Here is a 57,671-nt window from a genome sequence, read left to right on the forward strand (position 1 = left end):
CCCGGCAAGATCGGGCGCAACATCGACCTCTGCTACCAGGGCGCCCGGGGTGCGGCCTGTGACACCGTCCGGGCGCTGACCGCCAAGTCCGGCGAGCAGGTCGCCTGGGACAGCCCGCAGTCCCCGCTCAACGGCGCCCGCCGCCACCTCGACCCGAACCGTTTCGTCGTGCAGAACACCGGCCCCACCACGCTCTACACCGACGTGTTCGGCCGGCGGTTCAGCACCACCACGTTCCCCGGCGCGATCGAACAGTTCATCTCGGGCAACCAGACCGCCAACGCCGAAAGCCAGGGCGACATCTTCATCCCGTTCAAGAACTTCGCCGCCAACCCGGCCGACGCCATCCGCTCCCCGAACTGACCAGGTGGAAAGACGAACCGTTCGGCCGGATGATCCCGGCCGGACGGATTGTCCACACCCGAGCGTGGCGCCTTACAGTGACGATGTTCGATCTGCCGCCGCCACGGCTCTCGGGGGACTTCAGTGATCCGATTCGCATCCGGTTACCGCTCGCTGCTGGCTCTGATGGTGGCGGCCTCGGCCGGGCTCATCCTGGCCGGCACCGCCGAGGCCCGCACCCCCGTGGTGCAGACCTTCGCCCAGCTCCCACCCGGGCCCTGGCGGATCAACCAGCCGGCGACCGTCAGCGGCAACATTCTCACCCTCGGCTCGTACGGGTTCGTCGGGCTGTTCGACGAGGCGCCCAGCGACTGGATCGGCAACGCCGACAACAACCTGGGCTGGAGCGTCGAGGCGCGGGTGCGCCTGGACGAGTCGGTGACCGAGGACTGCGGCAGCAGCGAACCGGCCCACCTCTGGGCCGGCGATCACCTCACGGTCGTCATGGTCGGCTTCGCCCGCGGGCAGGTCTGCCTCACCTATCCGGACCGGGTGGTCCACCCGATGGACACGCAGAGCGCGTTCCACACCTACAAGCTCGAAGTGCGCCGGGAACGCGTCAAACTCTCCGTCGACGGCCGCCTGGTCATCGACCACACCCTGTCCTGGGCCGGCGGCGGCACCCCGGCGCTGATGGCCGAGAGCCTCACCGGCATCTCGCACTGGCAGTACCTGCGCTACGACACCACCCCGTCGCTGCCCCGGTGCACGATCCACGGCACGCCCGGCCCGGACCGGCTGGCCGGCGGGCCCGGCGCCGACGTGATCTGCGGCGGCGACGGCGCCGACGAGTTGATCGGCGGCGGCGGTGACGACGTGCTGATCGGCGGCCTCGGCCCCGACGTGCTCAGCGGCGGCCGGGGCCGGGACACGCTGGTCGGCGGCGACGACGCCGACGTGCTCGACGGCGGCACCCAGGACGACACCCTCTACGGCGGCTCGGGCCAGGACCGGTTCCCGGCGCCGGCCGAGCGCGACGGCGCCGACGTCCTCTCCGGCGGCCCCGGAAGCGACACCGCCGACTACCGCGCCCGGACCGCCCCGGTCACGGTCAGCCTCGACGGGCTGGCCAACGACGGCGCCGACGGCGAGCGGGACACCGTCGGCCGGTACCGCTGGGACGCCGGACTCTCCGGCCAGGCGTCCGACGTCGAGGCGGTGGTCGGCGGCAGCGGGGCCGACACGCTGATCGGCGACCACCTCCGCAACCTGCTGACCGGGGGCGCCGGCGCCGACGTCCTGCGCGGCCTCGACGGCGAGGATGTCCTCGACGTGCTGGACGGCGCGCCCGGCGACCTTGCTGACGGCGGCGGCGGGTTCGACTCCTGCGCCGGCGACCCGGGCGACGGACTGGCCTCCTGCAACGAGCCGCGCTGTCCGCCCACCTCGATGACCATGCCGCCGCCGCCCGCGACCGGCTCGGCCCGGCCGGTGGCGCCGGCACCGCAGGCCGCCCCGACGGCGTCCGGCGCGCTCCTCACCACGACGCCGCCCGGCACGCCCACCCCGCCGCCCGGCTCGCCGACGCCGCCGCCCCCGCCGCCGCCGTCCTGCCCGACGTACCCGCCGACCTTCCCGCCGACGCCGACGTCGTCGTCCGTGGCGGCGGCACCCGGTGAATCCGGCGCCCGGACGCTGACCCGGGGCTGACAACGTGCTTGTCTAGGTGGTCATGAGGAAGCTGACACCGACAAAGACCAAAAACCTTGACCGGTACGGGAACCCAGCGCTCGACTGGGCACGCGCACAGGAGGCGCTGTCCGTCCCGCCCGGGCCCGAGATCACGTTCTTTCTCGGCACCTGCCGGCCGGACGGCACGCCGCACGCCGCCGGCATCGGGGCGCTGTGGCTGGCCGGGCACCTGTACTTCACCAGCAACCTGGCCGCCCGCAAGGCCCGCGACCTGGCGGCCAACCCGCGCTGCACGATCTCGGTGCGGCTGCCGGGTATCGACCTGGTGCTTGAGGGCACCGCGGCGGTGGAGTCCGGCCCGGAGGTCCTGGAACAGGTCGCGGCCGGCTACCGCGAGGGTGGCTGGCCGTGCCGGGCCGAGGGCGGCGCGCTCACCGCGCCGTTCAGCGCGCCGAGCGCCGGGCCGCCGCCGTGGCACGTCTACCGGTTCACCTACATCACCGTGGTCGGGGTCGCCACCGAGGAGCCCTACGGCGCGGCGCAGTGGCGCTTCGCGTGACCGTGGTGCGGGCGGCGCTCGTCGTACTCCTGATTGTTGCTCTGCTCCTGGCTCTGCTCTGGGTGGCGCAGCGCAAGCTCGTCTACTTCCCGGACCGGTCGGCGCCGCCGCCCGCGGGCCAGGTGCTGCCGGGTGCCCGGGACGTCACGCTGACCACGGCCGACGGGTTGCGGCTGACCGCCTGGCTGGTGCCGGGCACGCCGGACCGGAAGGTCGCCGTGCTGGTCGCGCCCGGCAACGCGGGCCACCGGGAGGGCCGGGCGCCGCTGGCCGCCGCCCTGGCCGCGAAGGGCTTCACCGTGCTGCTGCTCGACTACCGCGGCTACGGCGGCAACCCGGGCGACCCCACCGAGCAGGGCCTGGCCCGTGACGTCCGGGCGGCCCGTGACTTCCTGGTGGGCCCGGCCGGTTTCCCGCCGGAGCGGCTGCTGTATTTCGGCGAGAGCCTGGGCGGCGGCGTGGTTACCGGGCTGGCCGTGGAGCACCCGCCGGCCGGCCTGATCCTCCGCTCCCCCTTCACCGACCTGCCATCCGCCGGCCAGAAGCACTACCCCTTTTTGCCGGTACGCCTGCTGGCCCGCGACCGGTACCCCGTGGCCGACCGGATCGCCGGCATCACGGTGCCGACCGTGGTCATCTACGGCACCGGGGACCGGGTCGTGCCGCCGGAACTCAGCGCGGCGGTCGCCGGCCGCGCGGCCGGCCCGGTGCGGGTGGTGGTGATCGAGGGCGCCGACCACAACGACGCCGTCCTGGTGCACGGCCCGCAGGTGACAGACGCGGTGGCCGGCCTGCTCTGATCGCAGGCCGGCCACCCCAGGCGTGCTCAGACGGCCGGAGCCGTGCTCTTCTCGTCCGGGTGCTCACCGGCGGCCGCGGCGGCCTCCGCCTCGGCGATGATGAGCTTCTCCTCCTCCTGGTTCTTGCGGTACTGGATGACCGAGTAGGCGATCGCGGCCGCCCAGGCGGCGTAGATCACCGCGTAGAAGCCGTACCGGACGCCGTCGGCGGCGTCGATCCAGTCGCTGCGCAGCAGCGTGCGGGTGTTGGTCAGGATGATGACCCCGCCGACCAGGGAACCCAGCACCCGCGGCGGGATGTGCCGGACCAGCCAGGCCGCGATCGGCGCGGCGATCAGGCCGCCGATGAGCAGCGCGGCCACCCAGACGAAGTTCACGCCCTCGGAGCCGATGCCGATGATGAAGCCGATGCTGGCCGCCACCGCCACCAGGAACTCGCTGGTGTCGATCGAGCCGATCGTCTTGCGCGGCTCGAGCCGGCCGCTGGCCAGGATCGCGGGCGTGCCGACCGGGCCCCAGCCGCCGCCACCGGTGGAGTCGACGAAGCCGGCGACCACGCCGAGCGGGGCGAGGAACCGCTTGCGCAGCGGCTTGCCGAGGCGGCCCTTGGGCAGGCCGAACGCGGTGAACCGGATCAGCACGTAGAGACCCAGCACCAGCAGGATGATCGACATCAGCGGGGCGGCGGTCTCGGTGGAGAGGCTGGAGAGGAACGTCGCGCCGGCGAAGGCACCGACCGCACCGGGTATACCGATCTTGGCGACGACCTTCCAGTCGACGTTGCCGAACTTCCAGTGCGAGAAGCCGGACGCCAGCGTGGTGCCGATCTCGGCCAGGTGCACGGTCGCGGACGCGGCGGCCGGGTTGGTGCCGATCGCCAGCAGCAGGGTGGTGGAGGTAACGCCGTACGCCATGCCGAGGCTGCCGTCGACCAACTGGGCGCCGAGACCGACCAGGGCGAGGAGGAGGAGTTTCCGCATATCTACCGCCAGGGTGCGTAGTGATTGGCAGTTGATCGACCTGCCGGGCAACGCCGCCCGGCTGGCGGATCGGTCTGGAACCGGCGGCCGAGGACCGGCCACCCATTCCCCGATATGACCTACTGAATTAATGGAGAATAGAGGACTGGTGGGCACGCAGGCAACATCAGTCCCACCGGAGATTCGCGAGCCGCGGGCCGCTGCGGCGCAGGCCAGACCGTTACGGCCGGGCGACGTACCGGATGGGTGGTTTGGCCGGAGTGTGACGCGGACGGGTGATCAGTCGCGTTCGATCGGTATGCAGTTGCCGGTGTGGTAGCTGCCGTCGGACGCCTTCGCCAAGCCGTGACCGACCTGCGCGATCCGGGCGCAGACCTTCCCGGCGTCGCCGACGGCCGTGAAGTCGGAGTCCGTGGTCCGGCGCACCGACGGCTCCTCGTCCTCGAAGTAGTACTTGCTGTGCCGCACGGCCTGGCTGCCCATCGTCGCCTCGTCCGGGCGGGTGCCGTCGCCGCCGTACATGTGCAGGTGGAAGCCCTTCCTGATGTCGGGCTCCGAGCCGTTCCACTCCGCCTCGTAGTAGACGGTGAAGGTGGTGCCGCGCAGCGTCGCCCGGGTGAGACAGACCCAGCGGGTGCTCTTCTTCATCTCATCCGTGCACTGCTCGTCGGGCGGCACCACGGGAGCGGGCGCGGCGGCCGAAGCGCTGGTCGGAGGCGCGCTCTGCGGCAGGTTCCGGGCCGCGTCGGCGGGGTCCTTCCGCTCGTCCGGCCGGGCCAGCAGCCAGATGGTGCCACTGACCGCCAGCAGCAGGACGGTCGCGGCGGCGAGGAGGAGCGGAACCCACCGCCGGGACGGCGCCGCGGGCGGCACCGGCGGCAGCACGGGCGGCACCGGGACCACGCCCGACGGGCCGATCGTGACGCGACCGGCGACGCCGGCCTTCGGCAGGGGCGGCTTGTCCTCCGCCGGCTGGGGCGCCAGCGGAATCTCGCCGGTCGGCTCCTCGTCGGCATCCGGTTCCGGCGCGGGTGCCGGCGCCGGGGGCAGGGCCACTGCGGGGGTCGGTGCCGGCCCGGCGATCGCGGTGCCCGCCTGGCAGGCCGCGCCGAGTGCCACCGCGAGCTTGGGGTTGGCATCCACCGCGACCGGCAGGCCCAGCTTCTCGCCGACCATCCGCGCCACGATCGGCATCCGGGACGAACCGCCGATCAGCAGCACCGAGCCCAGCCCGTCGGGCGCGTAACCGGCCGAGCGGACGACGCGCAGTAACGCCTCGGCCGACTCCGCCAGCGCCGGCCGGACCATCGCCTCCAGTTCGGACCTGGTCAGCCGGACCTCCGTGCTGAGGTTCGGCAGCAGTACCGGGATCGTCGCGTCGGTGTCGGCGGAGAGGGCCTCCTTGGCCTGCACGCACTCCTCGCGGAGACGCTCAAGCGCCGCGTCGTCGCCGTTCGGTGCCGGCGCGCCGCCGGCCGCCGCCGTGACGTGCGCCAGGACCCGGTCGTCGAACTCGAGGCCGCCGAGGCCCTCGACCGTCTCCGCCTGGCCGACGAAGTCGAAGCCGTCGGCCGTCTTGCGCAGCACGGCCGCGTCGAAGGTGTGGCCGCCGAGGTCGTACACGGCGACCACCGCGCCCGGCCGCAGTCCCTTTTGCTGCGCATGGAAGGTCGCCGCCGCCAGCGGTTCGGCGATCAACTGGACGGGTTGCTCCACATCGGCGAGACGGATCACCTGGCGCAGCAGGTCAGTCTGGTAAGGACCCCAGTTGGCCGGGTGGGAGAGGCAGATCGACTCCGGCGGGCCGCCCTCCCGTTGCGCCACGGTGTCGAGCACCGACCGCAGCATCCGGGCCGTCAGGGCCGCACCCGAGTACGGCGCGCCGCCCAGCAGGGTCGGCGTGGTGTCACCCAGTCGCAGCCGGAACCGCCGGGCGACCCGGCCCGGCTCGCTGAGCCCGCGCCGGCTGGCGCTCTCGCCGGTCAGCACCGACCCGTCGGCCCGCAGGAACACCACCGACGGGATGGCCGCCGAGTGGCTGCCCAGCGTGACGATCTCCGCCCGCCCGTCCCGCCAGACCGCGGCGGCGGTATACGTGGTGCCGATGTCGATACCGACTGCGTACATCGCAAGGAGGGTACGGCATCCCTCAGCGGCCGGCGGCCGGACTCGCGTACCAGTCGCCGTCGTGCAGGATCGTGGTGACCGCGCGGGTGGTGGCGGACGTCGGGTTCACGTACCGGTGCGGCTGCATGGACGAGAAGTGCATGCTGTCGCCCTCGCTCAGGTGGAACTTCTCGAACCCCAGGTAGATGTCGAGTTCGCCGCTGAGCACCAGGATCATCTCCTCACCCATGTGCCGGTACAACGTGGAGTTCGACTCGGCGCCGGGGCCGTACACCAGCTCCAGGAACTCGATGTTCTTGAGTGGACTCGGGGTGAGCCGCTCCCAGCGCACGCCGCTCTCGATGTCGATGGCCGGGCGTTCGGCGCGGCGCACCACGTAGCGCGCCTCGGCGGCGGACGCGGCGGCGCTCGGCTCGTCCTCGCCGGCCGTCGGCGGTGTCGTGGCGGTCTCCCGGAAGAAGGCGTCCACCGGCACCTCGAGCGCCTCGGCGATCGCGAACAGGGTGGAGACCGAGGGGCGCGACTGCCCGCGTTCGATCTGGCTCACCAGCGAGGCGGAGACGCCGACGTGCCGGGCGAGGTCGGACACCCGGATGCCGCGCTCGGCGCGGAACGCCGCGACCCGGCGGCCGATGCCGTCGGCCGGGTCCTCCCGGCGCGGGCCGCCCTCTGCTCCGTCGGCGGCCGCGGGACCGCCGGTCAGTGTTGTCTCGGACATGTCACCTTCAGCTGAAGTATCACTTAACCGATCCTAGCCGGTGGGGTCGATGGTGCTCCTGTCCCCGCCATGGAAACAAGGGCTTAACAAACGAATTTAGTGGTGCTACCGTCCCGATACCGATCGGGTGATCCACAACACTGACACTAAACTCCCACTCCCAAGAGGAGTTCCTGGCATGAAGGAAGCCTTCGGTGGACTGAGCAGCGATTGGAAAGAGGGCATCAACTGGGCCGCGGTGCGCTCCTGGCGCCTCGACCGGGCCCGCGAGGCGATGAAGCGGCACGGCCTCGGCGCTCTCCTCCTGATGTACGACGAGAACATGCGGTACGTCTCCTCGACGTACACCCCCGGCTGGAACCGGCTCAAGCCCGGCCTGCGCTACGTGGTCCTCTGCGAGGGCCGCGAGCCGATCGTCTACGAGCAGGGCGACATCGGCATCCACCTGAAGGAACACAACCCCTGGATCCCGCCGCAGAACGTCCGGCACTCGTACTCGTGGATCAAGGGCGCGGTCGGACCGGCCGCCACCCAGCAGGTGAACAAGTTCGTCGAGGCGCTGGTCGGCGACTTGGAGGACGCCGGCGTGCGGGACAAGCCGCTGGGCGTGGACTTCATCGACATCAACATGCTCAAGGCGTTCGAACGGGCCGGCGTGAACTGGACCGACGGCATGTCGCCGATGATGGAGGCCCGGGCGATCAAGAGTCCGGACGAGCAGAAGGCCTCCCGGATCGTCGGCGCCATCTGCGACACCCTGCACTACAAGTACACCCAGTGGCTGCGTCCCGGCCTCACCGAGAACGAGGTCGCGGCGTTCGGCTTCGAGGCTCTCTACAGCATTCCCGGCATGGAGGACGTCGAGGACGTCATCGTCTCGTCCGGCCCGAACGCCTGGCCGAACTGGCGCAACTTCTCCGACCGGATCATCCGCCCCGGCGAACTGGTGATCATCGACCTGGCGGCGCTCACCTGGAACGGCTTCAAGTCCTGCGTGTACCGCACCTACTGCGTCGGCGGTAAGCCCACTGACGAAATGAAGCGCTACTACGAAACCGCGCACAAGTGGCTCTGGGACGCCATCGACGCGGTGAAGCCCGGTGCCACCACCGCCGACATCGCCTCGAAGTGGCCCTCGGCGCAGGAGGCGTGGGGCTACCAGGAGGAGGACCAGGCGGCGGCGAACCTCTGGGGGCACGGTCTCGGCCTGGCCCAGTACGACCGTCCGGTCATCTCCCGGATCTGGTCGCTGGACCACCCCGAGGAGATCAAGCCCGGCATGGTCTTCGCGCTGGAGACCCAGCACGGCAAGGTGCACGAGTTCGGCGTCCGGCTGGAGGAGATGCTGCTGGTCACCGAGGACGGGCACGAGGCACTGTCCACATACGCGTCCAATGAGATCATCTGCGTCGGCTGAGGCCGCCGACCCGGCGGTCGTCGGCGCAAAGGCAGCCACGCTGGCGCTGGCGCGCCGGGTGGGCCTGCCGGTGCTCCCGGGCTGGGTGCTGCCGGTGGCTTCCGGGCGGGCGGCCGCCACGGCGGCGGCCACGGCGCTGGCCGAGCGCGGCACCGGCGCGGCCCGCCCGGCCGCGCTGCGCACCCCGCTCACCGGCCGCGAGGAAGAGGCGCTGCGGACGGCGGTCGTCGAGCTGGGCGGGCGGGTCATCGTCCGCTCGTCCAGCCCGCTCGAAGCCGATCTCCGCTGGTCCGGCGCCTTCGCCTCGGTCGGCGAGGTCGGCCCGGACGACATCGGCGTCGCGGTCCGGTCGTGCCGGGCTTCGGCCTTCGCGCCCGATCCGCTGGAGCGGGCCGAAGCGTGCGGCGTGGCGCCGGAAGACCTGGCACTGGCGGTGCTGCTGCAACCCGAACTGATCCCCGAGCGCGGCGGTGTCGCCCGGATCGTCGACGGCACGGTGCACATCACGGCGGTCGACGGCCACCCGGGCGCGCTGCTCAGCGGCTGGACCACCGGCAAGACGATCACCGACGGCGCGGTGACCGCTCTCGCCGAGCAGACGGCCGGCCTGCTCGGCCACGACACGATCGAGTGGGCCGTCGCGGACGGCACGCTCTATTTGCTCCAGTCCGCGAAATCAGCTGAAAAACCGATAAATCGGGAAAACGCGGCTGGAGGGCGGTGGGTCAGCGGCGTCGGCGCGGACGGGCAGTGGGCCGACGCCGCCGCGGACGGGCAGTGGGCCGACGCCGCCGCGGACGGGCAGTGGGTGGGCGGCACCGTCGCGGTGGCGGGTGACGCCGTCGGCATCCTCCGCTACGTCCATCCCCATCAGCCGGTCAGCACGGCCGAGCCGACGATTCTCGTGGTCGATCGGCCGGTGCCCGCGCTGGCTCCCCTTCTCTTCGGCGCCCGCGGGCTGGTCAGCGTTTCCGGGCCGGCCGCGTGCCACCTGGTCGAGGTCGCCCGCGCGATCGGGGTGCCGGTGCTCACCGGTGCCGACGTCGCGTCGGTCACCGGGCCCCTTGCACAGCTCAACGCCGGCCGCCGGCTGGCCGCCATCGACGGTGCTCGCGCCGCCCTGGTGGTTCAGCCCGGCCCGGCCGCGGCGGCGACCGACCTGGCCGCAGCCGTCACCACGGTCACGTCCGCATTGGAGTAGATGTCGCAATAGTCCTGGAGAACATCATGACCCGCATCAGTCGACGCAATGTCCTTCGAATAGCACTTCTCGGCACGGGCGCGGCGGCGGTTCCGTCGGCCCTGGGCGGTTGTTTCCTGGCCGACGACGACGGGGGGTCGTCCGGTGCGAACGGCTCGTCCGCACCCATCCGGTTCGCCTTCGCGCCCGAGGCGATCTGGGACTTCATGAAGGAAAAGGGCACCATCACCAAGTGGGAGCAGGACACCGGCCTCAAGATCGAGACCTCGACCACCTGGGACGAGTTCACGTTCTTCGCCGGCGGGCACGGTGACATCGTCTCCACCGCCACCTACGAACTGCCGCTGCTGGAGAAGCAGACCAAGATCAAGACGGTCACGTTCGGCAAGTACAACCTGCTGCGCATCACGCCGGTGACCCGGGCCGACAAGCCGTACCAGACCCTCGCCGACATCCCGAAGGGCTCCAAGATCGCGGTGCCCAGCGCGGTGGCCTCGACGCTGCTCTGGGGGATGTTCGCCAAGGAACTGCACAACCTCGACTTCAAGGTCGGCCAGGGCGACTACAACCTGGTGGTCGAGGACCATTTCGTGATGGCCGAACACGTCGACCGCGGCGAGGTCGAGGCGGCGCTGGTCATCCCGGAGGCGGCGATCGGGCTGCTGCGCCAGGGCAAACTCAAGGTGATGTACGACGGCAAGCTGCCGCACGAGATCTACGGCCCGATCTGCTCCTGCACCCACCTGGGCGTGATGGGCAACCTCTTCACCGCCACCGAGTCCTGGTACGACGCGAACAAGGACAGCGCCAAGGCGTTCCTCGGCCTGTGGGAGGAGGGCATCAAGCTCTGGCGGGCCAACCAGGCCGAGATCATCAAGAAATTCCCGCAGCACTTCTCGGTCGAGGCCGACGAGGACGTCAAGGCCATGCAGGACTACCTGGCCGCGCACGACTGGTTCGTGGACAGCGTCTACATGGACCAGACCTGGATCGACCAGGAGATCCGGCTCTACGAGCTGATGAAGCGGTCCGGATTCATGGACCAGGACGCACCGACCCCGCGCTTCGAGCCGATCACGCCGTGATGACGCAAACCCTGGCCGCCCGGACGGAGCGTCGCAGCCGCTGGCTGTGGCGCATCGCCGGCTACGTGTTCTTCGTGGGCCTCTGGCAGTTCACCTCGACCTTCCTGGTGGCCGACTTCATCGTGCCGCCGCCCGCGGTGATCCTCGCCGAGATGTGGGAGATCGTCGCCAGCGGCCAGGTGTGGGTGCACTTCGGCGCCACCCTGCGCACCATCGCCGTCGGCTTCGTCATCGCGTACGTGCTCGGCAGTGTCATGGGTTTGCTGATGGGCCGCAGCAAGTGGTGGGAAGCCTTCCTGTCGGACTGGGTGATGGCCACCCTCACCACGCCCGGCCTGATCTTCGCCCTGGTCACTGCCATGATCTTCGGACTCGGCGCGACCGGCCCGATCGTCGCGGTGATCGTCACCTCGTTCTCCTACATCGCGGTGAACGTGGTCGAGGGTGTCAAGGCGGTGCCCCGGGACCTGACCGACATGGCCCGATCGTTCGGCCGGCCCCAGGCGTACATCCTCAGGCATGTGTATCTGCCCTTCCTGGCGCCGTATCTCTTCACCGCGACCAGGTACGGGTTCTCGATCGCCTGGAAGATCGCCACGCTGGCCGAGGTCATCGTCGGCACCGCCGGCATCGGCTTCATGATGCGGCAGAAGTTCCAGCAGTTCGAGATGCAGGGCTTCCTCGCCTGGGTGCTGCTGTTCTTCGCGTTCGCCCTGTTCCTGGAGCGGGTCGTGCTGCAACGGCAGATGAAGCACGTGCTGCGCTGGCGGCCGGAGGTGGCCCGATGAGCATCGACCGGATCCCCAAGTGGCTGAAGCACCCGCGCGCCGCCCGCATCCTGTCCTGGGTCGCGTTCGTGGCGGCCTGGCAGCTCATCGTGCCGGTCCTGCCGACCGACCTGGTGCCGACGCCCTCCCGGGTGGCCGTGTTCATGTGGGACGAGCTGCGGATGGACACGCTCGCCCCGCACACCGTCTACGAGTCGTTCGGGCTCAGCTTCCAGCGCCTCGGCGTCGGCCTGTTCCTGGCGTTCGCGATCGGCATCCCGCTCGGGCTGCTGATGGGCCTCAACCGGCGGGCCGAGTGGTTCGGGCACGACTTCGTGGTGGTCGGCCTGGCCATGCCGTCGCTGGTGTGGGCGCTGATCGCGGGCATGTGGTTCGGCTTCGGCGACCTCGCCCCGGTGATGACCGTGACGCTGGCCGCGGTCACGTTCGTGGTGATCAACGTGGCCGAGGGCGTCCGGAACGTGCCCAAGGACCTGCTCGACATGGGTGGCGCGTACGGGGTCGGCCGCTTCGGGATGATCCGGCACGTCATCTTCCCGTCGCTGATGCCGTTCTTCTTCGCGGCGCTGCGCTACGGCCTCGCCAACGCCTGGAAGGGCCTGGTGCTGGCCGAGGTATGGGCGTCCACCGAGGGCGCCGGCTGGGTGATCAAGTTCTGGTACGACGCGCACCGCAGTCAGGGCATCGTCGGCTACGCGCTGTTCTTCATCATCGTCGCGATCTTCATCGAGCGGGTCGTCTTCGGCCGGCTCTCCGGCTGGGTGTTCCGCTGGCGCCCGGCCGACAACCGGGAGGCCCCGGAGCCGGAGCCGGTCGAGAAAAAGACACCCGCACTGGAAAGGAGCTGACCATGGCCAGAATCAAGGTCACCGACCTGCGCAAGGAGTTCGTGACCGGGACCAAGACCGTGGTCGCGATCGAGAACGTCTCGTTCGAGGTCAGCGGGCACGAGTTCGTCAGCGTGGTGGGCCCGTCCGGCTGCGGCAAGTCGACGCTGCTCAACGTCCTGTCCGGCATCGAGCAGGCCACCCGCGGCACGGTCGAGATCACCGAGGGCAACCGCAAGGCCAAACTCGGGTACGTCTTCCAGTCCGCGCGCCTGCTGCCGTGGCGCTCGGTCCTCGACAACCTGCTGTTCGTCCAGACCGGCCGCGGTGCCGAGGTGCGGCAGCGGTGCGAGAAGTACCTGGACATGGTGCAGCTCGCGCACACCGCCGGGCAGTACCCGGGCGAACTCTCCGGCGGCATGCAGCAGCGGGTCGGCATCGCCCGGGCGTTCTCCATCGAGCCGGACCTGCTGCTGATGGACGAGCCGTTCAGCCACCTGGACGCGATCACCGCCCGGTCGCTGCGCCGCGAACTGCACACGCTGTGGCAGGAGACCCGCAAGACGGTGCTGTTCGTGACCCACGACGTGAGCGAGGCGGTGGAGCTGTCCACCCGGATCGTGATGCTCGCGAAGGGCGGCCGGCTGGTCGCCGACCTGCCGGTGGAGCTGCCGTTCCCGCGCGACCCGGCCTCCGACGACGTGGCGCTGGCCCGGGCCGACCTGCTGCGCCGCTTCGAGTCCCTCGACCTGCTGGCCACCTGAGGAGGCTGTCCCTTGCTCACCGTTGACGTACACAACCACTTCGCCCCACTGGAGATCATCGCGGGTGCGCGCGCCGGGGACGGCCTGGACGGGCTGCGGGTCGAGGTGGTGGACGGCCAGGAATACATGGTGCACCGGCAGGGCTTCCGCTGGCCGGTCGAGCCGGCGTTCTACGACCTGGAGGCCCGGCTCGCGGCCATGGACGAGCGCGACACCGACGTGGCGGTGCTGTCGCTGGCGCCCACGCTGCTCATGTACTGGCTCGACGACCCGTCGGCGGCGGCCGACTTCGCCCGGCTGGTCAACGAGGCGCTGGCCGCGTTCGCCGCCGGATCGGGCGGGCGGATCGTGCCGGTCGCCACGCTGCCCATGCAGGACACCGGCGCGGCCGTGGCCGAGCTGCGCCGGGCGGTGACCGAACTGGGCATGAAGGGCGCGCAGATCGGGCCGCGGATGGAGGAGCTCGGGCTGGACCACGAGCGGGTGCGCCCGGTGCTGGCCGAGGCGGCCCGGCTCGGCGTGCCGCTGATCCTGCACCCGTACAACGTCGGCAAACGGGCCGGGCTGGAGCGGTTCTACCTCTCCAACCTGATCGGCAACCCGCTCGAGTCGACCGTCGGCGCCGCCCACCTGATCTTCGGCGGCGTGCTGGACGAGCTGCCCGGCCTGCGACTCGTCCTGATGCACGGCGGCGGCTATCTGCCGTACCAGATCGGCCGTCTGAACCACGGTCACCGGGTGCGCGCCGAGTCGAAGGGGTGCGCGCACGAGCCGTCCGCCTACCTGCGCCGGTTCTGGTACGACACCATCACGCACGCGCCCGACCCGTTGCGCTTCCTGGTCGGCCAGGTGGGCGCCGACCGGGTGGTCTACGGCACCGACTTCCCGTTCGACATGGGCGGCGGTCCGGTCGCCGAGCAACTGGACGGCACCGAGCTGGACGACCACGATCGGGCGCTGATCGCCGGCGGAAACGCGGTCGATCTCTTCGGTCTGGAGGCGCGGTGATGGCCGGCTTCAAGGTCGTGGTGACCGATCAGGTGTTCCCGGACATCGACATCGAGCGCGAGCTGATCGAGGCGGCCGGCGGCACCATCGAGGTGGCCACCGGCTCCCGCGAGCAGGTGCTGGCCACCGCCGCCGACGCCGACGCGCTGCTGTGCACGTACTTCCCTCTCGGTGCCGTTGATCTCGGTCTTTTGAAAAACTGCAAGATCATTGCGCGGTACGGGATCGGCGTGGACAACGTGGATCTCGAGACGGCCCGGGTCGGCGGCATCGTGGTCACCAACGTGCCGGACTACTGCGTCGAGGAGGTGGCGCTGCACACCGTCGCGCTGGTGCTGGCGATGGTGCGCAAGATCGCCGAGGGCGACGCGCTGGTCCGGTCCGGCGGGTGGGGGTCGGCCAGGCTGGGAGAGGTACGCCGGCTCAGCACGCTGACGGTCGGCCTGCTCGGCTACGGCCGCATCGCCCGCGACGTGGCTGCCATCCTGCGCCCGCTCACCGCCGGACTGCTGGTGCACGACCCGTTCGTCACCTGGGCCGAGGACCGCCTGGTCGACCTGCCGACGCTGCTCGCCGAGTCGGACGTGCTCAGCGTGCACTGCCCGCTCACCTCGGAGACCCGCGGCCTGGTCGACGCGGCGGCGCTGGCCCGGATGAAACCCGGCGCGCTGCTGGTCAACACGTCCCGCGGCCCGATCGTGGTGCTCGACGACGTGGTCCGGGCGCTGACCGGCGGCACCCTGGGCGGCGCCGCGCTGGACGTCTTCGAGTCGGAACCACCGCCCGGCCGCCGGCTGGCCGAGGTGCCGCGGCTGCTGATGACGCCGCACTCCGCCTTCTACTCCCGCGAGGCGATCAAGGAATCGCAGCGCAAGGCCGCCACCCAGGTGCTCAAGGCGCTGCGCGGCGAGCCGCTCGACTACCGGGTCGCGTGACTGCGGATGGAGGAACACATGAACCACCGTCGTGACATCGGCCTGGCCGTCATCGGCTGCGGCACGGTCGGCCGGATCCGGGCCAGGATCGCCCGGGACCATCCCGGGGTGGGCTGGCTCGGCCTGTGCGACCGGGACGAGGCGGTCGGCAGCAAACTGGCCGCCGACACCGCGGCCGACCTGTTCACCACCGACTTCGCCGAACTGATCGCGCGGCCCGAGGTGGACGCGGTGATCGTGGCCACCGACGAGAACGAGCACGAGGCACCCACCACCGCGGCGGCCCGGGCCGGCAAGGCGCTGTTCATCGAGAAACCGCTGGCCACCTCCGCGGTGGGATCGGCCCGGGTGCTGGCCGGGATCGAGGCGGCCGGCGTGCCCGCGGTGATCGGCTACACCCAGCGGTTCCGGCGCCGCTTCCTGGCCACCAAGGCCAAGCTGGAGGCCGGCGCGATCGGCGAGGTGACCACGGTGGTCACCCGGGCCTTCATGAACCGGATGGTGCCGCTGGCCACGCTCCGCCGCACCCGGCAGCGGGCCACGCTCACCCCGATCGTGGTGTCCGGCACGCACAGCGTCGACCTGTGCATGTGGCTCATGCAGGGCCGCACCCCGGCCACCGTGTACGCGCGGTCCACCGACCGCAGCCTCGGCGAGCACGGCACCAAGGACGCGACGCTGGCCATCGTCACGATGACCGACGGCACGATCTGGAGCATGAACATCAGCTGGGCGCTGCCGACGGTCTGGCCCGGTTCGGTGTACGGGCTGGAGATCGGCATCGTCGGCACCGACGGCATCCTGGACATCGAGGACACCCATCGCGACACGGTGCTGGCCTCGGAGCACGCCCAGCCGGCCGGGTACGCGCCCGAGGGTTTCGCGGCCGGCGCGCCCCGGCACGTCGACTTCCTGACCTCGTATCCACCCGGCGACCTGTGGGCCGGCCAGCTCTGGGGCCCGATGCGCGAGGAGACCACGTCCTGGCTCACCAGCCTGGTCACCGGCCTGCACACGCCGCACGCGCCGGCCGCCGACGGCCACCGCAACCTGCTGCTCACGATGGCGATGGACCTCTCCGCGAAGCGCGGCGCCGAGGTCAGCTGGCCGGTCGACCCGGCCGAACTGGACGGAGAACTCCAGTGATCAATGTAGGCGTCATCGGCACCGGGTGGTGCGGCGGCATCCGCGCCGAGACGGCCGCGGCCAGCCCGTACGTCAAAAATCTGCACATTGCCGAAACCCGCCCGGAGAGGTTGGCCGAGGTCGCGGCGGCAGTGTCGCCGGCCACGGCGACCGCCGACTACAAGGAGTGGCTCGACCGGGTGGACGCCGTCATGATCTCGGCGACGCCGGAGACCACGCACTACCCGATGGCCCGCGACTGCCTGGCGGCCGGAAAGCACGTGCTGCTGGAGAAGCCGATCGCCCTGACCCTGGACGAGGCCGACGAGTTGATCGCGCTGGCCGCCCGGCAGGGCCTGAAGTTCGCGATCGGCTACTCGCAAAGATTCAACCCCAAGCAGGCGTACGTGCGGCAGTGCGTCGCCGACGGCACCCTGGGCGCCCCGGTCAGCGCCCTGGTGAGCAGGCACATCACCCGCAACCTGGGCCGGAAGATCGGCGGCCGGATCCGGCTGTCCCCCGCGGCGATGGAGGCCACCCACGACATCGACTTCCTGATGTGGTGCCTGCGTCCCGCCCGCCCGGTGCGGGTGTACGCCCAGGAGGTGCGCCGGGTGATGGCCGGCACCCATCAGGTCCCCGACTGCACCTGGATCACGCTGACCTTCGACAACGGCGTGGTGGCGGTGATCGGCGCGGGTTGGATCCTGCCACCCGGCTACCCGAACTTCGCCACCACCCAGATCGAGTTCGTGGGCGCCGACGCGGCCCTGCTGATCGACGACAGCCACCGCGACATAGTCCTGAACCGGATGGACGGCGGCGCGGTCTTCCCCCTGTCCACCATGCCCGGCGAGCGGGTGGGCCACGTGTACGCGGGCCCGATGCACGCCGAGACGGAGCATTTCCTGGCGGCGGTGGCCCGGGACACGCCGGTGCTGGTGCCGGCGTCCGAGGCCCGCGAGGTCATGCAGGTCTACCTGGCCGCCGACGAATCCGCCGAAACCGGCCTGCCGATCAGCCTGGATCCAACGTGGCGGCCGCCCACCACCGCCGCCGCTCCTGACGGGCCCGCCGCACCCTCCACCGCCGGGCCGGCCGCACCCTCCACCGCCGGGCCGGCCGCACCCTCCACCGCCGGGCCGGCCGGGCTCGATGGCGCCGGACGGCCGGCATGAAGATCGCCAACCTGGCCGGGCGCCTCGCTCTTCTCACCGCGGCCGGCGACGCCGCGCTCGACGCGGCCACCGCCTCAGCGGGGCGTTTCGGGCCGTCGCCCACCACCGCTTTCGACTCCTGGCCCACCTTCACCGCCTGGGCACACATCTCCGACATGTCCGGTGCTAAGGCGTTCAACACGGATGATCTGGGCCCGGTGTCGCCGCTGCCGCGGCAGGTGTTCGCGGTCGGCCTGAACTATGTCGACCACACCGCCGAGGCCGGCTTCACCCAGCCCACCCAACCCATGATCTTCACAAAGTTCCCGTCGTGCCTGCACGGCCCCCGCGGCGACATCCCCCTGCCGGCACCGGCATCCGACATCTCGGTCGACTGGGAGGTCGAGCTCGTCGTGGTGATCGGAGTCTTGGCCGACCGAGTGGCCCCGGACGACGCGTGGGCGCACGTCGCCGGGCTGACCGTCGGGCAGGATCTGTCCGAGCGCGACCTGCAGATGCGGGGAGCGCCGCCGCAGTTCAGCCTGGCCAAGTCCTATCCGCGGTTCGGGCCGATCGGGCCGCATCTGACCACCCTGGACGAGGCCGGTGACCCCGGCGACCTGACGCTGACGTGCACGCTCAACGGTGAAATGGTGCAGAACGGCAATACCCGGGACATGGTTTTCGACGTTCCGGCGCTGGTCGCGTACCTCTCCTCGGTTTGCCCTTTGTTTCCGGGCGACCTCATCTTCACCGGGACGCCGCCCGGCGTGGGAATGGGCCGGAAACCGCCGCGTTATCTGGAACCGGGCGACATTTTGGAGAGCAGGATCGACACATTGGGCACGATGCGCCACCGTTGCGTATAGCCTGTGACGTGCTACTTCTGGCGGGAAGCACATAGACGCACATCAATTAAATGGTTAGCGTGATCGGCATCCTTTGCACCGGCTTCCGGAGGTTGCCCATGATCCGCTCCGCCAAGGCGTTGGTCGCGACGATTGCCGTCGCACTGATCGGTGCCGTCGCACCCGCCACGTCCGCCCAAGCGGCGCCCTTTTACGACGTCAACGTCGTGACGGCCAACGGCTCCGGCTGCCCCGCTTCGACCGCCACCGCCAAGGTCAACCCGGACGGCTCGTTCACCATTGACTTCAGCGGCTACTACGCCTGGTCCGGCGGCGAGGCCCCACCCACCGACTTCCGGCGCAACTGCCAGTTCGCGCTCGAGATCACCCACCCCAGCGGGATCACGTACGCCGTGGAAAGCGCCCGGTACAGCGGCTTCGTCCTGCTGAACGACGGCGCCTCCGGCATCCAGGCGGCCCGCTACTACCACCAGGGCCAGACCGCCACGCTGTCCGGCAGCCACACCTTCACCGGCCCGCTGGCCGAAACCTACGACACCGCGGACGTCTTCGCACCGGCCCACCAGGTCTTCGCCACCTGTGGTGTGCAGCGCCTGCTCAACATCAACACCGAACTGCGCCTGACCCCGCAACCGGGCGCCGAGCAGTTCAACGCCCTGGTCCTGGACCGCAGCATCACCGTCGACCTGGCCTGGAAGCGCTGCGCCTGACCCCTGTGGTTCGATCGTCCGATGAGCACGATCATCAAGTTCTTCGTAGCCCCGGACGACGAGGTCGCCGCCGGTGTCGCCAAGGGCGGCCCCGGCGACGACCTCAACCCGGCCGTCTACGGCAACTTCGATGTCTGGACGGCGCTCGGCGAGTGGGACACCATCCTGACCGGCGCCGGCGCCGACAACACCGACGTGGTGAGCGACGATGGCGACCCGCTGGTGCTGGCCGCCTCCCCCACCCTGACCGCCGCCCTGGCCGGTGCGGACGCCGCCACCGTCGCCCGGACCGGCGAGCGGTGGCGCACCCTGCGTGCCGACGAGGGCGAGGACTTCGACGAGGAACTGGTCCACGACCTGCTCACCGAGATCGCCGGCCTGGCTGCGGCGGCCAGGCGGACGGATGGTGACCTCTACTGCTGGGTTTGCTGAGCCGCTCGGCCGCCCCCGGCGCCGGGCCCCCGGCGCGTCAGGCCGGCTTGCGGGCGACCCCGATCAGGTTGTGCAGCGGACGCGCGTCGCCCGGGTCGGTGTGCCAGGTCGTCACGTCGACCAGGCCGGGCTCGACGAACTCGAGGCCGGTGAAGTAGCTCGCGATCTCCTCGGGGCTGCGCATCGCGTACGGCGGATTTGCCGTTGCGTTCCAGATCTTCATGACCTCGTTGAGCTCGGGGTTGGTGTTCGTGCCGTCCACCACCACCAGGTAGCTGCCCGGCGCCAGCCTGTCCATGATGCGGCCGATCACGGTGCAGGCCTCGTCGACCGTCGGCAGGTGGGCCAGGATGCCGGACAGCATCAGCACCACCGGCTTGCTGAAGTCGAGGGTGCGGCCGGCCTCCCGCAGGATCGTCTCGTGGTCGCGCAGGTCGGCGTCGATGTAGTCGGTGGCTCCGCCGGGGCCGCTGGTCAGCAGCGCGCGGGCGTGCACGAGCACCAGCGGGTCGTAGTCGACGTAGACGATGCGCGCCTCGGGGTTGGCCTGCTGCGCCACCTCGTGCGTGTTGTTCGTGGTGGGCAGGCCGGTGCCGATGTCGAGGAACTGGTTGACGCCCGCCTCGCCGGCCAGGTAGTGCACGGCCCGGTTGAGCGCCGCGCGGTCGCCGCGGGCGATGTCCACGATGATCGGGTATTCCTGGGCGATCTGGTCGCCGAGGGCGCGGTCGACGGCGTAGTTGTCCTTGCCGCCGAGCCAGTAGTTCCAGACCCGGGCCGTCTGCGGGACGGTGGTGTCGATCTTTACCGGCTGTCCCTGGTAGGACAGGTGCGTTTCCTCAGTCATCGTTGCCGCCCCTCATCGCACGACCGCCCATTGTGGATGGCCCAGATTACCTGTCCTCGTTACATGTCCTCGATGATGCCGGTGAGGATCGGAATGGTCCGCTGCAGCGGCGCCGCCTCGACGAACAGGCGGTTGACCACGTCGAAATAGAAGTCGACGTCGTCCCGGCCGTCCAGGTAGAGCGCGCTGTTGAGCTGCTCCAGATACACCACATCGGGCAGTTCCTCCTGCGGGAACCGCAGGATGGTGAAGGACCCGCCGGGTGCGGCGTGGCCGCCGGCGTCGAGTGGCAGAACCTGCAGCCGTACGTTGGGCATCTTGGTCACGACGCCGATCAGCGACTCGATCTGATCCCGCATCGCCTGCCGGCCGCCCACCGGACGTCGCAGGGCCGCCTCGTCCACGACCGCCCACAGCTTCGGCGGGTCCGGCCGGGTCAGGATCTGCTGCCGCGCCATCCGCAGCCGCACCTTGCGGGCGACCTCGTCCGGCTTGGTGATGCCGGGGCCGAGCGGCACGACCGCGCGGGCGTACTGCTCGGTCTGCAGCAAGCCGGGCACGAATTGGACCTCGTACGACCTGATCAGTGACGCGGTGGCCTCGAGACCCAGGTAGCGCTGGAACCAGTTCGGGGTGACGTCGCTGTACGAGTTCCACCAGTTCGGCGCGTTCGCCTCCCGGACGCGCGCCAGCACCGCCCCGCGCTCCTCGTCGTCGTGCACGCCGTACAGGGTCAGCAGGTCGAGGACGTCGCGCTCCTTGAAGCTGACCCGGCCCAGCTCCATCCGGCTGATCTTGGATTCCGAGGACCGGATCGGCTCGCCGGCGTCGGCCCTGGTCAGCCCGCTGTCCTCGCGCAACCGCCGCAGGTGGGCACCGAGCAGAATGCGCATGGCGGTAGGCCCGTCACCCACGCCGTCCTGCCGCCGTGTCCCGCCCACCACGCACCTCCGGGTTCCGCCCCCGGCGCCCAGCATGCCACCGACGTCCGATTAGATCCACAAGGTCACGATCTGGTCACTGCAGATAGAGAACGGCCAGCGCGGTCGCCAGCACACCCAGTAACAGCCGCAGCGCACGTTCGGGCACCCGGGGTTGCAGGCGCGCCCCCAGGTAGCCGCCGATCAGCCCGCCCGCGCCGCACAGCAGCCCCAGCGTCCACTCCGGAGCGATGTCACCCGGCGTGGTCAGCGCCAGCACGCCGTAGGTGGCAGCACCCACGATCGAGGTCACGAACGTGCAGGCCAGTGCCGCCGGGGCGAGGCCGGTCATCGCGATGCCCCGCCCGGCCAGGATCGGTCCGAGGAGCGAGCCGCCCCCGATGCCGTAAATGCCACCCACAGTGCCAACTGCCAAACCAAGACCGAGGATGGTACGCCGAGGCAGCGGTGGCCGGTCCCGCGTGCCGGGCCGGGCCGCGCGCACGATCAGCCACAGCCCGAGTGGCAGCAGCACCACCGCGACCACCAGCCGGAACACCTGCGGGCCCGGGATGGCGAACACCCGTACGCAGGCACCGGCAATCACCCCCGGAACCGTGCCCGCCAGCAGCAGCCGCGTCAGCGGCCCGGCCAGTTGCCCGGCGCGACGGTAGCGGAGCAGCGCACCCGGACCCGCCACCACGTTGTAGAGCAGGTTGGTGGGCGTCACCGCCGGGCTGGGCACCTGCAGCAGGCTGAGCTGGACGGGCAGCAGGAAGACCGCCCCGGACACCCCGACGGGCGCGGTGACCACCGAGATCAGCAGGCCCGCGGCGAACCCGGCCAGCCCGGTCTGCCAATCCACGGCGGTAACCCTAGGCGGAGGCGTGCGTATCCGGCTGCGACTCGCGTCACCGGCGATCGGCGGGCACCACCGATTTCCGGAAGCCGCTACGATGTCGGGCGCGCTGTCGGCAAGCATCACGGGGGAGGACGCGCAGATGAGTTTGTACGGATATGCCAACACTGACCGGGAAGGTCCCGAGGAACGGCTCGCGCGGATCGCTTCCTCGGCCCGATCGATCAGCCGGGTGCTGCGGTCGGCCACGCGGTCGGGCGTACGGCATCAGGGTAGTGACGGCACCGGACTGGTGACCATGTCGGCCGACGGGTCGGGGCGGGTCGAGTCCATCCACATCGACCCGTCGTGGTTCCAGCGGCACACCGCGACCGCGCTGGGACCGGCGATGTTCGAGGCCTACCAGGCCGTGATGACCGAGGTCATGACGGCCAGTGTGGAACAGATGGAGGAGGCCGAGCGCGAGGAGGCCCAGCGTCCGCCCGACGAGCCGGCGCCGGACGCCTACACCGGCCGGCCACAGGACTTCCACGCGCCCACCTTCGACGACGTCCGCGCCGCGCTGCGTGACCTCGAGGAACGCCAGTACATCCGGGAGTACCAGCGCCAACGCCGGGCGTCGGGGCAGGGCGAGGAGCAGACCGTGTACGGGCCGTACCGGCTGGCCGCGGTGACCGTGCGCGGCGGTGACGTCGCCGAGATCACGATTCCCACGCCGGTCGGCCGCGACCGCGTCAACGTATTGGCCCAGGACACCGTCCGCGCGCTCCAGATGGTCCGCGCCGGCGAGACGGAGGCATGAGATGCCCGGCGACAACGAAGAGATCAGGGTTGTTCTCAGCGCGTTCGAGGCCGAGGCCAAGAAGTGGGAGGAACTCGCCGACCTGATGCTGGCGGCGAAAAACAAGATCACCCCGCTGACGCTCGAACCCAGCGCCTTCTTCTGCGGCAACCCGGCCAGCGCCGTGCTGCTGTCCCAGACCTACGACGAGATCCACGGCCTGCTGGTCACGCTGACCACGGCGGCCGAGGCCGAGTTCGACCAGATCGCCGGCGCCCTGCGGATCGCGCGCGACGAGTACGACGGCACCGACAACACCAGCGCCGCGGCGTTCGTCCGCATCTACGGGGAATAGGGGACCGCGAGATGGCACCGGAAACCGACCAGGCCTCCGCGGAGAGCACCCTCCAGGCGGCGACCGACAAGCTCCGGACCGAGATCGACCGCATCGACCCGGAGTACCGCAAGTTCGTCGAAAAGATCAACTCGGTGATGATGCAGGCGTCGTTCATCTCGCCGGTCGGCGCCTGGCTGTTCAGCAAGAAGGTCAAGGGCGCGCTGGACGACCTGCACGGCAAGCTCGAGGACGCCGCCGACGAGATGATCAAGTATCTGGAGCAGGCGGCGCCGGTGTTCGCGCTGATCGGCCGCGGCTTCACCTATCTGAACGCCGTGCTGCCCGACCTCAGCGGCATGACCGGCACCGCCCGCGACATCCGGCCGAACGCCCTGCACACGTGGGGCGGCGACGCCGGCCGCGCGTACTCGGAGAAGCGCCAGGGGCAGTCGAAGGCGATCGAGGGCACCGGCGGCATCGTCAAGGACACCGGCCAGTGGCTGGTCGACGTGGCGGCGCTGAACGCCAAGTTCCTGGTCGACATCACCCAGCCGCTGATCGACCTGGTCGAGGCGATCATCGAGGGCGCCATCGAGCTGAGCACGGTCATCGGCGTGCTGGAGGCGATCGACACAATCGCGGCCGCAATCGCCGACTGCCTCGGCGCGGTCCTCGAGATCCTCAAGGAGGCCACCAAGCACATGGTCGACAGCATCACGTCGCTCGCCGCGGCCCGCGCCATCCTGAACGACAACAGCGTCTACCCCGCCGGCAACTGGCCGCAGGCCGTCAACCGATGAATCCGCTGCTCGCCGCGGTGGCGGCCGTAGTGCTGGCCGCCCCGCCGAGCACCGCTCCGGCCGGTCAGTGGCATCTGGACCGGATTGGGGTCCCTCAGGCGCAGGCGGTCTCCCAGGGCGACGGCGTGCTGGTCGGGATGTTCCTGGCCTCGGTCGACACCACGCTCCCGGCGCTCGGCGGCCGGGTCCGCCCCGGCAAGTACGTCGGTTCCGGCGGCGAGATCAAGGACCGTCCGGCGAGCGCCGACACCGAGGCCGGCAAGGAGGCGAGCACCGCGCTGGCCGGCCTGGTGGTCGCCCAGGGCACCGGCGGCGTGCTGGGCGTCGCCCCCAGGGCCGAAATCCAGCCGATCAACGGCCCGGTCGGCGAGGAAAAGGTGTCGCAGGCGCTGCGCTGGCTCACCGACCAGGGCGCCAAGGTCATCGACATGTCCGGCGGCTTCACGGTCGACAAAGACACCAAGAGCATCGACGGCGTCAACTACGCACTGTCCAAGAACGTCGTGGTCATCCTCGACGCCCGGCAGGCCGACCGCCTCGACCGCGACGCGACGACCGGCGTGCTGGTCGTCGGCGGCGTCACCGAGAAGGGCGAACGCGACAGCGGCGACTCGTTCGACAGCCGGATCGACCTGTCCGCGCCCGGCGCCACGCTCGGCCTTCAGGGCGTGACCGGCCCGGTCGCCGCGCAGGGCGACCAGCAGGCGTCCGCGATCACGGCCGGCGTGGCGGCGCTGATCCTGGCGAAGGACCCGCAGCTGTCCGCGCCGTCGGTGCTCGACCGGCTGATCGGCACGGCCAAGGACGCGGGGCCGGCCGGCAAGGACAGCACGTTCGGCGCGGGAGTGGTCGACGCCGCGGCGGCTGTGACGGCCGATCGCGTGCCGGTGGCGGAAAATCCGCTGGGCGATCCCGGTCCGCCCGAGGGTGACGGCCTGCCCGTCATCCTGGTCGGCGCGGCCGTGGCGGTCGCCGCGGTCCTGCTGGTGGTGGTGTTGTGGCTGGTACTGCGGCGGCGTCGCCGCAGCTGAGCGAGGTCCTGCCCCGGTCGGCACCGGCCCGCGGCACGGCCGGACGTCGCCTGGCTAAAAGTTGATGCGCCTGCCCGGCCGGCTGACTACCGTCCGGGCGTGGCCCACACCTATCCCCCGCTGAACGTCGAGATCCGCACGCCGCGCCTGACCCTCGCCGGCGCGTCCGACGACCTGCTGGAACGTCTCGTGCCGCTGGTCCGGGCCGGGATCGCCGACGCCGAGCCGTGGCCGTTCGACGACCCGATGTCGTTCTACGCCGACAACCCGGAACGCGAATGGCGTTGGCTGCGCGGCATCTGGGCCGGCCGTGCCCGGGTGACCCCGGATGCCTGGCGGCTGTACTTCGCCGTGGTCGTCGACGGCGAACCGGTCGGGATGCAGGACCTGGTCGGCACGAACTTCACCCGGTTCGGCACGGTGTCGAGCTTCTCGTGGCTGGCTCCCGGCCGCCGCGGGCAGGGGCTCGGCCGGGAGATGCGGGCGGCGATCCTGCACCTGGCCTTCGCCGGACTGGGCGCCCGCGAGGCCGGCAGCGACGCCTTCGTCGACAACGAGGCGTCCAACCGCATTTCCCGAGCGCTGGGCTACGAACCGAACGGCACCGACTGGGACACCCGCCGCGGCGAGCCCGCCCGCATCCAGCAGTGGCTCCTCACCCGCGAGGCGTGGGAGAGGACCCGCCGGGACGACATCGAACTGACCGGCGTCGAGGAGTGCCGGCCCGTCCTGGGCATACCCTAAGCGGGCCGGGCGATCCGTCGCATGCAGGTGACGTGGGCGCTGATGTCCACGGTCACCACCTCCCAGCCGCGGCCCTCGAGGAACTCCACGGCGGACAGCATCTGGTCGGGCGGCCCGTTGTTGCCGGTCTTGAGCCGGAACCCGGAACGCCCCGACATCACCGACGACAGCGACGGCGTGATGTAGATGTACCGGAACGGATAGCCGTCGAGCGACACCCGGCCGGCCAGGATGTCGTCGGCGGAGAAGATCCGGGGCGGGCGCTGCTGCATGGTCACCACTATGCCCCATCCGGCAAAATGGCCCGCACCCCTGCCGCCGGCAGCACGAAGTAGTAGCCACCGCCGAACGGCAACAGGTATTTCTCCAGTGCCTCCCCCGCCAGCCGCCGCTGGATGGTGGCGAACCCGCGCTCCACATCCCGCTGGTAGCAGACGAAGATCTGCCCCGCGTCGTCCACTCCCGCCACCTCGGGCGTGCGCCGGTACGAGTAGCCACGCCGCAGAATCCGGTGCGCCTCGCTCTCCGGCGTCCGCGGGTTGGCCAGCCGGATGTGCGCGTCCACCGCGATCTGGTCCCCGCCGAGATCCGGTGCGTCCGTGACCCGTTCCCCACCCAGCGGCGCCCCGGTGTCCTTCTTGCGGCCGATCACCCGTTCCTGCTCGGCCACCGGGTCGGAGTCCCACGACGGCATGGCCATCCGGATCAGCCGCACCACCTGGTAGGTCCCGCCCACACACCAGTCCGGCTCGCCGTCCCCCGGCTGCACCCACACCAGCCGGCTCATCAGGTCCCGATCGGCGGCGTCCGGGTTGCCGTCCCCCTCCCGAAAACCAAACAGATTCCGTACGCCCGCCCCATGCCCCACCGGATGAAACCCGTCGATGCTCCACCGCCGACGGAGCCCCGGCACGGCAATCCGCGGCAGCCCCTCGGCGTTGTCCCCCACGACCTGCACCAGCAGATCACCGTGACACCACTGCGGATCCAGCACGTCCGCCCGGAAGGCCGGCATCTCGGTGAGCAGCCGCGGCTTGGCCAGCGCAAACCGCCCGTCGAACAGCGACGCTCCCACCCCGACGGTAGCCGCCACGCCGGCCAGGCGTTCCTCCAGCGCCTGCAGCGTCCCACGCAGATCGTTTCCGATGACGTCGTACGCCGTAAGCACCGCGGCCCGGCGCACCGGCGCAACCACAACCGCGTTCCCGGTGCGGACCGGGAGGTCCACGGGTGGCGGGGCGGGCACCGGCGGCCGGGCCTCGGCACAGCCGGCGACCACCCCGAGTCCCGTGGCCGCCAGCAGCGTGCGACGCTTCATCGCGCCGTCGTCCCGAGCAGGTCAGCCGACATGTGACGGCTCATCGCGCCGGTCATCTGCCGGCGGCGAGCCGGCGTTCCACTGCCACGCGGGCCGATGGTGCCGGTGGGTGTTCGACGTAGAGCAGGCGGTTCGGTGAGCCGGACAGCGTCGCCGGGGCGATCGCGTTCAGCGTGGCCGAGCCGACCAGGGCCGCGTGCACCTGCGCCGGGGTGAGCGCCGGCTGGTCGGCGAGCAGCAGCGCGGCCGCGCCGGCGACATGCGGCGACGCCATCGACGTGCCCCGCAGCACCCGGACCGCCGAGTCGGTGGCGTTGTGCGCCGAGCGGATCTCCTGCCCGGGCGCGAACAGGTCGACGCACGTCCCGTAGTTGGACCCGGGCTGGGTGCCGCCCCAGCCGGTGGCCCGCTCGTTGATCGAGTTGCTGGCCGCCACCGTGATCACCGCGGGCACCGCGGCCGGGCTGTAGTTGCAGGCGTCCGCGTTCCAGTTGCCGGCCGAGGCCACGTACGTGTACCCGGCGTTGATCGAGTTGGTGACCGCGGTGTCCATCGCCGGCGACCGCCCGCCACCCAGGCTCATGTTGACCACCGCCGGTTTCACGCCGTTCTGCGTGATCCAGTCGATGCCCGCGATGATCTCGCTGTTCAGGCCCTGGTTGTTGCATCCCAGCACCCGCACCGACACCAGGCTGGCCCGGTTCGCGATGCCGAACGTCACGCCGCCCACCGTCCCGGCCACGTGCGTGCCGTGCCCCTCGGTGTGGCAGTCCTGCCCGTTCCACCCGTCCTCGACGGTGTCGACGCCCACCGACGCCCGCCCGCCGAACTGGCTGTGCGTGGTGCGCACCCCGGTGTCCATCACGTAAGCCGTCACGCCGGCGCCGGCCGAATCCGGGTAGACGTAGAGGTCGTCCAGCACCGAGGACCGCTGGTCGACCAGGTCGAGGTTCCACAGCGGGTAGTAGCGCGCCTCGGCACCGTAGGAGATCGCGTCCGCCTCGACCCGGGCCACCTGCGGATCGGCCGAGAGACGCCGGGCCTGCGCCTCGGTGGCCCGCAGCGCGAAGCCGTTGAGGGCCTTGCGATAGGTCCGCACCGCTTCCCCGCCGTACCGGGTGGCGACCGGCGCGGCGGCCAGCGCGGCCGGCCCGGCGGTCGCCTTCAGCGTGACGATGTAGCGGTCCTTGACCACCGTGGCGCCGGCGGGCACGTACACCGGTCCGCCGGCCGGCGCGGCCGCCACCGGCGTCCCGACGGCCAGCAGCCCGGCCACCAGGGCGGCGGCGCCCAGCACGCGTCTATTGCCCCTGTCCATTGCGTCCTCCCCCGTGGATTGGCATGTACTCCGCGTTCAGCCCCGGACGACGCCCTCGTAGATCTCGTCGCACCGGTCCGGGTCCATGGTCAGATAGCCCTCGTCGTCGACCGAGAACGCGCCGGCCCGGTAGCAGCGGATGTGGTAGTCCACCATCTGCTCGACGCTCTCGTACTCGATCTCGGTCGGCTCCCCGATGAGCACCCCGGCGATCCGGAGCGGGCCGCCGTCCTCCCAGACCGCCGCCTTGAGATCGCCGCTGGGGCCGCCCAGCAGCGGGATCCACTGTGGCCCCAGCACCGGATCGCCCTCGTAGTAGGTGCGCGCCTCGGCGGCCTCCGCGAGGGACAGCGGGTTGTATCCGGGGATCAGGTTGACGTCGTCCTGCAGCTGCCCCGGCTCGGACCGGACACCGTTGCACCAGCCGAACCACGTGCCGACCTCGTCCGGGACCGACGGGCCGAGAAACGCCTCCACCTCGGGCCGGGACAGTCCGGGCAGGAGCAACCGGGCCACTGGTCTGTCCAGGTCGCGGACGATCGCCACCAGTTCCGTCAAACGTTCCGTCAGCATCGTTTTGCCCCCGTTCGTCAGCGGACGCGCACATAGTAGCGGTCACCGTTGGCCACCCCGTTGTCTCGCAGGAAGGGCCACAGCGAGTCCCGGCCGTGCGACGTGTTCTGGCCGCGGTTGATCAGTCGGAGCTGGGCGCCGGCGCCGCCCTCCCTGGTCGAGGCGAACGGGTATTCCTCCCAGGACAGACCGGGTGCCAGCGAGTCCGGACGGGGCTGGCCCCGCTGAGCGGCATTGCGGTTGGCGTCGATGTTGTTGCGGCCGGTCAGCCGCGTGACGATCGGGCTGTGCCCGTTCCGGATGGCGTTCTGGAAGTTGTCGGCCACGTCCGGGTAGCGGCTCCGGTCGATCTCGTGGACCGGCAGGACCTCGGTCTGACCGTCGCAGCCGACCACGAAGATCTTGGGTGCGGTGTTGTGGACGAGTACCGGCTGGTCCCCGACCACCACGTAGTACGTGTGCAGGTCGTCGACCGTGAGGTTGTGGACCCGTTGCTCGGCGGTCCGCTGCTGGACCGCGGTGACCTGGACGTAGGTGCCGGAGCCGGTCCGCAGCAGGTCACCCGCGCGCAGGTCCTTCGCCTCGCGCCACTCGCCCGGCCGGGCCGCCCAGAACGGGTGGCCGTCGGTGGCCGTCACCGTGCCGTCCGCCCGACCGTCGCTGTCGGTGTCCACGGAGATGTCGACCAGGCTCTTCTGCCCCTCGCCGGTGATCAGGGCGGTCACCGTGCGGGCGCCGGTGTAGCCGGACTCGGCGTCGCCGGCCAGGACCTGGTCGCCCGGTTCGACGTCGGCGATCCGCTTGCGCGAGCCGTCCGCCATCTGCACGAGCGTGTCCGGCGTGAAGCTGTTCGGGACCCGGCAGGTGCCGCTGCCGGGCTTGCCGGCCCGGGTGCCGAGCGGGTCGGTCAGCGCGGTCGGCTGGTTCAGGGCGTAGGTGTGCGGGTTGATCTCGCCCGACGTGATGCCGATCGGGTCCTCGCTGATGAACCGCTGGAGAACCGGGCTGTAGTACCGCGACCGGTAGTAGTAGAGCCCGGTGCCGTCGTCCTCGCGCCCGGTGAACCGGTACGGGTTGCCGCCGTCGTCACCGGTCACCGTGGTGCCGCCGAACGGGTCGTAGCTGTACTGCGCCCCCGCGCCGGTCGCGTCCACCAGCCCGACCGTGTTGCCGACGCCGTCGGTGAGGTACCGCTTGCTGGTGCCGCCGGACTCGCGCAGCAGCCAGCCGTCGGTGCCGCCCGCTGTCATGGTCGCGGTGACCGCGCCGTTCACCTTCTCCTGCACCGGGTTCGCCCCGTCGTACAGGTAGTTGGTGGTGGCGCCGTTGACGGTTCGTTCGATGCGGCGGCCGTCGGTGGTGTACCCGAACGTGGCCGCGTAGCCGGTGCGGGACAGCCCGGTCAGCTCGCCCCGGTTGTTCCAGTCGAAGGTCGTGACGCCGTCCGAGGTGAGGTTGCCGTCGGCGTCGTACTCGACGTCGGCGCCGTTGACGGTGTCGATCCGGTTGGCGGCGTCGTAGGTGGCCGGGCCGAACTCGGCGGGCAGTTCCCCGCGCGAGTAGCTGCCGGTGGTGCGGATCGGCAGGCCGGCGGCGTCGTACTCGTACGCGAGGTCGCCGAGCACCGTCGTGCCGTTCCGGTAAGTGATGGTCTTGACCTGGCCGGCCTCGTTGTAGGTGTAGGTCTGGCTGATGCCCGACCCCGGAGCGCCGACCCGCTCCGGCCGGCCGACGGCGTCCCGGCTGACCGTGCTGACCGCCGTGCCGCCCTGCTGGATCTCGGCCAGGGCGCCGGTGACGTCGTACAGGTGCCGCGTCGCGGACCGGCCCGCGATGGTCATGGTCCGGTCCCGGACCGCCGTGTCGAACGCGTACGTGACCGTGCCCTGCGGCGTGGTCTCGCTCTTGACCCGGTCGAACTCGTCGTAGTCGAGCGTGGTCACGCCGGACACCGAGTCGGTCGTGGTACGCACCCGGTCGGCCAGGTCGTAGGTGTAGTCGACGGTGCTGGTGCCGCCGATCCGGGTCTGCTTCGCGCGGTCCAGTTCGTCGTAGTCGTGCTCGGTCACGACCTGCCGGCGGCTGGTGTGCTTCTTCAGGTTGCCGTTCTGGTCGTACTCGAAGACGTCCGCCTTCTCGAGCGGATCGGTGATCTTCGAGACCAGATCCATCGCGTTGTAGTCGTAGATCGTCAGGCCGTCGCGCGGGTCGGTCACCCGGTGCAGCAGCGAATTCGCGTTGTACTCGAACGACGTGGTCCGGCCGACGGCATCGGTGACCGAACGGACCTTGCCGTTGCTGGCCCACACGGTGTCGGTGACGGCACCGCGACCGTCTTTCTCGTGGACCGGCCGGCCGATCGCGTCGAATCCGGCCCGGGCCACGCGCCCGGCCGGGTCGGTGAGTGCGATCGGGTCGGCGCCGGCGTAGTCGTACCTGGTCTCCTTGAGCGCCGGATCGATCTCCTTGGTGATCAGGCCGGCGGCGTTCACCTCGTACCCGGTCTTGCGGTTCAGCGGGTCGGTCACGCTCTTGGTGGCGCCGCGCGCGTCGAGTTCGAGGATCGTGCTCTTGGTGAACGTGTCGGTGTACTTGGTCAGCTCGCCGTGCGGCCCGTTGCGCTCGAACACCTCGGACCGCGCCTTCGTGGTGCCGTCCAGATAGGTGATCTTGCTGACCTGGCCGCGCGCGTCGTACTCGTACTTGGTACGCCGCTGGAGCGCGTCGATCTTGGCGACCGGCCGCACACCGGACGCGTCGTACTCGGTGGTGATCGTCTGCTCGTTCGGCGTGCCGAGCGCACGGGTGTCGGTGAGCGCGGATCCCTTGCTGTTGAAGGTGAACCGCTGGACGAAGCCGCGCGGGTCGGTCACCCGGGTCTCGGTGATGACGTTGTTGACCAGCGTGTAGTCGAAGACCGTCAGCCCGTTGTCCGCGGCCTTCTGCGTCTTCACCCGCCCCGCGGTGTCGTACTCGTTGACCAGGATCTCGTTGCGCCGGGCGTCGATGATCGACTTGAGCCGGCCGGCGGTGTCCCAGGTGTACTCGGTGACGCCGTTGTCCGGGTTGGTCACCGTCTTGAGGTGGTTGGTGGCGTCGTAGGTGTAGCTGACCTTCCGCCCGATGTTGTCCTCGATCGAGGTGATCTTCGGCGGGTTGGCCTGGTCGTAGCCGAACCTGACCCACCGGCCACTCGGCGAGGTGATCTGAGTGACCGCGCCGTTCTGGCGGACCTTGCCGTCGGTGCCCGGAGCCGCGGTGGCCCGGGTGATCGTCGTGGTGTTGCCGAACTTGTCGCGGATCTCCTGGATCGGCGACTCGTCGCCGAGCACGAAGACCGTGCCGTCGCGCAGCGTGACGTCCCAGCCGTCGCCGTTCCAGGCCACCGTGGAGCCGTCGTACCGGGTCGGGGTCGGGTCCGCCTTGAAGATCGCACCGGCGTAGTCGTTGCCGGGCGACGTGCGGGTGTAGTGGACCTTGCTGCCGTCCGGCTGGATCAGGTCGAACTGCTGGAAGTCGAAGCTGCCGATCTGGCCGGGCGACCAGGGGAACATCCCGTAGTCGAAGTTCACCCCGACGCCGAAGGCCCGGGTGTCGACATCACCCTGCTGGTAGGTGCGCTTGATCTCGATCGGCATGACGTCGTCGACGGCCAGGTCGACGGTCTGCTCGATCAGCAGCCCGGTCGACGGGTCGACCGGGTCGGCCACCCGGCTGCCGTTCGCGATCGGGGCCCGCAGCGCCGGGTTCATGCCGGGCACCGCGGTCATCGCGCCGGTCAGGCGGTAGAACTTGACCTCGGGGTCCGGGATGATCTGCTTGCCGTTCTTGGAGACCGTGCCCAGCCCGTACAGGTGCCAGCCTTTGACGTCCGGGTCGTAGTTCCAGAACTGGGTGCGGGTGCCCGGCGCCTCCTTGGTGTAGTTCGGGTAGATGATCCGGGCGCCCTCCGGGAAGAGCACTCCGCCGCCGGGCTGCACCGAGAAGTAGACCGGCACCCGGGTGGGCGGCAGCGGGAACGGCGGGCGGTCGATCGGGATCGGCGTGAGGCTCAGCTCGTGGGCCACCTTGCCGTCGGCGTCCCGGATCACGGTGCCCTTCGGGATATGCACCTCGAGGCCCGGGATCGCCCTGGTGGTCAGCACGATCTCGCGATTGGTCGGGCTCGGCACCGAGACCGTGCTCGCCTTGTCAATCTTGGGAAGAAAGACGGTGTACGGGAGGACGAGCACCCGACCCTTGGCCACGTCCATGCCGATGTCGAACACGCCGTACTCGGCCTTGTCACCGCCGCCGGTGCGGCCGTCCACGCGCAGCGCGAGGTGCCCGGCCGGCACCCCGGACAGGGCGAACCGGCCGTCCGCCCCGGTCTTGGCACTCTTGCCGCGGGCGCTGACCGTGACGCCGCGCAGCGGGGTGCCGTCGGTGTCGAGCACCCGGCCGACCACGCCGGTCACGCCGACCGGGAACTGGAGTGCCCGGGCCCGGGTCGGCGCCGGTGCGCGCCGGGTGGACCAGTCGACGCCGGCCAGGTTCTGGGCGTCCGGGGTCCAGCCGGTGTCCTCACAGGCCGGCGTGATCTCCGGTTGCGGCGCCGGAACCGGAACCGGCGCGTTGCCGGCCTGCATGGCCGGTGCGCCGAGCGCCGGACGTTGTTCCGCGCCGGTCGCGCAGCTGGGCAGCACGGTGCCCGCCGAGCCGGCCTCGGCCTTGAACGGCACCTTGCTCGGCGCCGCCGCGGTGACCCGCGGCTGCACCGCCATGTCGAACGAACCGGTCGTGCCGTTGCCGGGGTCAAAGATCAGGGTGTACGTGCCGGCGGTGGTCAGCGTCGGCAGGAGTTCGGTGAAGAACGCCATCCGCCAGCGGCGAGCCAGCACCGTGCCGGCCGGGTCGATCACCGTGAAGTAGATCGTGTTGCCGCCGAGGTTGAGGTTGGTCAGCGTGATCTGGGTGCGCTGCGCGGCCGCCCCGTCGAACGTCATGAGCCCGTTCTGGCCGGGCCGGGTGATCACGAAGTTCTTCGGTGCCCCGCCCAGATCGGCCTTGCCCACGTTGAGCTCGGTCGACAGCAGCAGGCGGTACGCACCGGTGGCGGCCAGGTGCGGGGTCAGCTCGATCCGGTAGGTGCCGGTGGCCGGCAACGCCGGCAGGTCGATGCCGTACCGCAGGTCGATGGTGCCCCAGAAGTCGAGCTGGGCGTTGTCCGGCTTGTAGATCCGGGTCAGCACGAAGTCGATGTCGCCCTGGGCACCGAAGGACAGCCGTTGCCCCTGGGTGCCGTTGAACGTCGCGATGATCCGCTGGCCGGGCAGCGACACGCTCGCGTCGGTCGCCGGTGCGTCCGGTGCGATCACACCGACGTTGCGCGGCTCGGCGGCCACCACGGACAGCGATCCCTGGCCGGCGGATTCCGGGTCGACCTGGAGCCGGTACTTTCCGGTCACCGGCAGCGAGGTGACGTCGATGCTGCGACCGGTGCCGAGCGAGACCAGGAAGCCGTCCGGCTTGTACAGCCGCAGGTTGACCTCGCCGGGCAGCGAGCGGTCGGTGGTGCCGAGATAGAGCGGGCGGCCCTGCACGCCGTTGAAGTCGAGCCAGACGTCCCGGCCGGGCCGGTCCACGGTGACCGTCTTCTTCGAGTTGACCAGCAGCTCGCCGCCCTCGGCCCGGGTGGACAGCCAGGCCTTGAGGCTGCCGACCGACTGCCAGCCGGTGAGGAAGATGCTGTGCGTGCCGGTCTTGCGCAGCGTCGGGATGTCCCGCGACTCGGCCCAGCCCGTCTCGAGGGTCACCTGCACCTCGTCCGGCTCGACCATGATGCCGCCCGGGTACGCGGGGCGGTCGTTCTGCTGCAGCGTGTTTTCCGTGTAGCCGAGCTGGAGCACCTGCCCGGTGGTGCCGCTGAACGGCAGCCGGACCGACTGGCCGGGCCGTTGGATGCTGACCGGCGCGGCGGCCCCGTTGACCGCGAGCGTGGACCCCTCGATCGCGGTGGACAGCCAGACCCGCCCGAAGCCGAGTTCGTTGGCGCCGAACGTGATCGACAGCTTGAAGGTGCCGGTCTGCTTCGGCTTGAAGACCATCGTGGGGATGTACCGGGTCAGCGACGCCTGCCAGGTGAAGACCGAGTTGTCCGGCGCGGTCACCTTGACCACGTACGTGTTCGCCGGCTCGCTGATCTCGGTGAGGCCGAAGCTCATCCACTGGTTGGCGGAGGCCGCGAAGGTGGTCTCGAACGTCTGCTGCGGCACGGTGATCTGGAACGGCACACCGGAGCCGTCGGCGGTCAGCCGCGCACCGGTCAGCGTGTTCGAGGCGGTGATCCGCACACTGCCGGCCGCGCCGTCGTTGGGCTTGACGACCAGGGCGTACGTGCCGGTGGCGGTCAGCTTGGGCAGATCCTGGCTGAGCGGGCCGCCGGCCCACAGGTCGAGCGGGTCACCCAGCACGCCGCGGGCGAAGTTCCCGCCGTACGGCTGGTAGAACCACAGGCCCGACCGCACCGGGATGGTGTTGTTGTCGAACTTGAGGTTGACGCTCTCGCCGGCCACCCCGTCGATCAGCACCAGCGCCGACTTGCCGGCCGGGACGGTCGCGGTCAGCGCCGCGCTGCCGGCCTTGATGCGCCCGGCGGTGACCAGGTCGCGCATCACGAAGCCGCGCGGGGCCACGAAGAAGTCGGCCGGGCTCTCCGCGGTGCCGCCCGGCGTGCGCACCGAGACCTTGCCGGACTGGGCAGCCGCCGGGACCCGCACCTTGAGCGTGCCGGCGTCGGCCTCGACCACCTGCGCCACGGTCTGGTGGAACCGCACCACGTTGTGGGCCCGGTCCGGATCGAAGCCGGTGCCGGTGATGGTGACCAGGTCGTTCTTGTTGCCGCGGTCGGTGGACAGCGCGGTGATGCCGGGCACCGGCGCGCCGGCCTCGATCCGGAACGGCCGGGGCGCCGTGGCGGACCGGCCGCCCACCTCGACCCGCACCACACCGTCGGTGGCACCGGACGGGATCTGCACCTGCAGCCGCCCGGTGGTGGCCCGCGAGACGGTCGCCGCGATGCCGTCGACGGTCACCGCGTTGTCGCCGGCCGTCGCGCTGAACCCGGTGCCGCCGATCTCCACCGACGACCCGGCCGGCCCGCGCGCCGGCACCAGCGCGAAAACGGCGAGCGCACCGAGCGCGAGCCGCTCGGTGCGCTCCAGGTTGCCGGCGTCGTCGTAGCGGTACGCCGCGGAGCCGGTGGCCGGGTCGGTGACGCCGGCAAGCTGTCCCGCCGCGTCGTAGAAGAAGTCCCGCGGCCCGGCCGCCGCGGCGGCAGCCTTGGGCGCGGCGGCGGCAGCCTTGGGCGCGGCCGCGGCGGTCTGGGCCTGGTGCGCGGTGGGCTCGTGCGCCGCGGCCGGACCGGGCAACCCGGCGATCGCGACGGCGACCACGGTCACCAGGGCTAGTAGGCGAGAAGGCACGCGAAAATGGCGCGGCGAACGCATTGATCCCCCCGAAAGATCAAACATAAAGCCGACGGACGACGGGTCGCCAATTGCGGCTTCGCCATCGACCGACGTGACCGTATCCGATGCGCCACGCTCCGCGATGCCCCGTTTTCACGTGATGCTTCCCACCGCGATCCGACCCAACCATCCACCCCAGATAGCTGAGCTGCGGAAACGTCCGCGGACACCATGATCGAAAGGGTCAGAAAGTTGATAAATTGACAATCGTCATTTCGGTGGGCGGCGGGGTCGCGGCCGGCTACCGCCCCGCGCTACGCTCGCCGCCATGGTGAAACCACGCCGAAGACCCCTGGTGATGGCCACTTTCGGACTGGCCCTCGCCCTGACACCGGGCCTGGCCGCCTGCGCCCGCGACGGCCCCGACCGGACCGCCGACCGGGCCGCCGTCGTGGCAAAGATCAGATCCGACCCGCAGATGGAGGGCACCCCCGACGGGGTGGTCAACTGCCTGGCGGATTGGTATATGGCGAGTGCCTCTGCGGAATCCCGCACGGCATTCGTCGAGGGGAGGCAACCACCGCAGAATGACGACGTCGCACGCGAGGCAGCAGTTCTCGAGTGCCTGAAAGGAGCTGCTTAGAAAGACACAAAAATAGGTACGATGAGCGCATGACGTCTCATCGCTGTTTGGTGTCCTCGGGCTCACCACTGGAACCGGAAATAGGCTTCTCCCGCGCCGTGCGGCTGGGCACCCACGTGTCCGTGGCAGGCACCGCGCCGATCGGCCCCACCGGCGCCACGGTCGGTCCAGGCGACGTCTATGCGCAGTCGGTGCGCTGTCTCGACATAGCCGAGGAGGCCCTCCGCGAGGCCGGCGCCACCCTGTCCGACGTGATCCGCACCCGCGTGATGCTGGTCGACATAGCCCGATGGCGCGACGCCGCAAGAGCCCACGGCGAACGCTTCGCCCACATCCGCCCCGCGTGCACGTTCGTGGAGGTGTCCCGCTTCATCGACCCCGACTGGCTGGTCGAGTTCGAACTGGACGCCATCGTGACCGAGGGCGAAGTCCCAGCGACAGGTTCCCGGTGATGCGGCCGTTGCTCTTTCTCGACGTGGACGGTCCGCTCATACCGTTGCGGGCACGCCCACCGCTGTCCGCCCGGCCGGCCGGCCGGCCGGAGCGCGGCAGGCCCGGGCAGCAACGCCTCGGGCAACCCGCTGGTGGAGCGGCTCGACCCGGCCGACGGGCGCCGGCTGCTCAGCCTGGGATGCGACCTGGTGTGGGCCACGACGTGGATGGCCGACGCAAACGAGATCGTCGCGCCCCGGCTGGGGCTCCCGCAGTTGCCGATCGTCCCGTTCAGCGACGACGACGAACCCGAGCGCGGACTGCACTGGAAGACACGGGGCCTGACCGCGTGGGCCGGCAGCCGACCTTTCGTGTGGCTGGACGACGAGGTGACCGACGCCGACCGCCGATGGATCCGCGCCCACCACCGCCCACCACCGCCCACCACCCGCCCACCACTCGCTCACCATCCGCTCACCATCCGGCCGCCGCGCTGGTGCACCGCGTCGACCCTTTCGCCGGGCTGACCGACCGCGACTTAGCCGCAGTGCGCGCGTGGGTGGCGGCAACAGCGACACAACCCGCACCCGGCAACAGACGACACAACCCGCACACGAGCAACCAGCAACAACGACACAACCCGCACACGAGCAACCAGCGACCACGACGCGGCCGGCGCGCGGATGACGGCGACAGCATCCGCGCATCGGTGGCGGCGGCACGGTAGAAGGGAGGCTGTGACGCTTACCTTGTGCACCGACCTCGCGGCGGCCGGCTGGATCGCCGGGAGCGATCTGTCGTGGCAGCGCCTCGTGACGCTGGGGCCGGCCGGCTTCGGGGCCTACGCCCGGCTTCGCTTCCTGGCCGACCCGGCGCACCCCGGCCAGAGCGAGAACGACGTCGACGCCGAGGACTGGCGCGATGACCAGCTGCCGCGCCTGTTCACGCTGCTGGCCGCGCACACCGCTACGCCGGACGACTGCTACTTCGCCGTCTGGGAAGGCTTCGACCAGTCCCCGCACAGCACCACCGACGGCCACTACAACGCACCGGAAGACCCCGACGCCCGCCCCGGCCTGGCGCCACCAGCCACCATCCCGCCGGCGCCGACCGAGGAACCCACCCTGCCGCGAGCCGCAACCGCCGCGACGAGGGCGACGCCGCAACTCGTGTTGCCGCATCGGGCCTACTGGCTCTTCCGTGGACCGCTGTCCGACGTCGGCGACTGGGACGGCATGCCGCAACTCCGCGACGCGCCCGCCGCCTTCGTCTGGCCCGCCGACCGCGCCTGGTGCGTGGCCCACGACGTCGACCCGCACTACGCCGGCATCGGGGGGACCCGTCAAATGATCAGCGCGCTCACCGGCGACCCCGCCCTCGACGCCATCCCCATCGACCCGGCCGCCGAGCAACCCCACTATCGCTGACGTCGTGACCAAGCCGGTTCCGGGCGGCGGCCAGGTCAGCGACCGCCGGTGAACAGATGGCGATGCTGGCGGCTCCAGGTGATCCGGGCCGCCGTCTCGGTCAGCACGCCGTCGCGCTCCCAGGTCAGCTGCGGCTCGCGGCCCTCGGCGGCCAGCCGCCTCGCGCGGTCCAAGACCTGCTGTTGTTGCGCTATGACCTCATCCACCAGGCCGTCCGTCGAGGTCAGGCCGTACGCCTCGGCGAACAGCTCGACGCGGCGCCGGCGGTCGGGGGTGCCGGGATAGCGCAGCCAGCGGACACATTCGTCGTCGGGGCGGAACGGCGCCACATATTCGAGCGCGTACGCGACGTCGTGCAGCGGGCGGTTCGGCCACGCATAGTCCCAGTCGAGGATGCCGACCGGGCGGGTGCCGCGCCAGACCAGGTTCCAGGGGCCGAAGTCGCCGTGGCAGATCAGTTCGCCGGCGCGCGGCGCGGCCACCCTACCGGCCCAGACCGCGTCGCCCCGGGGCCGGAACTCGCGTACGGCCGCATGTAAATCACGCAGCAAGCGTGCCATGCCCACCAAGCCGGACTCATCGACCACCCGGGCCCAAGCCTGCGGACCGGAGTCGCCCTCGAGATAGGTCAGCACCTCGCGGCCCTCCGCGTCGATGCCCAGCACCCGCGGCGCATGCGGGAAACCGACGGCTTCGAGATGGCGCAGCAGCTCGTGAATCGCCGGCGACCACGGGTGCAGGGGGCGCCGCACGGTGTCGCCCACCCGCACCACCCGGCGGTGCGGCGTGTCCTGGAGGACCTCGGGGCCGGTCACCCGCCGAGATTAACGTCTCCGTTATGTACGAGCGTACACATCATGTGTACGCTCGTACATAACCACCCCAGCGCTCATCCGGAGATCGCCTTGTCCGTGACCAAGACGGCCGTGACCATGACGGCCGCGCCCACCCGGCAGGACCGCGCGGCCCGCATCGCCGTCGCCGTGCTGTTCCTGACCAACGGTGCGGTCTTCTTCAACGTCGTGCCGCGGTACCCGCAGATCAAGGCCGAGCTCGGCCTGAGCAACGCGCTGCTCGGCGCCGCCCTGGTCGCCTACCCGATCGGCGCCCTGCTGGCGGGACTGCTGGCCGGCGCCGCGATCCGCCGGTGGGGCTCGGCCCGGGTGGCGGCGCACGGCATTGTGGCGACCACGCTGGCGACGCTGACCATTCCGTTCGCGCCGCACTGGCTCCTGTTCGGCGCCGCGCTGTTCGTGGTCGGCGCGCTCGACTCGGTCGTCGACGTCGCGCAGAACGCGCACGGCCTGCGGGTGCAGCGCCGGTACGGCCGCTCGATCGTCAACTCGCTGCACGGCGTGTGGAGCATCGGCGCGGTGCTGGGCGGCCTGATGGGCTCCGCCGCTGCCGGCCTGCACCTGCCGCTCGCCGCCCACCTGACCATCTCGGCGGTGCTGTTCGGCACGGTAGCCCTGGTCGCTTACCGGTACCTGCTGCCCGGTCCGGAGGATGCCGAACGCGTCCCGGATTCCGCCCGGCCCTCGTTCTCCGGCGCCGCCGTCCGCATGCTCGCCGCCCTCGGCGTGCTGGCCGCGTGCGGCGCCCTGGTCGAGGACGCCGGCGCGTCGTGGGGAGCCGTCTATCTCAGCGACGAGTTGCACGCCGGGGCCGCGACCGCCGGCCTGGCCGTGGTGGCGCTCCAGGTGGCGATGACCCTCGGCCGCCTCACCGGCGACCGCGTGGTGGACCGCTTCGGCCAGCGCACCGTGGCCCGCGCCGGCGCGGCCCTCGCGGCGGCCGGCATGGGCACCGCGCTGGCGGTGCCGTCGGTCCCGGCGACCCTGGCCGGCTTCGCCCTGGCCGGGCTGGGCGTGGCCACGCTGGTGCCGGCCGCCATGCACGCCGCCGACGAACTGCCCGGGCTACCGGCGGGCAGCGGCCTGACCATCGTGAGCTGGCTGCTGCGCGGCGGCTTCCTGCTCTCGCCGCCGCTGGTGGGCGTCGTCGCCGACCTCACCAGCCTGCGCGCCGGCCTGCTCACCGTCGTGGTGGCCGGCGTCGTCACCGTGGTGCTCGCCCGGGTGCTGGTCAACCGCCGCGGCTGAGAACCTGCCCGGCCACGCTCACGAGATTCGCGGAGCCGCCGAACGGAACTAGGTGAGCCTGGGTCTACTCGATCGGCTGGACGGCCAGGTGCCGGCCCTGCTGGCCGAGGCGTTCGCGCGCAGCCCCGTGCCGAAAGCGGTCATCAGCCTCCGCACCGGGACACTCGGCCGGATCGTCGAGGCGAACGCGGCGTTCGGTGCCCTGGTCGGTCATCGCCGCGAGGAGATCGTCGGCGACTCGTGTCAGACGCTGGTCGCCGAGGAGGACCTGCCGGGACTGCTGGCGGACATGGATCTGCTGGCCGGCGGCACCACGCCGGCCGCGCCGCTGGAGCGGTCGCTGCTGTGCCAGGACGGATCGCGGGTGTGGGTGACCTGCCACGTCACGGTGGTGCGCGACGAGCACGGCGCGGCCTATGCGGTCGGTGAGATCGTGGAAAGTTCCCGAGGCGCGCCGCCGTCGAGCGAAGAACGGTTGTTCGACGCGTCGCCGATCGGGATGGCGCTGATCGGGCTGGACGCTTCCTGGCGACGGCTCAACCCGGCGCTGACCACCCTGCTCGGGTACGCCGAATCCGAGCTCGCCGGCCTGGACTGGCAGGCGCTGACCCACCCGGACGACGCCGGCGCCGGCGCCTCGCTGATGCGCGAGCTGCGCGCCGGCCAGCGGGACGGCTACGAGCTGCGGAAACGGCTGATCCGCAAGGACGGCCAGGTGGTCTGGTGCCGGCTCGCGGTCGCCCTGATCCGGGACGCCGCGGGCGCGCCCGAGCACCTGCTGGCCCAGTTCGTCGACGTCACCGCCGACCGGCACGAGCGGGAACTGCTGGACGTCACCTTCGACGCCACGTTCGAGGCGAACCCGACGGGCATGGCGATCGGTGACCGGTCCGGGCGGCTGCTGCGGGTCAACGCCGCGTACGCCGCCCTCGTCGGCCGGCGGGACGCGGTGTTCACATTCCCCAAGGACCTGGACACCGACCCGCACGCCGTGCGCCGGTACGAGGAGCGGTTCGTCCACCCGGAGGGCCGGGTGGTGTGGGGGCACGTCTGCGTCACCTCGATCGAGGGGCCGGACGGGGAACGCCACCTGCTCGCCCAGGTCGAGGACATCACCGCCCGCAAGCGCGCCGAGCAGCACGCCGCCCGGGAGACCGCGCGGCTGCGTACCACCATCAGCATGCAGCGCGAGATCACCGGGGCCGCGCAGAACCGGGACGCCGTGCTGCGGCTGATGGCGCAGCGCACGCTGCGGGTACTGCCGGAGGGCGACACCTGCCTGGTCCAGATGATCGACCGGGACGCCGGGGTGCTGCGCCCGGTCGCCGGCACCGGGCGGCTGGCGGCCCACAACGTGCCGCCGGCCCCGCTGACCGGGTCGCTGGCCGGGCTCGCGGTGTCCTCGGGCAGCACCATCGGCTGCGACGACACCGCGGTGGACCCGCGGTCCAGCAAGGCGATGAGCCGCGCGACCGGCACCCGCTCGCTGATCGTCGCCCCGCTGCGCCGCGCCGACGGCACCGTCTTCGGCACCCTGTCGGTCGGGTCGGCCCGGCCGGCCGCCTTCGACGACGGCGACGAACAGCAGGTCACGCTGCTCGCGCACGCGCTGGCCGGCGCCCTTCAGCACGCCGGCGACGCGGCCCGCAACGCCGAACTGCTGGCCGGGGCCACCAGCGCGGTGCAGGCGCTGGAGGAGCAGCGCAAGACCACGCTGGCCACCATCGAGCAGGTACGCCGCAGCGAGCGCCGGTTCGTCTCGGTGTTCGGCAACAGCCCGGTCGCGATGATCGTGGTGGGGCTGCACGGCGTCGACCGGGGGCGGATCTCGCTGGCCAACCCGGCGTTCTGGGACCTGCTCGGCTACTCCGCCGAGCGGGCGATCGGCCTGCACCTGGCCGACCTGACCGGGGAGACCACCCACAATCTCGAACGCGGGCTGGAAGCGATCGCCGCCGGCCGGAGCCGCGGCGGGCAGCGCGAAACCGTGCTGCGGCGCCGCGACGGCAGCCGGGGCACGGTGTCCGCGCACACCTCGGTGATCGCCGACGACGACGGCCCGGCCTCCGCGGTGATCCAACTGCTGGACATCACCGCGGCCCGGCACACCGCGGCCGACCTGGAACAGCTGCTGCGCGAGCGCACCGACACGCTGGCCGCCCTGCAGGTCAGCGAGACCCGCTTCCGGCTCACCTTCGACAACTCGCCGCTCGGCCTCTCGCTGGTCAGCCTCGCGCCGGAGAGCCAGGGCCGCTACCTGGCCACGAACCCGGCGATGACCCGGATCACCGGCTATCCGGCCGCCGAACTGGCCGCTATGACCTACCGCGACCTGGTCCACCCCGACGACATCACGAACCTGCCGAACGCGGCGGCCCGCAGCGAGCACCGCTACCGCCACCGGGACGGCCGGATCGTGTGGGTCGCGGTCAGCACCGCACCGGTGCACGACGACGCCGGCAAGCCGCTCTACCTGGTCAGCCAGGTGGAGGACATCACCGCCCGGCGAGCCGCCGAGGCCGAACTGCGCCGCCAGGCCCGGATGCTCGAACTCATCCCGGCCGCCGTGATCATCCGCGACCTGGACGGCGCGATCCGCTGGTGGAACCAGGCGGCGACCGACCTCTACGGGTGGTCGCTCGACGACGCCCGCGGCCGGAGCGCGCACCAGTTGCTGGACACCGTCTTCCCGGGCGGCACCACGGTGGACAGCCTCGGGGTCCTGGTGCAGAGGCACGGCCGGTGGGACGGCCAGCTCGAGCACCGCACCGCGACCGGGCGCCGGGTCACCGTGCTGAGCCGGATGGTGCTGCACCACACCGACCACGATCCGCACATCCTGGAGATCAACGCGGACGTGACCGCGGCCCGCGCCGCCGAGCAGGCCCGCGCCGAGAGCGAGCAGCGGTTCCGGGCCCTGTTCGCCAACTCGGCGGCCGGCCAGCTCATCTGCACACCGGACGGCACGGTCATCGCGGCCAATGCGGCGTACGCCCGCCTGGTCGGCCGCCCGGCGGAACAACTCACCGGCCGGGTCGACACGGAACTGGTGGACGGGTTGTCCGCCGGCGAGGACTCGTACACCTGCGAGCGGCGCCTGCAGCGCGCCGACGACCGCTGGATCGACGTGGAGGCCACGGTCTCGCTGGTCCGCGACCCGGACGGCCGCCCCCAGCACATCATCGCGGTGCTCACCGACATCACCGACCGGCTGGTGGCCGAGCGTTCCCGCGACCACGCCGCGACCGAACTGGCCGACCGCAACGACCAGTTGGAGGCGGCCAACCAGCTCAAGCTCGACATCATGGGGATGCTCGGCCACGAGATCGGCAACCCGCTGTCGGCGGTACGCGGCTACGCCGAACTCCTCGACGACGACTGGCGGCAGCTCCAGGAGGGTCACCGGAGCCGGGCCATCTCGACGATCCACCGGCGGGCCGCCCAGCTCGACGACATCCTCAAGGACGTCCTCGCCATGGTCACCATCGACGCCGGCAGCATCACCACCGACCCGCACGACGTGTCGGTGCGCGACGAGGTCGACTGGGTGCTGGCCGCCACCGGCAACGAGTCCGTACCGGTCTCGGGCGAGGGCATCCGCGCCTTCGTCGACCCCGGCCACCTCCAGCAGATGCTCACCAACCTGCTGTCCAACGCCGCCAAGTTCGCGGGCGGCGCCACCGCGATCCGGATCACCGCCGACGGCACCCGCGCCCGCATCGAGGTGGAGGACAGCGGTCCGGGCGTGCCCGAGGACTTCCGGCCCCGCCTGTTCGACCGCCTGAGCCGGGCCCAGCGCGACGCCGGCACGACCAGCGGCACCGGCCTGGGCCTCCACATTGTCCGCCGCCTCACGCACGCGAACCGGGCCGGCATCCGCCACGAGCCCAACCCGGCCGGCGGCGCCCGCTTCATCCTGGAGCTGTGTATAACCGCCTGGTGAACATGAACGACTACCAGCAGGCGGCGCTGCGCACGGCCGCCCCGCGCGACAAGCACAACGAGCTGTTCCACCTGCTGCTGGGCCTGGTCGGCGAGACGGGCGAAATAGCCGAAAAGGCCAAGAAGATCGTACGCGACAAAGGCAGCGACTTCGCCCAGTGGGACGTCGGCGACATCACGAAGGAGCTGGGCGACACGCTCTGGTACGTGGCGGTGATCGCCGACTACTTCGACATCACCCTCGAGGACGTGGCCGAGCTCAACATCGCCAAGCTGGCCGACCGCCGTCGACGAGGCGTCCTGGGCGGCAACGGCGACAATCGCTGACCGCTTCGGCAGACCGCTCGGGCTTGCTCGCCTTAATCGGCGCCGGCACGGCAGGGTTGAGTCGCGGGTGGACGGCGGGGGTTTCCGAAAACATTTTCGGTAATTAGAGTCTGTCGATAATCCATGGTCAAGTGCCAGCCTTCCGGTCCGGCGTTGCCGTGACCGCCGAAAATTTTCGGCTATCAGGAGGAGTAGGTTTTTATGACAGGCTTTCGGGTCTCTCGCCGGCGCGTGCTGCAAGTCGGGGCGGCGGCCGCCGGATCGACCCTCATCGGCTCGACACCGGCAGGAGCAGCCGTGGCAGCGCCCACCACCGTCAACGGACTGCCCGTGCCGGCCTCCTGGACCGCCGTGCCGTTCGACCTCGCCCAGGTCGACCTGCGGACCAGCATCTTCACCGAGAAGCGGGACCGGATGCTGGCGTACGCCCGCGCCTACCCGGCCGACCGCATCCTCAGCAACTTCCGGGCCACCGCGGGGCTGGACACCCGGGGTGCGCAGCCGCCCGGCGGGTGGGACGACGCCACCGGCAACCTGCGCGGGCACTACAGCGGACACTTCCTGTCGTTGCTGGCTCAGGCCTATGCCGACACCGGCGAGGCCGCCCTCAAGACCAAGCTCGACTACCTCGTCACCGGGCTCAAGGAGTGCCAGGACGCGCTGAACGAGCAGGTCGGCGAGCCGGGCTCGGGAGCGCCGGCGGCCACCTGGTCGACCGGGCGGGTCGGTGGCGGCCTGGTGCTGACCGGCACGGGACAGTACGTGGGGCTGCCCGATGCGACCGTGGACGGTCTGCGCACGTTCAGCATCGCCCTGTGGGTCCGGCTGACGGAGTTGCGTACGTGGTCACGAGCCTTTGACTTTGGCACCGGCACCTCCGCCAACATGTTCCTGACCGTGGACGACGGCGGGGCACCGCGGTTCGCGATCACCACCAGCGGCAGCGGCGGCGAGCAGCGGGTGCGCGGCACCAGCCGGCTGCCGGTCGGGCAGTGGGTGCACCTCGCCGTCACGCTCGGCAACGGCAGCGCGACACTCTATGTGAACGGGGCGGTGGCCGGCACCAACAACGCCGTCACGCTCACCCCGGCCAGCCTGGGCGCGCCCAAGAACAACTGGATCGGCCGGTCGCAGTACGGCGACGCCACGCTGGCCGGCTCGGTCGACGAGTTCCACCTGTACGACCGGGTGCTGACCGCCGCCGAGGTGGGCTCGCTGGCCGCGGCCGGCACCGGCACGCACGGCAACCTGGCCTGGTACCGGTTCGAGGACGGCACCGGCACCGCAGTCGCCGACTCGTCCGGCCGCTCCTGGCACGCGTCGGTGGTGACCGGCGAGGGCAACTCGTCCGGCCCGAGCCACCGGGGCTTCCTGGCCGCGTACCCGGAAACGCAGTTCATCAAGCTCGAGGCGTACACCACCTACCCGGCCATCTGGGCGCCCTACTACACCTGCCACAAGATCATGCGTGGCCTGCTGGACGCGCACACGCTGGCCGGCAACGCGACCGCGCTCGAGGTGGTGCGCGGCATGGGCGAGTGGGTGCACAGCCGGCTCAGCCGCCTGCCCCGCGCGCAACTCGATCGCATGTGGTCGCTGTACATCGCCGGCGAGTACGGCGGCATGAACGAGGTGATGGCCGACCTCTACTCGCTGACCGGGGACGAACGGTTCATGGTGACCGCCCGCTGCTTCGACAACACGGCGCTGCTGGCGGCGTGCGCGGCCGGCACCGACACGCTCGACGGCAAGCACGCCAACCAGCACATCCCGCAGTTCCTCGGCTACCTGCGCATGTTCGAGCAGGCCGGCGGCGCCTCCTACCAGGCCGCGGCGGTCAACTTCTACGACATGGTGGTGCCGCATCGCACCTACGTGCACGGCGGCACCGGGCAGGGCGAGGTCTTCCGGGCCCGCGACCGGATCGCCGGTTCCATCGTGAACACCACGAACGCCGAGACCTGCGCGGCGTACAACATGATCAAATTGGCCCGGAACCTGTTCTCGCACCGGCCCGACGCCCGGCTTTTCGACTATTACGAGCGGACGCTGGTCAACCAGATCCTGGCGTCCCGCCGGGACGCCGACAGCACCACCGACCCGCTGGTGACCTACATGGTGCCGGTCGGCCCGGGGGTGACCCGCGGTTACGGCAACATCGGCACCTGCTGTGGCGGGACCGGACTGGAAAACCACACCAAGTATCAGGACTCCATCTACTTCCGGTCGGCCGACTCGTCGGTGCTGTACGTGAACCTGTACCTCCCGTCGACGCTGAACTGGACCCAGCGCGGGCTGACCGTCACGATGACCGGCGACTTCCCGCGGGCGCAGAGCACCACCCTGACGATCGGCGGTTCGGGCGAGCTCGACCTGCGGCTGCGCGTCCCGGTCTGGGCCGGCAGCGGCTTCACGGCCACGGTCAACGGCCGCAGCCAGGTGCTCCAAGCGGCCGCCGAGGAGGGCTACGTGAGCCTCAACCGGGTCTGGCGGGACGGCGACCGGGTGGTCATCCGGTATCCGTACACGCTCTATGTCGAACGCACACTCGACGATCCCACGCTCCAGGCATTGCGGTACGGGCCGGTCGCGCTGATCGGCAAGTCCTCGTCGACGAGCAACCTGCCGGTGACGTTGTATCCCTCGCTGCCGCTGTCCGGTGACCTCACCGCGGTCGCCCGGCCGGCGACCCAGCCGCTGACGTTCACCGTCGGCAGCGTGACGTTCGCGCCCTTCTACCAGGGCGACACGCAGGCCTATCACACGTACTTCCGGCGCACCGAGCCGCGGATCGTGCTGACCGGCACCGACTCGGGCGTGGCCAACCGGGCCGACGCCACCGGGCGCACCTTCCTCGACGTGCTGTGGAGCCGCGCACCGTTCGCCGACCGCGCGCAGTTCCGCCAGGCGGTGTCCGAGGTGGCGGCCCAGTGGCAGTCGGCCGGCCTGCTGAGCGCCACCGAGGCGGCCACGGTGCGGGGAGCGGCCGGATGAGACGAATCGTCACCGCGGTGGCCGCCGGCGTGCTGGCCACCGCCTTCCTCGCCGTTCCGGCCCGGGCCGACCAGCCGATCGGCCTGCCGGTGTTCGCCGGCAGCGAGACGCCGGTGCCCGCCACCGGCGTGGCCTACCGGACCGGCTCGATGATGGACGCGATCTTCCGGCGCGATCTCCGGCAGGGTGCGGGGTCGGACACCGACCACGACTTCTGGATGGACCGGATGCTGGTGCGCACCGGGACCGCCGGCGACGCCGTGGCCGCCAACAGCGACGGCAACCGGTGGATGTTCAGCCGGGGCCGGGCCGCCTTCATGAAGACCCACGACCCGGCCGTGCTGGGTTTCGGCGGCGATCTCGCGTACATCGAGTCGATCGGCCGTGCCGGGTACGCGATCACCGCCCTCGACGGGGACGGCGCCGCGATCACGCTGACCGAGGACACCGCGGCCCGCAAGCAGACGCCGAGCTACTGGCGGTCCACGTTCACCGGCGCGGGGCTGTCGGTGGTGCAGACCAAGTACATCACCGACGCGAACGTCGCGGTCACCCAGCTCGAGCTGCAGAACACCGGTGACCAGGCGCGCGAGGTGACGCTGACAGCCAAGTCGCAGTATGCCGCCACGGTCGAGGGCGCCGAGCTGACCGGCACGATGATCGGGTTCAACCGGCTCACCACGCTGCGGCCGCGGTTCTCGGGTGACGGGTTCACGCCGGCCTCCGGCGAGTTGCGCTCCCCACGCACGATCCCGGCTGGTGCTAAGGTCCGCACCAAGCTGCAGCTGGGCCTGATCACCGATTCGCTCTCGGCCTACCAGCAGGTGCGCCGCAGCGGCCCGGCAGCCGCCTACACCCGGCACGTGACGGCCTACAACCGCTGGTGGGCCGAGAACATCCCGTACATCGACCTGCCCGAGGACAACATCGACAAGTCGCTGTACTACCGCTGGTGGCTGATGCGGTTCAACTTCCTCGACGCGGACATCCCGGGCAACGACTACCAGTTCCCCACCGCGATGGAGGGCGTGCTGGGCTACAACAACGCCATCGTGCTGACCTCGGGCATGTTCGTCGACGACCTCAAATACCTGCGGGACCCGAGTTACTCGTACGGGACCTGGGTGTCGGCCGGCGAGGTGGCTAAGAGCGGCAAGTACACCGACAACCCCGGCGACCCGGCGAACTGGTCCAACAGCTACACGCAGTACCTGACCGAGGCGGCGTGGCGCTCGTACCAGCTGCACGGCGGGCCGCCCGCGGTGGCCGAGTCGCTGGGCCGCTACGGCCAGCACGACGTCGAGGGCCTGCTGCGCGATTTCGACGGCAACGACAACGGCCTGATCGAGTACGACTGGGGCGCGATGACCGGCAACGACGCCGACGCGGTGTCGTTCCACTGGCGTCCCGGCGCGGCGATGGACCGCACCGAGAGCGCGTACCTCTACTCGAACGCTCGCGCGGCGGCGGCCGCTTATCGCACGGCCGGGAAGACCGCGCAGGCCGACGCGATGGATGCGCTGGCCGAGCGGGTGCGCAAGGCCGTGCTGGACGTGCTCTGGGATCCCGAGTCGAAGCTGCCGCTGCACCGGATCGCGGAGGGCGACCAGGCCCGGGTGCCGTGGAAAGAGATCAACAACTATTACCCGTACGCCGTCGGCCTGATGCCCCAGGATCCGGAGTACCGGGAGGCGCTGCGGTTGTGGGACGACCCTGCCGAGTACCCGATCTTCCCGTTCTTCACCGCGAACCAGAAGGACAAGGCGGCGGCGGCCGAGGCCGGCGAGCCGGGCAGCAACAACTTCTCGGTGATCAACTCGACGGTGACGTTCCGGTTCCTGTCGTCGGTGCTGCGCAACTACCCGAGCCAGTACCTCTCGGCCGACTACTACAAGAAGCTGCTCTACTGGAACGCCTGGTCACACTTCCAGAGCGGGGACAACCGCTACCCCGACCAGAACGAGTTCTGGGCCGACGGCAGCCCCGACCCGCAGCGCATCGGCTACCGGTCGTGGATCCACCACACCATCCTGGGCGCCACCAACTTCACGGTGATCGAGGACGTGGCCGGCCTGCGCCCGCGCAGTGACGCCAAGATCGAGCTGTCGCCGATCGACGTCGGCTGGGACCACTTCACGGTCAACAACGTCCGGTACCGCGACCGCGACCTCACGATCACCTGGGACAAGCCGGGTGACGGCAAGCGCCCGTACGGCACCGATGTTCCTGAGGGTTATTCGGTCTTCTTGGACGGCCGGCTCGCGGTCACGGTGGACTCGCTCAAGCCGATCGTCTTCGACCCCCGCACGGGCCGCTCCTCGCTGCCGGCCGGCGGCACGGTCACGGCCGCCTTCCGGAGCCACCTGGACGCACCGGTGGAGGTGTCCTACTCGGCACGCGATCGGGTCACCGACATTTTCGCCAAAGCCGGCAAAAACCTTCTATCCTCTCGTGATCATCTGCGCGCTGAAGCCAACGCCTCCTTCGCGGCGGCCAACCGCCCGGCCTCGGCCGCCGTCGACGGCTACACCGGCAACGAACCCTTCTGGGGCACCGCCGGCTCGACCACGCCGACCGACACACTCGACCTCGACCTGGGCACACCGCGAACATTCGACGAGATCCGGGTGCACTTCTATCGCTCGTCGTCGACCGGCACGGTACCCGGCTACGCGGAACCGGCGCTCTACCAGCTCTCCTACGACGACAACGGCACCTGGCGCCCGATCCCCGGCCAGCTGCGCACGCCCACGGTCCCGCGCGCGAATCTCAACGAGTCCGCGTTCCGGCCGGTCCGCGCGCAGAAGATCCGGCTCACCGTGCGCCACCAGCCCGGCTTCAAAACCGGCGTCAAGGAGGTCGTGGTCCAGTCCACCGGGGATCGCGAGCAGGCACCACGCAATCAAAAACCAAGCATTGACGCGTACGTGGATCCGACCGCGACCGCCCCGCCCGGAGCGCTCCCGTTGGCGGGTTCGGTCAAGGACGACGGGCTGCCGACGGGTGCGCTCACGTCGGCCTGGTCGGTGGTCTCCACGCCGGAGGGTGCGACCGCGGTGATCGACAACCCGGCGAGCCCCAGCACCTCGGTGTTCGTCACGCACGGCGGCACGTACGTGCTCCGCCTCTCCGCGTCCGACGGCAGCCTGACCAACAGCTTCGACCTGACGGTCCAGGCACCCGACCCCGGCGAGGCCGGCGCCAACGTGGCCCCCTCGGCCACCGCGACGGCCGAGTACACGGCGGGCTGGAACAACGTGGCGGCGGTGAAGGACGGCAAGGCGTTCAACACCGGCGGATCCCAGGCCGAGCTGTGGGGCACCTGGTCCGGCACCCGGCCGGCCACCCGCTGGTTGCAGTACACCTGGCCGGAGGCCGTCCGGTTCACCGGCTCCGACATCACGTTCTGGCACGACGCCGAACGCGGCACCGGCGACGGCGTGGTCGTGCCGGCCTCGTGGAAGCTGCAGTACCTGGCCGCCGACGGCGAAACCTGGACGGACGTGACTGGGGCGAGCGGTTTCCCGGTCGAAGCCACCGGCAGCAACGCCACCACCTTCGACCCGGTACGCACAACGGCGTTGCGGGCCACCTTCAACGCCGACTCGAACGGCACCACCTATTCGGCCATCGGCGTCTCGGAGTGGCAGGTGCTGGCCGAAAAGCCGGCGTCGACCACACCGGTCCACCTACCGACCACCGCCGGCGTGGTGCCCGAGTTGCCGGCCACGGTCGAGCAGGTCTTCGCCGACGGTTCGCGCAGCCAGACCCCCGTCCGCTGGCCGGCCGTCGAGGCTGATCAACTCACCCAGCCCGGCAGCGAGGTGCGCATCAACGGCATCGCCGGCGGCACCATGGCCCCGCTGTCCATCTGGGTCCGGGTGACGAACGCCGTCCAGATCAACACCATCGACCCGGTCACCGCGACCACCACGGTGGCCCGCGCGCCGCAGTTGCCCACCACGGTGACCGCCGTCTACAACGACGGCTCGAAGGACAGCCGCATAGCGGTGACCTGGGCAGCCATCGATCCGGCGTCCTACGCCGCGCCCGGCACCTTCGAGGTGACCGGCACGGTTGCCGGAACCGACAAACTAGCGACCGCGACGGTAACGGTCCGGGAGGCCGGCTGACGGCTCCCCCGAAACCAGCTGTTCCATCGCCCGCACATAGTCGCGCTGGCTGATCTCCCCCCGGATCCGTCCGGCAGCCAGCACCCCTTCCCACCCAGCCGGGGCGGCGGCGCTACCGCCGCCGTCCCCGGCCTCGGCGCGCCAGGGCTGAGCCGCCACGGGCAGTTTGCCGCCCACCCGAGGCCACACAACCAGCGCGCTGATCATCATCACAACAAAGACGAACAAGAACAGAAAAACCATCCCCGCTACCTCCAGGCCCCCCATCCTCATCCCACTCCCTAGTTGATCGGAACCCGCCCGTCGCCTTGGCGTCACTCCCAAGAAGACCTTCGCCCTTCTATTACGCGCCAACGACGCTCTCCGATCAGTCCCACCCACCCAACGCCCCGCTCATTCCCTCAGCGGCAAATTTCCGCCGCCCGATCGCAGCAATCCAATCCCCTGCAAGTCAGACATAGGCGATATCTGCCAGCGCGGGGCGCGGAGCTGGCGCAGGCTGGGCGCGCAAAGCCGACCGCGCGAAGCCGGTAAGGCTGGCCAAGCCGGGGCCGCGGACGTTGGGCGCGGGAGGTCGAAGCACTAGATGAGGTGCGGGAGGTCGAAGCGCTAGGTGGGGTGCGGAAGGCGGGCGCGCGCAGGGGCGCAATGGCAGCGCTGCCATCGTGTGCTCTCGCGAGCCGTTGCATCGCGGCGGACCTCCGATCCGTCGATCAGGCGACGGCGGCCGGGCGGCCCTGAAGACTTCGCGTTTGCCGCAGACAGGATCTCGACAAGATCGCGGGGTCACCCTGGCGGTATGAGGTTGATACGGCTTTTATGACGGCCGGGATCCGGCATGTGGGAGCGCCGGTCACCGATTGGGACGGCAGTTGACCGCGTCGCGCTATGCGGGAAAGCCGTCTCGGGATGCGGTCACAGAGCTGTTCTGGGAGTGACGGTCGCGCGAGGTCTGGGCCGCCTGCGGTCAGTGAGGTTCCGGCGTGGCGGGGCGACGCAGCGCGGGTTGAGCCGCCTGGTCCGCCCCCTGTGCAACTCCGCTGCGCATGATCACACCCCCGACCACACACCCCCGACCACACACCCCCGACCGCCGTTCCCTGCCCGCCGTTCCCTGCCCGAAATTTCACCATATTGGGGACTCGTCGAAGTGGTGCGGAGCTGGGCTGGGGCCGCGTGGTCCGAGCTGCGAACCCGCCGCACGGAGGCTCAGCGGGACACGGAGGCTCAGCGGGACACGGAGGCTCAGCGGGACACGGAGGCTCAGCGGGGCACGGAGGCTCGGGCTACCGGGAAGTTGAAGTAGGTGTCGGGGTAGGGCTCGTTCTTCAGCGTGTAATGCCACCACTCCGCTGAATAATTGGTGAAGCCGGCTGCGGTCATCACGCGGCGTAGCAGCAAGCGGTTGGCTCGCGGGATACCCGTCACGCGTGGGTGGAGGGTGGCGGCCATCGGGTCGAAGCAGTCGTAGCCCGTGCCCATATCAACGGAGTTGTCGGGGAAACGACGGGCCGCCGCCGCGTAACACGGGACCAGCGGCTGGCCGGCCACGTAGCGCGACGCCGGGGCGGCGGGCAGCTTTACCAGGGTCAGGTCCACCGTGCTGCCCCGGCTGTGGCCGGAGCGGTGGGCCAGGTAACCGTCGCTGAACAACCGGGACTTCGACACGCGAGGGTAGAACTCGGCCTTCATCCGGGTGTCGGCCGCATTCGACGCCCATGCGGCGAAGTCCTGGACGGCCCGTCGCGGACGGTAGCAGTCGTACACCTTCAGCGTGTAACCCCGCGGGCGCACGTACGCCTGCACCTTGCGCAGCGCAACGCCCGCCTGGCGGCTCAGCAGGCACCTCGGCTCGGCGTAGCCGCGGATCGGGCGGCCTACGAAGTTGTGGGACTGCGCGTACCGGATGTCGTGCAGGATGGTCCGATCCACCGCAGCCATGTCAACAAAAGACTTGTCGACGAAGGACGGCGCCGCCTGGGCGGGCGCGGGCACCGCGAGCAGGGTCACGGCCAGTGCCAGAGCGCGAAGATCAAAAGCCACAATCAGACCATAACGGTACGCAGGGAAGGCGGCGTGAACCTGCGCGGCGTGTGCGCCGACTGAGTAGGCGAAGGAGGGCAGATGAACGACGAACTACTGGTGGTCCGGTGTCAGTTGGGCGAGCGCGACGCCTTCGCCGAACTGGTCCGGGCCTGGCACCCGGCGGTCGAGCGGTATGTCTCGCGGATGCTGACCGGCGCTGAGGACGACGTGGTGCAGGAGATCTGGCTGGCCGTCTTTCAGAACCTTCCCCGGCTGCGCCGGCCCGACCGGTTCGCGCCCTGGTTGTTCACCATCGCGCGCCGCGCCGTCGCCAACCGGCTGCGGGACGCGTACCGGCGCCCGGAAGCGATCGAGGACGACGTGGCCGGCACCGACGACACGGACGCCGTGGTCGACCGCGAGATGCTCGGCGGCGCGCTCGCCGCCCTGCCGGAACGCGAGCGCGAGGTGCTGCTGCTGTTCTACCTGGAAGACCTGCCGCTGGACGCGTGCGCGCAGATCTGCGCCGTCCCGGTCGGCACGATCAAGTCCCGGCTCAACCGGGGCCGCAGGCTGTTGCGCCAGGAACTGGCGCGGAAGGGATACCAGGCATGACCCCGGACGAGGTGCTGGCCCGGCTCGACGGCACGCTGTCGCTGCGCCGGCGGATCGGGTACCTGACGCTGGCGCTGGCCGGGCTGACCGGCAGCGGACTGATCGGGCTGCTCTGGCTGACCGAGCCGGCGCTGCCCGCGCGCACGCGCGCAGCGTTCGCCCTGATGGTTTTGATCGGTCTTGCCTGGACGTTTTTCGGCGGCTGGGCGCTGACCCGGCGGACCCCGCTGTACGCCCGGGACCGGGTCGTCGCCGCCGGCATCGGGCTGGGCGCCTGGCTGATCTTCGCGGCCGGCGCGCTGGCGATCAGCACCGCGCCCGCCCTGCTCGCCCTGGTCGGCACCCTCGGCGTGGTGGCCGTCGTCAACCTGGGCGCCGCCCGGTCCGCCCGACGCCGACTGATCAGGAATCGAGAAGCCCTGGAACGCCGCCCCTAACTAGCTTGATGGCATGAACGCAAACAAGTGGATCCGGCAAATTCACCGCTGGCTCGCCATCGCCTTTACCGTCACGGTCATCGTCACTTTTGTGGCGCTCGCCCAGGAGGACCCGATCGAATGGGTTTCCTACGTGCCGCTGCTGCCGCTCTTTCTCTTGCTTTTCACCGGGCTCTACCTCTTTGCCCTGCCCTGGACGGCCAAACTGCGCAAGCGTTAGACCGGCGTCCCGCGCAGCCTGCTTTACAGTCGGCGAAACCCTGTGTCACGATACGGCTCGGCTTCCATTCTCGCAGCTCACGGCGCTCCCCCGCCCACTTTGGAAGCATTCAAGTTAGTGACGACCGTCTATGCCGTCGGCATTATCGGAGGGCGCGCGGTGACACAGAGCCAGGTCACGCCGGACGCTGCCCGACTGGTGCGGGCCGCGCAGGCCGGGCGGCCGGGCGCACTCGACGAACTGGTCGCCGAGCATCTGCCGCTGGTCTACAACGTGGTCGGCCGCGCGCTGGCCGGGCACCCGGACGCCGACGACGTGGTGCAGGAGACCATGATCCGGGCCATCCGCGGGCTGCCGGCACTGCGCGAACCGGAGCGCTTCCGGTCCTGGCTGATCTCCATCGCGTACCGGCAGATCGCGGTCTACCTGCGGTCCCGCCGGGTGGCCAGCCGGCGCCGGGTGAGCGACCCGGTCGAGCTGCCGGACCCGCGTGCCGACTTCGCCGAGAGCGCCACGGCCGGGCTGGTGGTCTCCGACCAGCGGCGGGAGCTGGTCGCGGCGGCACGCTGGCTGGACGACTCGGACCGGCGGCTGCTCGGGCTCTGGTGGCAGGAGGCGAGCGGCGAGCTGACCCGGTCCGAGCTGGCCGCCGCCATCCGGGTCGACTCGATGCACGCCGCGGTCCGGGTGCGGCGGATGAAGGCCCAGCTGGACATCGCCCGCGGCATCGTCCGGGCGTTGCGGGCCCGGCCGCGCTGCCCCGATCTGACCCGGCAACTGCGGCGCTGGAACGGGGTGGCCGATCCGCTGTGGCGCAAGCGGCTGGCCCGGCACGTACGCTCCTGCGAAATCTGCACCGCCACCCGCGCCGGCCTGGTGGCGCCCGAGGAACTGCTGTTCGGCATGGCCGCGCTGCCGGTGCCGATCGCGCTGGCGGCCGGGATCAAGGCGGCCGCACCGGTCAAGGCCGGCCTGTTCGGGCTGATGAACAACAAGACCGTCACGGTCGCGGCGGCCACCACGGCCGCGGTCGGCGGCGGTTTCGTGTACGCGGTCAGCCACGAGAGCCTGCCGCCGGGTTCGGACACGGTGGTCGTGGCGCCGACCGTGGTCCGGACCGCGGCGCCGGGCACGGCCGGCCGGGCACCGGGTGCCACCGCGAACACGCCGACCAGCCGGCCGGTGCTCGGGCTGGGTGTGCGGAGTGCCGACATCTATGTGGCGCCGACCGGGTCGGACGACGGCGACGGGAGCGCCGGCAAGCCGTACGCGACCATCGCCAAGGCGGCGTCCGTGGTGCGGCCCGGGCAGACGATCGCGTTGCGCGGCGGCACCTACCGGCCCGCGGCGGCCACCGAGATCACCACCAGCGGCACCGCCGAGCAGCGGATCGTGCTGAGCAACTACCGCGGCGAGCAGCCGGTCATCGACGCGTCCGCGCTCCCCGACGGCTCCGCCGCCGTCACCCAGCGCACCGCGTACTGGACCGTGCAGGGGCTCGAGATGACCGGCGCGCCGAATCATGCGTACGTCTGCCGTGGTTGTCAGAACACGATCTTCCGCAACCTGGCGATGCACGGCAACGGCCGCTCCGGTCTGCTGCTGCGCGATCCGGGCACCACCGGCAACCAGGTGCTGGACAGCGACTTCTACGACAACCGGGATCCGGGCGGCAGTGCTCGGGTGGGCGTCGGCCTGGGCATCCAGTTCGGCTCGGGGACCGGCAATCTGGTACGCGGCAATCGCGCGTACGGCAATGGCTCGGTGGGTTTTGAATTTGGTGAATTCGGCTCTCCGGTGACCGTGGAGAACAACTGGGCCTGGGGCAACAACGACGGTTTCGTGACGGCGGCCGGACTTTC

The 57,671-nt window shown here is 70.8% G+C and carries 49 protein-coding genes (2 of these 49 cut by a window edge); 35 read left to right on the forward strand and 14 right to left on the reverse strand.

The features are described 5' to 3' along the window. The 4 genes from Ari01nite_RS37040 to Ari01nite_RS37055 form a co-directional block, all read left to right on the forward strand. Nucleotides 1-363: the 3' portion of an RICIN domain-containing protein gene (locus Ari01nite_RS37040; protein ID WP_203787203.1), read on the forward strand. It extends 1,437 nt beyond the left edge of the window; the window shows 363 of its 1,800 coding nt (coding positions 1,438-1,800); its start codon lies off the left edge, out of view; it ends in the stop codon at nucleotides 361-363. A gap of 123 nt (nucleotides 364-486) precedes the next feature. Beyond that, nucleotides 487-2,052 (forward strand): calcium-binding protein, encoded by a 1,566-nt coding sequence (locus Ari01nite_RS37045; protein ID WP_203787205.1) that lies wholly within the window; start codon nucleotides 487-489, stop codon nucleotides 2,050-2,052. Between the two features lie 22 nt (nucleotides 2,053-2,074). Beyond that, entirely contained in the window at nucleotides 2,075-2,593 is a 519-nt protein-coding gene (locus tag Ari01nite_RS37050) for a pyridoxamine 5'-phosphate oxidase family protein (RefSeq protein WP_203787207.1), read from the forward strand. Next, nucleotides 2,590-3,393, forward strand: coding sequence for an alpha/beta hydrolase (locus Ari01nite_RS37055; RefSeq protein WP_239163334.1), 804 nt, complete (start codon nucleotides 2,590-2,592; stop codon nucleotides 3,391-3,393). Before Ari01nite_RS37050 ends, Ari01nite_RS37055 begins: the two co-directional genes overlap by 4 nt. Nucleotides 3,394-3,419: 26 nt before the next feature. Here the strand turns inward: Ari01nite_RS37055 and Ari01nite_RS37060 are convergent, their stop codons facing one another. The 3 genes from Ari01nite_RS37060 to Ari01nite_RS37070 form a co-directional block, all read right to left on the reverse strand. Beyond that, nucleotides 3,420-4,373 (reverse strand): sulfite exporter TauE/SafE family protein, encoded by a 954-nt coding sequence (locus Ari01nite_RS37060; protein WP_203787211.1) that lies wholly within the window; start codon nucleotides 4,371-4,373, stop codon nucleotides 3,420-3,422. A 279-nt stretch (nucleotides 4,374-4,652) separates the two neighbouring features. Next, nucleotides 4,653-6,500: an Hsp70 family protein gene (locus Ari01nite_RS37065; RefSeq protein WP_203787213.1), complete on the reverse strand. Its 1,848-nt coding sequence runs from the start codon at nucleotides 6,498-6,500 to the stop codon at nucleotides 4,653-4,655. 22 nt (nucleotides 6,501-6,522) lie between these two features. Beyond that, the gene (locus Ari01nite_RS37070) at nucleotides 6,523-7,218 is read right to left on the reverse strand and encodes a helix-turn-helix domain-containing protein (RefSeq protein ID WP_203787215.1); all 696 of its coding nucleotides are present in this window, start codon (nucleotides 7,216-7,218) and stop codon (nucleotides 6,523-6,525) included. A 178-nt stretch (nucleotides 7,219-7,396) separates the two neighbouring features. Here Ari01nite_RS37070 and Ari01nite_RS37075 point away from each other — a divergent pair, with 178 nt between their 5' ends. From Ari01nite_RS37075 to Ari01nite_RS37135, 13 genes are all read left to right on the forward strand, one after another. Further along, on the forward strand, nucleotides 7,397-8,635 hold the full coding sequence (locus Ari01nite_RS37075; protein WP_203787217.1) for a M24 family metallopeptidase: 1,239 nt from the start codon (nucleotides 7,397-7,399) through the stop codon (nucleotides 8,633-8,635). After that, a complete protein-coding gene (locus Ari01nite_RS37080) occupies nucleotides 8,613-9,836 on the forward strand; it encodes a PEP/pyruvate-binding domain-containing protein (protein ID WP_203787219.1) in 1,224 nt (407 codons plus the stop codon). The genes Ari01nite_RS37075 and Ari01nite_RS37080 overlap by 23 nt, the downstream gene beginning before the upstream one ends. A gap of 26 nt (nucleotides 9,837-9,862) precedes the next feature. Next, nucleotides 9,863-10,921 carry an ABC transporter substrate-binding protein gene (locus tag Ari01nite_RS37085; protein ID WP_203787221.1) on the forward strand — a complete coding sequence of 353 codons (1,059 nt, stop codon included), beginning with the start codon at nucleotides 9,863-9,865 and terminating at the stop codon, nucleotides 10,919-10,921. Next, nucleotides 10,921-11,709 carry an ABC transporter permease gene (locus Ari01nite_RS37090; RefSeq protein WP_203787223.1) on the forward strand — a complete coding sequence of 263 codons (789 nt, stop codon included), beginning with the start codon at nucleotides 10,921-10,923 and terminating at the stop codon, nucleotides 11,707-11,709. Before Ari01nite_RS37085 ends, Ari01nite_RS37090 begins: the two co-directional genes overlap by 1 nt. Beyond that, the gene (locus Ari01nite_RS37095; protein WP_203787225.1) at nucleotides 11,706-12,557 is read left to right on the forward strand and encodes an ABC transporter permease; all 852 of its coding nucleotides are present in this window, start codon (nucleotides 11,706-11,708) and stop codon (nucleotides 12,555-12,557) included. Before Ari01nite_RS37090 ends, Ari01nite_RS37095 begins: the two co-directional genes overlap by 4 nt. 2 nt (nucleotides 12,558-12,559) lie before the next feature. Then, nucleotides 12,560-13,300, forward strand: a complete 741-nt coding sequence (locus tag Ari01nite_RS37100) for an ABC transporter ATP-binding protein (protein WP_203787227.1) — start codon at nucleotides 12,560-12,562, stop codon at nucleotides 13,298-13,300. A gap of 12 nt (nucleotides 13,301-13,312) precedes the next feature. Next, a complete protein-coding gene (locus tag Ari01nite_RS37105; RefSeq protein ID WP_203787229.1) occupies nucleotides 13,313-14,308 on the forward strand; it encodes an amidohydrolase family protein in 996 nt (331 codons plus the stop codon). Next, a complete protein-coding gene (locus Ari01nite_RS37110) occupies nucleotides 14,308-15,243 on the forward strand; it encodes a C-terminal binding protein (RefSeq protein WP_203787231.1) in 936 nt (311 codons plus the stop codon). The genes Ari01nite_RS37105 and Ari01nite_RS37110 overlap by 1 nt, the downstream gene beginning before the upstream one ends. Before the next feature lie 18 nt (nucleotides 15,244-15,261). Continuing rightward, nucleotides 15,262-16,389 carry a Gfo/Idh/MocA family protein gene (locus Ari01nite_RS37115; protein ID WP_203787233.1) on the forward strand — a complete coding sequence of 376 codons (1,128 nt, stop codon included), beginning with the start codon at nucleotides 15,262-15,264 and terminating at the stop codon, nucleotides 16,387-16,389. Continuing rightward, entirely contained in the window at nucleotides 16,386-17,546 is a 1,161-nt protein-coding gene (locus Ari01nite_RS37120; RefSeq protein WP_203787235.1) for a Gfo/Idh/MocA family protein, read from the forward strand. The genes Ari01nite_RS37115 and Ari01nite_RS37120 overlap by 4 nt, the downstream gene beginning before the upstream one ends. After that, complete coding sequence (locus Ari01nite_RS37125; RefSeq protein WP_203787237.1) at nucleotides 17,543-18,394, forward strand: fumarylacetoacetate hydrolase family protein; 852 nt, start codon at nucleotides 17,543-17,545, stop codon at nucleotides 18,392-18,394. Before Ari01nite_RS37120 ends, Ari01nite_RS37125 begins: the two co-directional genes overlap by 4 nt. Nucleotides 18,395-18,492: 98 nt before the next feature. After that, nucleotides 18,493-19,104, forward strand: coding sequence for a DUF4360 domain-containing protein (locus Ari01nite_RS37130; protein ID WP_203787239.1), 612 nt, complete (start codon nucleotides 18,493-18,495; stop codon nucleotides 19,102-19,104). 21 nt (nucleotides 19,105-19,125) lie between these two features. Further along, nucleotides 19,126-19,536: a hypothetical protein gene (locus Ari01nite_RS37135; protein ID WP_203787241.1), complete on the forward strand. Its 411-nt coding sequence runs from the start codon at nucleotides 19,126-19,128 to the stop codon at nucleotides 19,534-19,536. Between the two features lie 37 nt (nucleotides 19,537-19,573). On the opposite strand, the gene Ari01nite_RS37140 is transcribed toward Ari01nite_RS37135, so the two are convergent. From Ari01nite_RS37140 to Ari01nite_RS37150, 3 genes are all read right to left on the reverse strand, one after another. Then, nucleotides 19,574-20,383: an SAM-dependent methyltransferase gene (locus Ari01nite_RS37140; protein ID WP_203787243.1), complete on the reverse strand. Its 810-nt coding sequence runs from the start codon at nucleotides 20,381-20,383 to the stop codon at nucleotides 19,574-19,576. 59 nt (nucleotides 20,384-20,442) lie between these two features. Next, a complete protein-coding gene (locus Ari01nite_RS37145; RefSeq protein ID WP_239163343.1) occupies nucleotides 20,443-21,276 on the reverse strand; it encodes a Sco1979 family transcriptional regulator in 834 nt (277 codons plus the stop codon). A gap of 124 nt (nucleotides 21,277-21,400) precedes the next feature. Beyond that, entirely contained in the window at nucleotides 21,401-22,168 is a 768-nt protein-coding gene (locus Ari01nite_RS37150; protein WP_239163335.1) for a sulfite exporter TauE/SafE family protein, read from the reverse strand. A gap of 136 nt (nucleotides 22,169-22,304) precedes the next feature. Here Ari01nite_RS37150 and Ari01nite_RS37155 point away from each other — a divergent pair, with 136 nt between their 5' ends. From Ari01nite_RS37155 to Ari01nite_RS37175, 5 genes are all read left to right on the forward strand, one after another. Next, the gene (locus tag Ari01nite_RS37155; protein WP_203787249.1) at nucleotides 22,305-22,964 is read left to right on the forward strand and encodes a YbaB/EbfC family nucleoid-associated protein; all 660 of its coding nucleotides are present in this window, start codon (nucleotides 22,305-22,307) and stop codon (nucleotides 22,962-22,964) included. Between the two features lies 1 nt (nucleotide 22,965). Further along, nucleotides 22,966-23,298: a hypothetical protein gene (locus tag Ari01nite_RS37160; protein WP_203787252.1), complete on the forward strand. Its 333-nt coding sequence runs from the start codon at nucleotides 22,966-22,968 to the stop codon at nucleotides 23,296-23,298. Nucleotides 23,299-23,309: 11 nt separating this feature from the next. Next, nucleotides 23,310-24,080, forward strand: coding sequence for a hypothetical protein (locus tag Ari01nite_RS37165; RefSeq protein ID WP_203787254.1), 771 nt, complete (start codon nucleotides 23,310-23,312; stop codon nucleotides 24,078-24,080). Continuing rightward, nucleotides 24,077-25,111, forward strand: a complete 1,035-nt coding sequence (locus Ari01nite_RS37170; protein ID WP_203787256.1) for a S8 family serine peptidase — start codon at nucleotides 24,077-24,079, stop codon at nucleotides 25,109-25,111. The genes Ari01nite_RS37165 and Ari01nite_RS37170 overlap by 4 nt, the downstream gene beginning before the upstream one ends. 99 nt (nucleotides 25,112-25,210) lie before the next feature. Beyond that, the gene (locus Ari01nite_RS37175) at nucleotides 25,211-25,855 is read left to right on the forward strand and encodes a GNAT family N-acetyltransferase (protein WP_203787258.1); all 645 of its coding nucleotides are present in this window, start codon (nucleotides 25,211-25,213) and stop codon (nucleotides 25,853-25,855) included. Here the strand turns inward: Ari01nite_RS37175 and Ari01nite_RS37180 are convergent. The 5 genes from Ari01nite_RS37180 to Ari01nite_RS37200 are packed head-to-tail and all read right to left on the reverse strand — an operon-like array spanning nucleotide 25,852 to nucleotide 36,527. Continuing rightward, the gene (locus tag Ari01nite_RS37180; protein ID WP_203787260.1) at nucleotides 25,852-26,127 is read right to left on the reverse strand and encodes a hypothetical protein; all 276 of its coding nucleotides are present in this window, start codon (nucleotides 26,125-26,127) and stop codon (nucleotides 25,852-25,854) included. The genes Ari01nite_RS37175 and Ari01nite_RS37180 overlap by 4 nt on opposite strands. An 8-nt stretch (nucleotides 26,128-26,135) precedes the next feature. After that, nucleotides 26,136-27,173, reverse strand: coding sequence for a Dyp-type peroxidase (locus Ari01nite_RS37185; RefSeq protein WP_203787262.1), 1,038 nt, complete (start codon nucleotides 27,171-27,173; stop codon nucleotides 26,136-26,138). Between the two features lie 52 nt (nucleotides 27,174-27,225). Continuing rightward, a complete protein-coding gene (locus tag Ari01nite_RS37190; protein WP_203787264.1) occupies nucleotides 27,226-28,491 on the reverse strand; it encodes a S8 family peptidase in 1,266 nt (421 codons plus the stop codon). A 36-nt stretch (nucleotides 28,492-28,527) separates the two neighbouring features. Then, a complete protein-coding gene (locus Ari01nite_RS37195; protein WP_203787266.1) occupies nucleotides 28,528-29,064 on the reverse strand; it encodes an SMI1/KNR4 family protein in 537 nt (178 codons plus the stop codon). A gap of 17 nt (nucleotides 29,065-29,081) precedes the next feature. Then, a complete protein-coding gene (locus Ari01nite_RS37200; RefSeq protein WP_203787268.1) occupies nucleotides 29,082-36,527 on the reverse strand; it encodes an RHS repeat-associated core domain-containing protein in 7,446 nt (2,481 codons plus the stop codon). Nucleotides 36,528-36,840: 313 nt separating this feature from the next. Between Ari01nite_RS37200 and Ari01nite_RS37205 the strand changes: the two genes are divergently transcribed. From Ari01nite_RS37205 to Ari01nite_RS37220, 4 genes are all read left to right on the forward strand, one after another. After that, nucleotides 36,841-37,155 (forward strand): hypothetical protein, encoded by a 315-nt coding sequence (locus tag Ari01nite_RS37205; RefSeq protein WP_203787270.1) that lies wholly within the window; start codon nucleotides 36,841-36,843, stop codon nucleotides 37,153-37,155. Between the two features lie 29 nt (nucleotides 37,156-37,184). Next, nucleotides 37,185-37,607 carry a RidA family protein gene (locus Ari01nite_RS37210; RefSeq protein ID WP_203787272.1) on the forward strand — a complete coding sequence of 141 codons (423 nt, stop codon included), beginning with the start codon at nucleotides 37,185-37,187 and terminating at the stop codon, nucleotides 37,605-37,607. A gap of 132 nt (nucleotides 37,608-37,739) precedes the next feature. Next, a complete protein-coding gene (locus Ari01nite_RS37215) occupies nucleotides 37,740-38,114 on the forward strand; it encodes a hypothetical protein (protein ID WP_203787274.1) in 375 nt (124 codons plus the stop codon). Nucleotides 38,115-38,324: 210 nt separating this feature from the next. Further along, nucleotides 38,325-39,014 (forward strand): hypothetical protein, encoded by a 690-nt coding sequence (locus tag Ari01nite_RS37220; RefSeq protein WP_203787276.1) that lies wholly within the window; start codon nucleotides 38,325-38,327, stop codon nucleotides 39,012-39,014. Between the two features lie 35 nt (nucleotides 39,015-39,049). Here the strand turns inward: Ari01nite_RS37220 and Ari01nite_RS37225 are convergent, their stop codons facing one another. Further along, nucleotides 39,050-39,829: an aminoglycoside phosphotransferase family protein gene (locus Ari01nite_RS37225; RefSeq protein WP_203787278.1), complete on the reverse strand. Its 780-nt coding sequence runs from the start codon at nucleotides 39,827-39,829 to the stop codon at nucleotides 39,050-39,052. Between the two features lie 96 nt (nucleotides 39,830-39,925). Between Ari01nite_RS37225 and Ari01nite_RS37230 the strand changes: the two genes are divergently transcribed. From Ari01nite_RS37230 to Ari01nite_RS37250, 5 genes are all read left to right on the forward strand, one after another. Further along, on the forward strand, nucleotides 39,926-41,116 hold the full coding sequence (locus Ari01nite_RS37230; protein WP_239163336.1) for an MFS transporter: 1,191 nt from the start codon (nucleotides 39,926-39,928) through the stop codon (nucleotides 41,114-41,116). Nucleotides 41,117-41,168: 52 nt separating this feature from the next. Further along, nucleotides 41,169-45,059, forward strand: coding sequence for a PAS domain S-box protein (locus Ari01nite_RS37235; protein WP_203787280.1), 3,891 nt, complete (start codon nucleotides 41,169-41,171; stop codon nucleotides 45,057-45,059). Further along, nucleotides 45,041-45,385: a nucleoside triphosphate pyrophosphohydrolase family protein gene (locus Ari01nite_RS37240; protein ID WP_239163337.1), complete on the forward strand. Its 345-nt coding sequence runs from the start codon at nucleotides 45,041-45,043 to the stop codon at nucleotides 45,383-45,385. Before Ari01nite_RS37235 ends, Ari01nite_RS37240 begins: the two co-directional genes overlap by 19 nt. A 297-nt stretch (nucleotides 45,386-45,682) precedes the next feature. After that, nucleotides 45,683-48,379 (forward strand): beta-L-arabinofuranosidase domain-containing protein, encoded by a 2,697-nt coding sequence (locus Ari01nite_RS37245; protein ID WP_203787282.1) that lies wholly within the window; start codon nucleotides 45,683-45,685, stop codon nucleotides 48,377-48,379. Beyond that, nucleotides 48,376-52,512 (forward strand): Ig-like domain-containing protein, encoded by a 4,137-nt coding sequence (locus Ari01nite_RS37250; protein ID WP_203787284.1) that lies wholly within the window; start codon nucleotides 48,376-48,378, stop codon nucleotides 52,510-52,512. The genes Ari01nite_RS37245 and Ari01nite_RS37250 overlap by 4 nt, the downstream gene beginning before the upstream one ends. On the opposite strand, the gene Ari01nite_RS37255 is transcribed toward Ari01nite_RS37250, so the two are convergent. Together Ari01nite_RS37255 and Ari01nite_RS37260 are read right to left on the reverse strand one after the other, a co-directional pair. Continuing rightward, nucleotides 52,474-52,755, reverse strand: coding sequence for a hypothetical protein (locus Ari01nite_RS37255; protein WP_203787286.1), 282 nt, complete (start codon nucleotides 52,753-52,755; stop codon nucleotides 52,474-52,476). The genes Ari01nite_RS37250 and Ari01nite_RS37255 overlap by 39 nt on opposite strands. 1,020 nt (nucleotides 52,756-53,775) lie before the next feature. After that, a complete protein-coding gene (locus Ari01nite_RS37260) occupies nucleotides 53,776-54,555 on the reverse strand; it encodes a M15 family metallopeptidase (protein ID WP_239163338.1) in 780 nt (259 codons plus the stop codon). An 81-nt stretch (nucleotides 54,556-54,636) separates the two neighbouring features. On the opposite strand from Ari01nite_RS37260, the gene Ari01nite_RS37265 reads away from it, so the two are divergent. The 4 genes from Ari01nite_RS37265 to Ari01nite_RS37280 all read left to right on the forward strand — a co-directional run. Next, the gene (locus tag Ari01nite_RS37265; RefSeq protein ID WP_203787288.1) at nucleotides 54,637-55,152 is read left to right on the forward strand and encodes an RNA polymerase sigma factor; all 516 of its coding nucleotides are present in this window, start codon (nucleotides 54,637-54,639) and stop codon (nucleotides 55,150-55,152) included. Next, nucleotides 55,149-55,589: a hypothetical protein gene (locus Ari01nite_RS37270; RefSeq protein WP_203787290.1), complete on the forward strand. Its 441-nt coding sequence runs from the start codon at nucleotides 55,149-55,151 to the stop codon at nucleotides 55,587-55,589. The genes Ari01nite_RS37265 and Ari01nite_RS37270 overlap by 4 nt, the downstream gene beginning before the upstream one ends. 13 nt (nucleotides 55,590-55,602) lie before the next feature. Next, a complete protein-coding gene (locus tag Ari01nite_RS37275; protein WP_203787291.1) occupies nucleotides 55,603-55,809 on the forward strand; it encodes a hypothetical protein in 207 nt (68 codons plus the stop codon). A gap of 159 nt (nucleotides 55,810-55,968) precedes the next feature. Continuing rightward, nucleotides 55,969-57,671: the 5' portion of a sigma-70 family RNA polymerase sigma factor gene (locus tag Ari01nite_RS37280; RefSeq protein WP_239163339.1), read on the forward strand. It continues 385 nt past the right edge of the window; only the first 1,703 of its 2,088 coding nucleotides appear in the window; it begins with the start codon at nucleotides 55,969-55,971; the stop codon falls past the right edge of the window.

The sequence above is a fragment of the Paractinoplanes rishiriensis genome (assembly GCF_016862375.1).
Lineage (GTDB): Bacteria > Actinomycetota > Actinomycetes > Mycobacteriales > Micromonosporaceae > Actinoplanes > Actinoplanes rishiriensis.

Coding starts and splice junctions, on each gene's coding strand:
- Ari01nite_RS37050 (WP_203787207.1), top strand. CDS start 2,075: ATGAGGAAGCTGACACCGACAAAGACCAAAAACCTTGACCGGTACGGG.
- Ari01nite_RS37060 (WP_203787211.1), bottom strand. CDS start 4,373: ATGCGGAAACTCCTCCTCCTCGCCCTGGTCGGTCTCGGCGCCCAGTTG.
- Ari01nite_RS37065 (WP_203787213.1), bottom strand. CDS start 6,500: ATGTACGCAGTCGGTATCGACATCGGCACCACGTATACCGCCGCCGCG.
- Ari01nite_RS37070 (WP_203787215.1), bottom strand. CDS start 7,218: ATGTCCGAGACAACACTGACCGGCGGTCCCGCGGCCGCCGACGGAGCA.
- Ari01nite_RS37075 (WP_203787217.1), top strand. CDS start 7,397: ATGAAGGAAGCCTTCGGTGGACTGAGCAGCGATTGGAAAGAGGGCATC.
- Ari01nite_RS37080 (WP_203787219.1), top strand. CDS start 8,613: ATGAGATCATCTGCGTCGGCTGAGGCCGCCGACCCGGCGGTCGTCGGC.
- Ari01nite_RS37085 (WP_203787221.1), top strand. CDS start 9,863: ATGACCCGCATCAGTCGACGCAATGTCCTTCGAATAGCACTTCTCGGC.
- Ari01nite_RS37090 (WP_203787223.1), top strand. CDS start 10,921: ATGACGCAAACCCTGGCCGCCCGGACGGAGCGTCGCAGCCGCTGGCTG.
- Ari01nite_RS37095 (WP_203787225.1), top strand. CDS start 11,706: ATGAGCATCGACCGGATCCCCAAGTGGCTGAAGCACCCGCGCGCCGCC.
- Ari01nite_RS37100 (WP_203787227.1), top strand. CDS start 12,560: ATGGCCAGAATCAAGGTCACCGACCTGCGCAAGGAGTTCGTGACCGGG.
- Ari01nite_RS37110 (WP_203787231.1), top strand. CDS start 14,308: ATGGCCGGCTTCAAGGTCGTGGTGACCGATCAGGTGTTCCCGGACATC.
- Ari01nite_RS37115 (WP_203787233.1), top strand. CDS start 15,262: ATGAACCACCGTCGTGACATCGGCCTGGCCGTCATCGGCTGCGGCACG.
- Ari01nite_RS37125 (WP_203787237.1), top strand. CDS start 17,543: ATGAAGATCGCCAACCTGGCCGGGCGCCTCGCTCTTCTCACCGCGGCC.
- Ari01nite_RS37130 (WP_203787239.1), top strand. CDS start 18,493: ATGATCCGCTCCGCCAAGGCGTTGGTCGCGACGATTGCCGTCGCACTG.
- Ari01nite_RS37135 (WP_203787241.1), top strand. CDS start 19,126: ATGAGCACGATCATCAAGTTCTTCGTAGCCCCGGACGACGAGGTCGCC.
- Ari01nite_RS37140 (WP_203787243.1), bottom strand. CDS start 20,383: ATGACTGAGGAAACGCACCTGTCCTACCAGGGACAGCCGGTAAAGATC.
- Ari01nite_RS37145 (WP_239163343.1), bottom strand. CDS start 21,276: ATGCGCATTCTGCTCGGTGCCCACCTGCGGCGGTTGCGCGAGGACAGC.
- Ari01nite_RS37155 (WP_203787249.1), top strand. CDS start 22,305: ATGAGTTTGTACGGATATGCCAACACTGACCGGGAAGGTCCCGAGGAA.
- Ari01nite_RS37160 (WP_203787252.1), top strand. CDS start 22,966: ATGCCCGGCGACAACGAAGAGATCAGGGTTGTTCTCAGCGCGTTCGAG.
- Ari01nite_RS37165 (WP_203787254.1), top strand. CDS start 23,310: ATGGCACCGGAAACCGACCAGGCCTCCGCGGAGAGCACCCTCCAGGCG.
- Ari01nite_RS37170 (WP_203787256.1), top strand. CDS start 24,077: ATGAATCCGCTGCTCGCCGCGGTGGCGGCCGTAGTGCTGGCCGCCCCG.
- Ari01nite_RS37180 (WP_203787260.1), bottom strand. CDS start 26,127: ATGCAGCAGCGCCCGCCCCGGATCTTCTCCGCCGACGACATCCTGGCC.
- Ari01nite_RS37185 (WP_203787262.1), bottom strand. CDS start 27,173: ATGAAGCGTCGCACGCTGCTGGCGGCCACGGGACTCGGGGTGGTCGCC.
- Ari01nite_RS37190 (WP_203787264.1), bottom strand. CDS start 28,491: ATGGACAGGGGCAATAGACGCGTGCTGGGCGCCGCCGCCCTGGTGGCC.
- Ari01nite_RS37195 (WP_203787266.1), bottom strand. CDS start 29,064: ATGCTGACGGAACGTTTGACGGAACTGGTGGCGATCGTCCGCGACCTG.
- Ari01nite_RS37205 (WP_203787270.1), top strand. CDS start 36,841: ATGGTGAAACCACGCCGAAGACCCCTGGTGATGGCCACTTTCGGACTG.
- Ari01nite_RS37210 (WP_203787272.1), top strand. CDS start 37,185: ATGACGTCTCATCGCTGTTTGGTGTCCTCGGGCTCACCACTGGAACCG.
- Ari01nite_RS37250 (WP_203787284.1), top strand. CDS start 48,376: ATGAGACGAATCGTCACCGCGGTGGCCGCCGGCGTGCTGGCCACCGCC.
- Ari01nite_RS37255 (WP_203787286.1), bottom strand. CDS start 52,755: ATGGTTTTTCTGTTCTTGTTCGTCTTTGTTGTGATGATGATCAGCGCG.
- Ari01nite_RS37265 (WP_203787288.1), top strand. CDS start 54,637: ATGAACGACGAACTACTGGTGGTCCGGTGTCAGTTGGGCGAGCGCGAC.
- Ari01nite_RS37270 (WP_203787290.1), top strand. CDS start 55,149: ATGACCCCGGACGAGGTGCTGGCCCGGCTCGACGGCACGCTGTCGCTG.
- Ari01nite_RS37275 (WP_203787291.1), top strand. CDS start 55,603: ATGAACGCAAACAAGTGGATCCGGCAAATTCACCGCTGGCTCGCCATC.